We start from the raw sequence: 48629 nt of genomic DNA, 5'->3' as shown, positions 1-48629 counted from the left end.
GCGGGTCTCCAACAAGGTGGGGCTGGAGTCCAACCCCCACAACTTCCTGCTGATGCATGCCATGGGGCCCAACGTGGCCGGGGTGATCGGCTCGGCGGTGGCCGCCGGGGTGATGATCAAGTATCTCGGCTGAGGAGGATCCCTGCCATGACAGACGGCGCCCTCGAGCGCCGTCTGTCGTTTCCGGGGGTCAGTCCTGGTCCGGCAGGTAGAGGCGTCCCCGAAGGCGGGTCTCGAGGGTGCTCAGGTCGGCGGGCGAATCGTTCGGCCAGCCCACCGTCAGCAGGACGCCCTCGGCGCCGTAGTCGGCCTGACTGACCGGGACGTCCCGGTCGGCTAGCCATGCGCGTGCCTCTGCCTCACCGGCGAAGTCGACGCGCAGGCGAAGGGGCTCGCGTTCGACCAGTTCGCGACGGGGCACGGCCTCCAGTGCCTGGGCGACGGCCCGCGAATAGGCCCTGGCCAGGCCGCCGGTACCGAGCTTGGTACCCCCGAAGTAGCGGGTGACCACGCAGCCCACCTGGCCGAGTGCCGATCCATCCAGGACCTGAAACATGGGGCGGCCGGCGGTACCCCCGGGTTCGCCGTCGTCGGAGAAGCCGATGGCGTTCTGCTCGCCGGGCGGGCCGGCGATCCAGGCGCTGCAGTGGTGGCTGGCGTTGGGGTGACGGTGGCGCGCCCCGGTCAGCATCACTTCAAAGGCGGCCTCGTCAGGGGCATGGCATACCCAGGTGATGAACCGGCTCTTTTCCACTTCCAGTTCAGTCTCTCGCCAACACCCTGGCGGTGTATCGGGGACTGCGTAGCGCATCAGGCGGCCAGTTCCGTCTGGCGCACCACGCCCATCACCAGGCCGATCACCTGGACGTCGTCATTGCTGAGGTAGATAGGTGCCATGTGCTCGTTGGCCGGCTGCAGGCGCACGCCTGACTTCTCGATGTAGAGCTTCTTCAGGGTGACCTCCTGATCGTTGATCATCACCACGGCCGTCTCGCCGTTCTCGGCGCTCTCGCTTCGCTCGATGATGATCACATCCCCATCGAAGATATTGCAATCGACCATGGAGTCGCCGCGCACCCGCAGGGCATAGGTGTTGCGGCGTACCATGCTCGTGGGTACATGGATACTGCCGACCTCCGGGCAGGCCTCGATGGGCATCCCCGCCGAAACCCGGCCGAGCAACGGGATTTCGGTCAGGTCGTCGGTTGCGACGGCCTCCCAGGCCTGGGCCAGGGGCAGGTTGGGCCGGCGCTGCAGGTACTGTGGTGTGACATTGGGCATGCGGTGTCTCCCCTGGTCGTCGAAAACTGTTGATCCATACAGTGTTATGTGAGCATAGCAGCAGGTCGGGAACTGGCAAGGACAAGCTGTCCACGCAAGGCGTGACCCAGGTCAGGTGCGACCGGCTGACGCAACCCTCTCGACTGGTAGCCGGGGCCCTTTCCGTGTAGAGTTCCGGGCGGAATTACCCATGCCGGGAGTGTGCCTTGAGCCTGCGTCTGCAAGCCCGAAAGCTGGCCTGTGAGCGGGACGATCGCTGGCTGTTTCGAGACCTGGATTTGGACATCCATGCCGGCGAGATCGTGCGTGTGGAAGGCCCCAACGGCAGTGGCAAGACCACCCTGCTGAAGATCCTCTCCGGGCAGCTGGCCGATTTCGAGGGCGAGCTCTACTGGGACGATCAACCCATGCGGCTGACGCGCCAGGATTTCCTGGCCAACCTGCTCTACCTGGGGCATGCCCCGGGGGTCAAGGCGGCCCTGACGCCACTGGAAAACCTCGCCTGGTACCAGGCCCTGGCCGGCGAGCCAGACGATGAACCCGCACGCTTCGCGGCACTGTCCGCCATGGGACTCGTCGGCTTCGAGGACCTGCCCGCCGGACAGCTATCCGCCGGCCAGCAGCGGCGCGTGGCTCTGGCCCGGCTGGAGCTGATCCCGCGCGCACTGTGGGTGCTCGACGAGCCGTTCACCGCCATCGACCGGGACGGCGTGGCGGACCTGGAGGCGCGCCTGTTGGCCCATGCCCGTCGCGGGGGCTGCGTGCTGGTCACGACCCACCATGAACTCGCCGACTCGCCGGCCCTGCGAAGGATCCGGCTCGGGCAGGAGGGCGACGATGCCGGACTCTGACCCCCAGCCGGCCCGCGAGCTGGATGCCCTTCGCCTGTTTCGGGAACCCGAGGGCGGCGCCGGGGTCGCAATTCGGGCGACGCTGAAACGCGACCTGGTACTGCTGATGCGTCGGCGCAGCGAGGTGCTCAACCCGCTGGTGTTCTTTGCCCTGGTGATCACCCTGTTCCCGATCGGTATCTCGCCGGATCCGGAACTGCTGGCGAGTATCGCGCCGGGCCTGTTGTGGGTGGCGGCCCTGCTGGCGGCCTTGTTGTCTCTGGATAGCCTGTTTCGCGGCGACTACGACGACGGCTCCCTGGAGCAGTTGCTGCTCTCACCCCATCCGCTGCCGGCGCTGGTGCTGGCCAAGGTGGCGGTGCACTGGCTGCTGACCGGCCTGCCGCTGTCGCTCATGGCACCGGTGCTTGGGATCATGCTGTCGCTGCCGGCGGGGAGCTATGCCGTGCTGGCCCTGTCGCTGGCATTGGGCAGTGCCAGCCTGAGCCTGATCGGTGCCATCGGGGCGGCACTGACCGTGGGGCTCTCCCGGGGTGGCGTGCTGCTCTCGCTGCTGGTGCTGCCGCTCTATATCCCGGTGCTGATCTTCGGTGCCGGGGCCGTGCAGGCGGCCATCCTCGGTGATGGTGTCGCGGCGCACCTGGCCATCCTCGGTGCGCTCCTGGCAGTGGCTCTGATCCTGGCCCCCTGGGCGATCGCGGCGTCACTGCGCATCAGTATCAACGGTTGAGGAAGACAATCGGCATGTGGGCCTTCATACACAAGTTCGGATCTCCCAGATGGTTCTATGACATCAGCGCGCGTCTCTCGCCCTGGTTCTGGGTGGTGGCGGTGGTGCTGCTCGTGGTCGGCAGCGTCTGGGGGCTGGCCTTCGCGCCCGCCGACTACCAGCAGGGCAACAGCTTCCGCATCATCTACGTGCATGTGCCGGCCGCCTTCCTGGCCCAGTCCATCTTCGTCAGCATGGCGGTGGCCGGCTTCATCTTCATGGTCTGGAGGATCAAGGTCGCCGACATGGCCGCGGCGATGATGGCCCCGCTGGGGGCCGCCATGACCTTCGTGGCACTGTTCTCCGGCGCGGTCTGGGGCGTGCCGACCTGGGGGACCTGGTGGATGTGGGACGCGCGCCTCACCTCGATGCTGATCCTGCTGTTCCTGTATTTCGGCGTGATCGCCCTGCGCGGCGCCTTCTCGAGCCGAGACAGCGCCTCCCGTGCCGCCTCCGTGCTGGCCATGGTGGGCGTGATCAACATCCCCATCATCAAGTACTCGGTGGACTGGTGGTACACCCTGCATCAGCCCGCTACCTTCAGCATCACCTCGCGCCCGGCCATGCCCCTGGAAATGTGGGCACCGTTGCTGATCATGGTGCTGGGCTTCTACTGCTTCTTCATTGCGGTGACCCTGATGCGGACCCGCAGCGAGATACTGCGTCGCGAGTCGAGCAAGCGCTGGGTGCGTGAGCTGGTCGGGGAGGTGACCTGATGGCGTTCGATTCGCTGTCGGCCTTCCTGGCCATGGGCGGCCACGGCGTCTATGTGTGGGCGGCCTGGGGCCTGACCGGGCTGCTGCTGGTCGGCGTGGTGATCCACGCCCGGGCCGAGCGTCGAGCTCTGCTGAGGGATCTGCGCCGCCGGGCACGACGCGAACGGCGGCGCGGCACCGCGGCACCGGTTACACATCAAGAGGACCATGCTCGTGAGAGCTAAACGTAAACAGAAGCTGTTCGTGATGCTGGGCCTGGTCTCGCTGGCGGCCATCGCCGTGGGCCTGACCCTCTATGCCCTGCGCAGCAACATCAACCTCTTCTTCAGCCCGGTGCAGATCGCCGCCGGGGATCCTCCCCTCGAGCGCCAGATCCGCGCCGGCGGCATGGTCAAGGAGGGTACAGTGGCCCGTGACCCGGACAGCCTCGAGGTGGTGTTCACCGTCACCGACTATGTCGAGGATGTCGAGGTGCGCTACAGCGGCATCCTGCCGGACCTGTTCCGTGAGGGGCAGGGCGTGGTAGTGGTCGGCGAGCTCCAGCAGGGCGGCTGGCTGCGCGCCGACCAGGTGCTGGCACGTCACGACGAGAACTACATGCCCCCCGAGGTGGCCCAGGCCCTGGAGGAGGCCGGCTACTCGCCGGAGGACTACCAGGCCAAGGCTGCCGAGGTAGGCAAGCGGCTGGAAGCGGCGGGTGAAGGTGCCAGCCAGAACTGATCCGGAGTGCCCATGCAGACCCTGATGATCCCTGAAATCGGCCACTACGCACTGATCATTGCCCTGCTGATGGCATTGGTTCAAGGCGTGGTGCCTCTGGCCGGCGCGGCAACCCGGCGCCCGCTCTGGATGGCCTACGCGCGGCCCATGGCCACCGGCCAGTTCCTCTTCCTGGCCATCTCCTATGCCTGCCTGACCGCCAGCTATCTGCTGGACGATTTCAGCGTGGCCAACGTGGCCAACAATTCCAACTCGATGCTGCCCTGGTACTACAAGGCCAGTGCCGTCTGGGGCAATCACGAGGGGTCGGTGCTGCTGTGGAGCCTGATCCTCGGTGCCTGGACCTTTGCCGTCAGCCGCTTCTCCCGGGAGCTGCCCCGGGACATGCTGGCCCGGGTGCTGGGGGTGATGGGACTTGTCAGCGTCGGCTTCCTGGCCTTCGTGCTGATCACCTCCAATCCCTTCGAGCGGCTGCTGCCCAGCGTTCCCCAGGACGGCGCCGATCTCAACCCGCTATTGCAGGATTTCGGCCTGATCGTCCATCCGCCGATGCTCTACATGGGGTATGTAGGCTTCTCGGTGGTCTTCGCCTTCGCCATAGCGGCCCTGCTGGGGGGCCGCCTGGATGCAGCCTGGACCCGCTGGGCGAGGCCCTGGACCAACATTGCCTGGGCCTTCCTCACCGTAGGGATCGCCCTGGGCAGCTGGTGGGCCTACTACGAGCTTGGCTGGGGTGGCTGGTGGTTCTGGGACCCGGTCGAGAATGCCTCGCTGCTGCCCTGGCTCGCCGGTACCGCGCTGATCCACTCGTTGGCGGTGACCGAGAAGCGGGGCGCCTTCAAGAGCTGGACCGTGCTGCTGGCGATCACCACCTTCTCGCTGTCACTGCTGGGCACCTTCCTGGTGCGGTCGGGGGTGCTCACCTCGGTGCACGCCTTCGCCAATGACCCTTCCCGCGGGTTCTTCATCCTGATGCTGCTGGGCATCACCGTGGGGCTGTCGCTGCTGCTGTTCGCCCTGCGCGCTCCCAGGGTCAGCCACCAGGTCGGCTTCAGCTGGCTCTCCCGCGATGCCCTGCTGCTGATCAACAACATCCTGCTGGTGATCATGACCGTCACGGTGCTGCTGGGCACGGTCTACCCGTTGCTGCTCGATGCCATGAACCTGGGCAAAATCAGTGTGGGGCCCCCGTACTTCAACACGCTCTTCGTGCCGCTGACGGTGGTGCTCTGCCTGTTCATGGGCCTGGGCCCCCTGGCGCGCTGGAAGCGCACAGGGGCTGGCGACCTGCTCAAGCGCAGCTGGCTAGCCGGTCTCCTGGCCCTGGTCATCGGGGTGCTGGCGCCACTACTCTATCGTGGCGAGTGGAACCTGAAGGTCAGCCTGGGCGTGCTGGTGGGCCTGTGGATCGTGCTGCCCATGGCACGCGACCTGTGGGCCAAGTCCCAGCACTCCTCCGGCCGCGTGGCCGGCATCAGGCGCCTGTCGCTGGCCTACTGGGGCATGATCCTAGGCCACCTGGGCATCGCGGTAACCATCATCGGCGTCACCGTGGTTTCCAACTACGCCATCGACCGCAATGTTCGCATGGCGGTGGGCGACAGCGCCGAGCTTGCCGGTTATACCTTCACCATGACCGAATTCGGCAGCCGACGCGGTCCCAACTTCCTGGCCGATGTGGCCGTGGTGGAAGTGCGCCGCGGCGACAGCCGCCGCAGCTTCACCATGACCCCCGAGAAGCGCCTCTACATCGCCCGCGGCATGCCGATGACCGACGTCGCCCTGCGCCCCGGCCTGTTCCGCGACCTCTACGTCGCCATGGGCGAGGACCTCGGGGACGGCAGCTGGGCCATGCGCCTGCAGTACAAGCCCTTCGTGCGCTGGCTGTGGCTGGGCGCCCTGCTGATGGCCGCCGGCGGCATCCTGGCCGTGGCCGACCGTCGCTACCGGCGGGTCGTGACCGCCCGCGACCCGGAGCATACCGCCGCCGGCACGCCACGGGAGGCCACCACATGAGGCGTCGCCTGCTGCTGTTGCTGCCGCTGGTCGGCTTCCTCGTGCTGGGTGCCTTCCTTTACATGGGGCTGTCGATCAACCCCTTCGATCGGGACTCGGCGCTGATGGCCCGGAAATTTCCAGCCTTCGAGCTTGCCACCCTTGAGGATCCCGAACGGATCGTGGATGCATCGCTGCTAGACGGCGAGGTCACCCTGGTCAACGTCTGGGGCGAATGGTGCCCGACCTGCAAGCAGGAGATGCCCCAGTTGCTAGATCTCGCCGAGCGCGGCGTGCGCCTGGTCGGGGTTGACTACAAGGACACCCGGGAGAAGGGGCGTGACTTCCTGCGCGAATTCGGCAACCCCTTCGAGGTCAACATCTTCGACCCGGAGGGCAGCCTGGGCTTCGACCTGGGGGTCTATGGCGCCCCGGAGACCTTCCTGGTCGATCGCGACGGCATCATCCGCTATCACCATACCGGCTACATCCGGCCGGAGGACGTGCGTGAGACGATACTGCCGGAGGTAGAAGCATGGCGATGATGACGCGACTGCTGCTGTGTGCCGTCCTGCTACTGCCTGCCCTGGGGCAGGCAGCCGTGGAGGTGCGCGAGTTCGACGATCCGGTCACCGAGCAGCGCTACGGTGACCTGACGGCGACGCTGCGCTGCCCCAAGTGCGAGAACCAGGCGATCGGCGATTCAGAATCGCCGATCGCCGGCGACATGCGTGATCGGGTCTACGCGCAGTTACAGGACGGACGCTCCGACAAGGAGATCCTCGATTTCATGGTGCGCCGCTTCGGTGACTATGTGCTCTACAACCCGCGCCTCGAGGGACGCACCCTGCTGTTGTGGGGTCTGCCCGCGGCCCTGCTGCTGCTGGGCGCCGTGGTGGTGGTCCTCATGGTGCGCGCCCGTCGTCGCATCTCGGCCCGCGCCCTGAGCGCCGAGGAGCGCGCTCGCCTGGATGCCCTGATCAATCGCGGGAGAACCGAATGACCCTGCTATGGATTGCCCTGGCCCTGCTGTTGTTGCCCGCCCTGTGGCTGCTGGTGACCCCGCTTCGTCGTGCCGCTTCCGTGAGTGCGGCCCAGCGTGATTTCGAGGCCAACGATCGCACCACGGACCAGAACCTCGCCATCTACCGCCGCCGTCTGGCGTCGCTGGAAGCCGCCCACGAGCGAGGCGATATCGACGCGGGCCGGGTCGAGGAGGATCGCCTGGAACTCGAGCGCAGCCTGCTCGAGGACACCGAGCACCTCGAGCGTGCCCCGCTCAAGCCGGCCGGTTCCGGCAAGCTGATGGTGCCGGTGGTGATGGTGGCCGTCGTGCTGGCAAGCGTCATCTGGTACCTCCAGGAGGGCGCCGAGGGGGACCTTGCCCTCTACATGGTTCAGCAGCAGGTGATGAACGACCCCGAGGCCTCGCTGCCGGTGCTGATCCAGCGCCTCGAGGAGCAGGCCGACCGGCAGCCCGACAATCCCAATGTCTGGCGCTCGCTGTTCCCTCTCTATCGCGACAGCGGCCGCATCGACGCGGCCACCCGCACCCTGGAGCGGCTGGTCGAACTGGAGGGTCGCCAGCCATGGCTTCTGGCCGAGCTCGCCCAGATTCGCTATTTTGCCGCCGGTCGCGAGATGACGGATGACGTCCAGACGCTGGTCGACGAGGTCCTGGCGATGGACTCCAGCCAGCCCACGGTGCTCGGCATGCTTGGCATCGACGCCTTCGATGATGGCGACTTTGAAGCCGCCATCGGCCATTGGCGCCGGGCCATCGCCGGCATGCAGGACCCGAACGCCGCCGAGGCCCTGCGCGAGGGTATCCGCGTTGCCCAGCGGCGCCTGGGGGTGGCTCCCGGTGAGGCCGCACCGGCCGCCGCCGAGGGGCCCGGCATTGCCGTCAGAGTTCGCCTGGCCGATGACCTCGACGGCCGCCTGGGTGCTGACGCTAGCGTCTTCGTGGTGGCCCGCGACCTCGCGGGGGAACTGCCGCCGCTGGCCGTGGTGCGGGCGCGGCTGGGTGAGCTGCCGCTGACCGTGGTGCTGGACGATGCCGACGCCATGGCCCCGATGGCCAGGCTCTCCCAGGTGGATCGGGCGCGGCTGATGGTGCGTGTCTCTCGAAGTGGTGAGGCCACGCCCCAGCCTGGCGACCTGTTCGGCACTCTCGAGGGGGTAGCGGTAGGGGATACCGACGGCGATCCCGTCGAGGTGCTGATCGACCGGGTCGTGGAATAAGCCGATGCGTCTTCAGTCGATTCGCCTGGTGGGCTTCAAGTCCTTCGTCGATCCGGTCACCGTGCCCTTCGACGGCAACATGACCGCCATCGTCGGCCCCAATGGCTGTGGCAAGTCCAACATCATCGATGCCGTGCGATGGGTCATGGGCGAATCCTCGGCCAAGACCCTGCGCGGCGAGTCGATGACCGATGTCATCTTCAATGGCTCCACCGGTCGCAAGCCGGTGGGACTCGCCTCCATCGAGCTGCTCTTCGACAATCGCGATGGGGCCATGGGCGGAGTCTATGCCCAGTACGCCGAGATCGCGGTCAAGCGCCAGGTCACCCGGGACGCTCAGTCCAGCTACTTCTTCAACGGCCAGAAGTGCCGCCGTCGAGACATTGCCGATCTTTTCCTGGGTACCGGCCTGGGGCCGCGCTCCTACGCCATCATCGGCCAGGGCATGATCTCGCGGCTTATCGAGGCACGTCCCGAGGAGCTCCGCGCCACCCTCGAGGAGGCCGCCGGCATCTCCAAGTACAAGGAACGCCGCCGAGAGACCGAGAACCGCATGCGCCGCACCCAGGAAAATCTGGAGCGTCTGGAGGACATCCGCGAGGAACTCGACAAGCAGCTCGAGCGCCTCCAGCGCCAGGCCGAGGCGGCGCGTCGTTACCAGACCCTCAAGCAGGAGGAGTACCGCCTCAAGGGTGAGTTGGCCCTGCTGAGGGCGCGCGCCCTGCGGGCCAGGCAGGCCGAGGAGGAGACTCGCGTCCGCGAGTTCGAGACCGCCGTGGAGCGCGAGGTGCTGGGCATGCGCCAGGCCGAGAGTCGACTCGAGGAGGCCCGCGCCGAGCATGATCGCCTGTCCGAGGAGCTCGACGGCCGGCAATCGAGCTTCTTCGAGACCACCACCGCCGTCGCTCGCCTGGAGCAGGATCTGGAACACACCCGGTCCCGTGACCAGCAGCTGGCCCGGGATCTGGAGGCCGCTCGAGGTGAACTCGTCGAACTCGCCCGCCTGGGGGATGACGACGGCGAGCGGCTGGCGCGCCTCGACGAGCGCCTCGAGACCCTGGGGCCGGAACAGGAAGAGGTCGCGGAACAGCTCGCCGAGCTGGAGGCTGCCCTGGAGGAGGCCGAACCCCTGGCCGAGGATGCCGATGCCGCCTGGGAAAGCTTCGGTGAGCGTTGGCAGGAACAGAGCCGCGAGGCGGAGCGTGCCCAGGACCGACTGCGGGACCTGGAGAGCCGGCTCGAGCGCCTGTCGGCCGAGGAGCGTCGCCGTCGCGAGCAGCATGAGGAACTCCCCGACATCATCGACCTGGGCGCGCAGCGCCGCGAGCTGGCCGAGCGGCATGCCGAGTTCGAGACCCGTCTGGCGGAGCTCGAGGCGCGCCGCGACGAGGTCCAGGCCGGCCGCGATGCCTCACGGGCCCAGGTGAGAGAGGCTGAGGAGGCCCGTGAGGCCGACCGCCAGCAACGCAGCACCCTGCAGGGCGAGCTGTCCTCGCTGGAGGCCCTGATTCAGGCGGCGCTGGCCGATCACGACGAGGCGCTGGATGACCACCTGGCCGAGCATGGTCTGGGGGATCGGCCTCGCCTCGGAGAGGCCCTGCAGGTCGAGCCCGGCTGGGAAGAAGCGGTCTCCTGGGTGCTGGCGCCCTGGCTGCGGGCCCGGCTGGCGCCGCGGGCCGCCGCGCAAGGCGCCCTGGCGTCGCCGCCGGATGCCGAGCTCGGTCTGCTCGAGGTCGACGAGGCCGGGGCCCCGGCGCACAGCCTGGCCGCCCGGGCGAGTGGCGCCGGTGCGGCCGGGCAGTGGCTGGCCGGCATCCGTTGCGTCGAGGACCGCGAGGCAGCCTGGTCGGCGCGCGAGCGGCTGGAGCCTGGCGAGAGCCTGATCACCCCCGATGGCCTCTGGCTGGGGCTCGGCTGGGTGCGTCATCGTGGGCTCGGCACCGGCCCAGATGCCCTGCTGGTCAGTCGTCGCCGCGAGGCCGAGGTGCGCGAGACGCTGGCCGACGTGGAGGCCCGTCTCGCCGACCATGACCGGCGTCTCGAAGAGGCCGCGGCCAGGGTCGAGCAGACCGAGTCGGCCCTGGAGCAATCACGTCAGGAGGAACGCGAGCTCGAGCAGCAGCGCCAGCAGTTGGCCGTGCAGGAGAGCGCGCTGGCCAGCCGGCTAGAACACCTGGAAGGACGCGCCGCAGAACTTGCCGAGGAGCTGGAGGGGTTGGCCGAGTCCCGGGAGGAGGCGATGCTGGCCCTGGAAGAGTCGCGCGAGCAGTGGCAGGCGGCCATGGCTCGGCTGGAAGAAGGGGCCGAGACCCGCGAGCGCCTCGAGCGTGAACGCCGGGAGGCCAGGGAGAGGCTGGCCTCGCTGCGGGCTCGCCAGCGTCCCCTGGCCGAACAGGCCCAGCGGCTGGCCCTCGAGCAGGAGCGAGCCTCGACGGAACGCACGGGCCTGGTCGAGCATCAGGGGCGCGCCGGTGAGGCTCGGGAGCGCCTCGAGCTCCGCTGTGCCGAGCTGGAGGAGGCTCGTGAAGGACTCCACGAGCCCGACGAGGAGCGTCGCGAACGCCTCGATGAGCTGCTGGATCGCCGCGAGCGAGAGGAACGCGTGTTGAACGAGACCCGCACTCGGGCCGCCGAACTGGTCGAGCGGCTGCGCGAGGACGAGCAGGCACGTCAGGGTCATGAGCGTAGCCTCGAGGGTATCCGCGAGCACCTGCAGGAGTCGCGCATGCAGGTTCAGGCCCTGGCCCTCAAGGCTGAGACCCAGGACGAGCAGCTTGCCGAATTGAACCACGATGCCGCGAGCCTGACCGAGTCCCTTGACCCCAACGCCACCGAGTCCGCCTGGCAGACCCGGCTGGAGGAGGTCGGCGAGCGCATCAGGCGCCTCGGCGCCATCAACCTGGCGGCCATTGAGGAGTACGACCAGCAGGCAGAGCGTCGCGACTATCTGGAGGCCCAGCACGCCGAACTCAGCGAGGCCCTGGAAACCCTGGATCGGGCGATCCGTCGGATCGACCAGGAAACCCGGACGCGATTCCGTGATACCTTCGAGCGAGTCAACACCGGCCTGCAGGCACTTTTCCCGCGGGTATTCGGTGGCGGAACCGCATGGCTGACGCTGACCGGAGAGGATTTGCTTGAGACCGGGGTGGCCATCATGGCCCGGCCTCCTGGCAAGAAGAACAGCACCATTCACCTGCTCTCCGGTGGGGAAAAGGCCCTCACCGCGCTGTCGATGGTCTTCGCCATCTTCCAGCTCAATCCGGCCCCCTTCTGCATGCTCGATGAGGTCGATGCCCCTCTGGATGATGCCAATGTGGGGCGCTATGCGAAGCTCGTGAAGGAGATGTCCGACACGGTCCAGTTCATCTACATCACCCACAACAAGATCGCCATGGAGGCATCGGAAAGGTTGATGGGGGTGACCATGCAGGAGCCCGGTGTGTCGCGCCTGGTATCGGTGGGCGTGGAGGAGGCAGCGGCCCTGGCCGAGGCCTGATGGACTTGAACGAGAACGGCAAACGGGTTAACAAGGATCAAGATGAATACTGCAGTGCAGGGAAGCACGGGGAACCTGAAGGGCGATTGCGAAGGGCAAGGTCGGGTTGCGGCGGGAAAATGTCGAGCTTGACAAACAAAAAAACTGGCCCTTTTTTTGGCAATCGCGCTATGCTGTTGACGGACAACCATCAGGCATGGCGCCTTAGCAAAAGGCATGACGACCCATGGAACTAAGAGAGTGGCTGATCTTACTGGGGCTGGCGTTGGTGACGCTCATTGTTATCGATGGTGTGCGTCGCTTGCAGCGTCAGCGTCGCGTACCGCGTCTGGACCAGGTCGAGAGCGGACCGGCAGCACGCGACGCGGACCCTGAAGCCGAGGCCCGCGCGGCCGAAATCAACTGGGAGCTGCCCAACGGAGGGGCGCGGGTCATCAGGCCGGCGGAAGACCGGGGGACACAGCCCAAGCCCAAGCTGCAGCGCCAGGAGCATCCCGGCCCATCACGGGTGCTGTCGGAGTTCCGGCGTTCCAGGCCGGATGTCGGCCGCCCTGCAGCAGACACGACCGACGAGTGCGAGCCGTCGGTCGTCCCTGCGTCTGCCACCCGCAGCGATGCAAGAGTCGATGCCAGGGTCGTTGCAACCGGCGATGCAATGGGCGATGCAAGAGTCACAGATTCAGTAGATGGAAATTCACTAGACCGGGATGCGCCGGTCCGCGACTCGATTTCCGCTGAGATGCTCAGGTCTAACGAGGCCCGCGACCCCGAGGTCAAGCTTCCGCCTTCGCGTCCCGAAGCCAGCGCCGGTCATGTCGGCTCCCCCGCGAGTGAACCCGTCGAGGACGATCGGCGCGAGCCTGCGCTCTCGAGCCTGGAGGGCCTCGAGATGGAGGGTCTCGAGATGAGGGCGGAGGAGAATGTCGAGCTGCCGGAGAGGGCCGAGCCCCTGACGGCAGATCCCGAGGATCATGATGCCTACGCCGACGAGGAACGCTATCGGCTGGTGGATCTCGAGGGCATGGGGGACTCCTTCAAGAGCGGCTCGAAGCGGGTCGGCTCATCCATGCAGCGCTTCGGTACCTCCCTGCAGAAGTCCTTCGCCGATCGCCGTGAACACAAGCGCAGCGAGAAGGTTCGCCGGGAGCAGGAGCGCGCCGAGAAGGCCGCCCGCGAGGCGGCGCGGCGTCAGCAGGCCGAGGACGAGAAGGCCGAGCGTCGTCGGCTCGAGGCCGAGGCAGTGTCCCTCGCCGATGATGATGATCCCCTCTTCACTCCGCCCCGCCACCATCGGCAGGAGGCGGAGGCCCCGATCATCGAAGAGCCCGCCATGGCAGAGTCCGAGTCTGACATGGACGACAGCTCCCCGCGTGACGATGTGGTACGCACCCACCCGGTACTGGAAAAGGCGCTGCGTCACGACGTCAATGCCGAGCATGCTCGCGAGATCCTGAGCCATGCCGATGAGATCATCGTGATCAGCGTGATGTCCCGCGACGAGGAAGGCTTCTCGGGCACGGCGCTACTCGACCTGATGCTGGCCTGCGGGCTTCGCTACGGGCGTGACATGGGGATCTTCCATCGCTTCGAGACCGAGGACCCGGATAGCCGCCTGCAGTTCTCCATGGTCAACGTGGTCAAGCCGGGGACCTTCCCCATTGAGGCCATGGACGACTTCCGCACCCAGGGCATCACCCTGCTGATGCCGTTGCCGGGTGCCAGCGATACCGCGGCGGCCTTCGAGGCGATGGTCGAGACCGCCATGGTCATCGTCCGCCACCTGGGTGGGGTGTTGAAGGACGAGCACCAGAGCGTGATGACTGCCCAGACCGTGGAGTTCGCGCGTCAGCGAGTACAGGAATTCGAGCGTCGCACTCGCCTCAAGCGCTACCAGGTGAACTAGCCGAGACACCGCCGGTGGTATATCACAAGCTGATGGAGCAACCCCATGATTTCATGGGGTTGCTCCGTTATGGGCAGTCGAAAAGCGGCTATGCGAGAATAGTGCCGCATTCGTGACACCAGACCAGGGAAGCCATGAGCCAAGCCGATCCGCCTGTCCACGACGAGGTAGCGCGTCTGCGTGCCGAGCTCGACGACGCCAACTACCGCTACTACGTGCTCGATGAGCCCCGGCTGACCGATGCAGACTACGACCGCCGGCTGCGTCGTCTGCAGCAGCTGGAGGAGGCGCATCCCGAGCTCGTGACCCCCGACTCGCCCACCCAGCGGGTTGGGTCCGCCCCCGACGCCGGCTTCCCCGAGGTGCAGCATGCCGTACCCATGCTCTCCCTGGACAACGCCTTCAGCGAGGAGGAGATCAAGGCCTTCGTCCGGCGCGTCGCCGACCGCCTCGAGACCCATGGCGAGCCACTGGCCTTCTGCTGCGAGCCCAAGCTGGACGGGGCGGCCGTCTCGCTGGTCTACGAGCGGGGCGAGCTGGTCACCGGCGTCACTCGCGGCGACGGCCGCACCGGCGAGGGCATCACCTCCAACCTGCGCACCCTGCGCTCCATCCCGCTCAGCCTGCGCGGCGACGCGCCCCCCGACCTGCTGGAGGTGCGCGGCGAGGTGATCATGAGCCACGAGGGTTTTGAGGCACTCAACGACCGGGCCCGGGAGTTGGATGGCAAGGTCTTCGCCAACCCGCGCAATGCCGCCGCGGGCAGCCTGCGCCAGCTCGACCCGAAGATCACCGCCACCCGGCCGCTGGAGTTCAGCGCCTACCAGGTGGCGCGCATCGAGCCTCAGCCGGGCGACGCCAGCCACAGCCGGCTGATGGCCCGGCTCGGCGACCTCGGCTTTCGCACCAGCCGCGAGCTGACGGTGGTGGAGGGAGCCGAGGGCATCATCGACTATTGCCGAGAGCTCGGCGAGAAGCGCGACGCCCTCGGCTACGACATCGATGGGGTGGTGATCAAGGTCGACGACCTGCGCCTGCAGCGCGAGCTGGGCTTCGTGGCCCGTGCCCCGCGCTGGGCCATCGCCTTCAAGTTTCCCGCCCAGGAGGAGACCACTCGGCTCAACGACGTGGAGTTCCAAGTCGGGCGCACCGGGGCGATCACCCCGGTGGCCAGGCTCGAGCCAGTCTCGGTGGCCGGCGTCACCGTCTCCAACGCCACCCTGCACAACGCCGACGAGATCGCCCGGCTCGATGTGATGATCGGTGATACCGTGGCGGTCCGCCGGGCCGGCGACGTCATCCCCCAGGTGGTGAGGGTGCTGGAGGAGCGGCGCCCGGCGGATGCCCGGGCGATCGTCTTCCCCGAGCACTGCCCGGCCTGCGGTTCACAGATCGAGCATCTGGAGGGCGAGGTGGTGGCGCGCTGCTCCGGCGGGCTCTACTGTCCCGCCCAGCGCAAGGAGGCGCTCAAGCACTTCGCCTCCCGGCGAGCCCTGGACATCGATGGCCTGGGCGAGAAGCTGATCGAGGGGCTGGTCGAGCGAGACTGGGTGACCACCCCGGCGGACCTGTTCCGGCTCGAGGCCGAGCGCCTCGCCGAGCTTCCGCGCATGGGCACCAAGTCCTCAGAGAACCTGGTGGCGGCACTCGAGAAGGCCAGGCAGACGACGCTTTCGCGCTTCATCTTCGCCCTGGGCATCCGCGAGGTGGGCGAGGCGACCGCCGCCAACCTGGCTCGCCACTTCGGTACGCTCGACGCGCTGATGGACGCCGAGCAGGAGGCGCTGGAGGCCGTGGAGGACGTGGGGCCCATCGTCGCCGCCCATGTGCATACCTTCTTCCGCCAGCCCCACAACCGCGAGACCATCGACGACCTGCTCGCCTGCGGTCTGAGCTGGCACGAGGAGGAGGTCGGCGAGCGTCCCCAGCCCCTGGCCGGCCAGAGCTGGGTGCTCACCGGCACCCTGGCGAGCATGACCCGCGACGAGGGCAAGGCGCGGCTCCAGGCCCTGGGCGCCAAGGTCGCGGGCAGCGTCTCCAGGAAGACCGCCTGCGTGGTGGCTGGCGAGGCCGCCGGCAGCAAGCGGGAGAAGGCCGAGCAGATGGGGGTCGAGGTCATCAACGAGGCCAGCTTCCTCGAGCGGCTGGCCGCATGGGAAACGGGAGAGTCCGACGCATGAACGGCGATCGTTTTATCGAGGTGCCCTACCGCATGCTGCCGGGGGAGACCCTGGACGCCCTGCTGGAGACCTTCGTCACCCGCCAGGGCTACGACACCACCGACACCTCCGATGGCATGCGCGGCTGGGTGGCCCAGCTCAAGACCCAGCTCGAGCGCAGCGAGCTTATCATCGCTCATGATCTGCAGACCGAGTCCACCGAAGTGATGACACTGGCCCAGTGGCGGTCCTTCGGTCGCGATCTGGCCGATGACGAGGAGGAGGGGTAGCGGCGCTACTTTTCTCTCACCGGCTCTCTCACCTGCTTCCCCATCTGGCCGCTCAGCAGGCCCCTCACCATATCTCGGATGATCCGCCGCCCCGGGTGCAGGTGGTCCACCAGCGGCTGCTCCAGGGGCATCGGCTCGTCGCAGATCATCGATGCGATCAGTTCGGCGCACAGCGGTGCGCTGGCCAGTCCGCGGGAGCCATGGCCGGTGCTGATCCACAGTCCGCCGTGGTGGCATCCCGGCACCTCGGGAACCCGGGTGGCATCCTTGGCCAGCAGGGCATAGTCCGTCTGCCAGGCCTCGGCATCCGGCACCGGTCCAGCATAGGGCGACTTGTCGGGACTGGCGGCGCGCACCGCCGCCCTCCCGTCCAGCCGGGCCGGGTCGAGCTCGGCGCCCGCGTCGCGAAGGTCGGCCACGTAGGCCGGCAGGGTGGCCTCGAGCTCCGCCAGGTTGGCGGCGTGATCGGCCTTGCGCATGTCGGTCTCGGCCTGGTTCGGTGCGAAGGTGGCACCGAAGGTGAGTCCCTCATCGAGGGCCGGTGACACATAGCCCCCTGCACAGACCACCCGATCCAGTACCGGCGCCCCCTCGGGCAGCGCCAGCCGGCTGACCTGGCCGCGTACCGGCTGCAGCGGCAGCGACGCCGTCTGGTCGAAGCGGTTGGCCAGCATCGCGGTGGCGATCACCACCTGGTCGGCCGCCAGGCGCTCGCCGTAGGCGAGGTCCAGCGACCAGCCGCCATCCACGGGCGTCAGCCCGACACCCTCTGCCTGGCGGAACTCGATCCCCGGCGTGGCGGCCAGCCGTCGGCACAGGGCCGCCGGGCGCACCCAGCCCGCCCGAGGATAGTCCAGCCCGCCATGGTCGATGGGCGTGCCGGCGAGGCGCGAGGCCTCGTCCGCCGATACGCCCCTCACCACGCCTTCCGGCAGGGGGTGATGGGCCAGGAAGCGGGCCTGGCGCGCCTGCTCCTTCTCGCTCATGGCCAGTTGCAGTACCCCGCAGGGCTGCCACAGCGTCCATTGCGGGTCGAGGGCCTCGAGCCAGCGATGGCTGTGAAGGAGCCCCGCGAGATAGACCCGACTCTGGGAGTTGGTGTCGGCGGCGAGCTTGACGTAGAGCGCCCCCTGGGCGTTGCCTGAGGCGCCGCTGCCGGGCCCCTCGCGGTCGACGAGGGTCACCGTGACGCCGCGCCGGGCCAGCGCGGCGGCGGTGCTCGTGCCGGCGATGCCGGCCCCGACCACGATCACATGGCGAGCCGGTCGTGGAGCAGGTGGCGTGAACCAGGGGGTGGGGGCTCGACGATGGTCCGCGGGGGGCTCGGCGATCTCGCCGGCCAGCATCTCGCGCTTGCGGCCGAACCCCGGCACCTTGCGCCAGGCGAAGCCGGCTGCCTTGAGGCCACGCTTGACCACCCCGGCGCAGGTGAAGGTGGCCAGGGTCGCGTCGGGGCGCGAGCGGGCGGCCATGGCGGCGAAGAGTTCCGGGTGCCACATCTCTGGGTTCTTCGAGGGCGCGAAACCATCGAGGAACCAGGCGTCGACCCGACCGTCGAGGAGTCGCAGGCGCTCGGTGGTGTCGCCGAAGTGCAGGTCCAGGGTGACCCGGTCATCGAGCCACAGCCGATGCACGCCGGCGACCGGCTCCGGCCACTGTTCGACCAGGCGGGCGGCTCGCTCGGCGAGGTCCGGCCAGGCGGCCAGCGCCCGGGCAAGGTCGTCTCGTGCCAGGGGGAACTTCTCGGTGGAGATCAGGTGCAACCGGGCTTGCGACGGGGCATGGGCATCGAAGCAGGTCCAGGCACAGAGCATGTTCAGTCCGGTGCCGAAGCCGGTCTCGCCGATGACGAAAGGCCGCGGACCCTGCCAGGCCGCAAGGCGCTCGGGCAGCCGGTTGGCGTTGATGAAGACATGCTCGGTCTCGGCGCGGCCGTCATGCCGCGAGAAGTAGACGTCATCGAAGACCGTGGAGTAAGGGGCCTCCTCGCCGCCGTCATCCCGGCGCCAGTCCAGATGGGCGGTCTTCAGGCCGGACAGCGGGGGCAGGGCATCGGGGGCAGCGGTCAAGGCAGGACTCCGGTCGCTCCGGTCGAGGGGCGGGGGTGGTCAAGGGTTGATCGATCGTGTCGCGGCGGCCCGGTAGCCGGGCTGGAGAAAGGCGTCCGCGGCGTTTCAACAGACTTGCCCACAGCAGCTGTGGGAAACCGGCTGTGGACAACGGCTCCTGCGGGTGGGGTCAAGGAAGGACCTTCTTGAACGGCTTCACGGTCACCTGGGCGTAGACGCCGGCGATCATGTAGGGGTCGGCATCGGCCCAGGCCTGGGCGCTCTCGAGGTCCTCGAACTCGGCGACGACCAGGCTGCCCGAGAAGCCGGCCTCGCCCGGATCATCGCTGTCGATGGCGGGATGGGGGCCGGCCAGCACCAGGCGGCCCTCGTCGCGAAGCGTCTCGAGGCGTGCCACGTGGTCAGGGCGGGCGGCCAGGCGCCGCTCCAGGCTGCTGTTCACATCTTCACTGATGATGGCGTATAGCATCTCGGTTCTTCCTCGGTGGTGGGCGGCTCGCGCCGCGAGTAGCGATAGTACCCGGCATTGACCGTCACCGGGCGCACAAGCACCATGGCGGGATATTCTGACAAAGTCACCTGCCGGCGTCATGCCCAATGACAGCACCTCCCGCGCGTTTCGAGGGCGATCCTCTCACCATCGACCTGCACATGCACTCCACGGCCTCCGACGGCGCCCTGCCGCCGGCCGAGGTGGTGTCGCTGTGCCGCGCGAGGGGGCTGTCCCTGATGGCGCTGACCGATCATGACACCATGGATGGTATCGCCGAGGCGCAGGCAACCGCCCGTCAGCAGGGCATCGGGCTGATTCCCGGCACCGAGCTCTCCACCCAATGGCGGGGCATCAATATCCACGTGGTGGGCCTGCTGCCCGATGGCCCTCGCGGCGATCTGGTGGAGGGCCTGGTTGCCCAGGCCGAGGCCCGTGAGCAGCGCTCCCTGCGCATCGCCGAGCGACTCGAGAAGATCGGGCTCAAGGATGCCCTGGCGCGTGCCCGTGAGCAGGCCGGGTCCGAGCGCCCCCTGGGGCGGCCGGACTTCGCCAGGGCGCTGGTGGCGGCGGGGCTGGTGCCCGACATCGGCAGCGCGTTCAAGAAACACCTCGGCAACGGCAAGGCCGGCGACATCAAGGCCCTCTGGCCCTTCCTCTCCACGGTGGTGGCCTGGATCCTCGATGCCGGCGGGGTGGCGGTGCTCGCCCATCCGCTTCGCCACGGCCTGACCCGGCGCAAGCGCGGACTGCTGCTGGATGACTTCGCCGCCGCCGGCGGCCAGGCCGCGGAGCTGGTCAGCGGCTTCCAGAATGCCGACGTGACCCGCGACCTGGCACGCCAGCTGCAAGAGCGTGACCTCTACGGCTCGGTGGGCAGCGACTTCCATTTCCCCGGCGGCCACCTGTCGCCGGGAAGCATGAGCCCGGTGCCACGGACCGCCACGCCGCCGGTGTGGACCCATCCTCGCCTGGCCGGCATCGCTTCCTAGGCCGCCGCCTGGGCATCGGCCGCCCGGTCAGGAAGCGTTATCATAGTGACTGACATCCCATTTCCGGCCACCGAACAGGGAGCTCGCATGAGCCAGTTCTTCCATATCCATCCGGACAATCCCCAGAAGCGCCTGATTGACCAGGCGATCCAGATCATCCGTAACGGGGGAGTGGTCGCCTACCCGACCGATTCCGGCTATGCCCTGGGGTGCCATCTGGGGGACAAGAAGGCCATCGAGAAGATCAAGTGGCTGCGCTCGCTGGATGACAAGCACAACTTCACCCTGGTCTGCTCGGATCTCTCCGAGATCGGTACCTACGCCAAGGTGGACAATGCGGTCTTCCGTCTGCTGAAGGCCCATACCCCCGGTGCCTATACCTTTATCCTCGATGCCACCAGCGAGGTCCCGCGGCTGCTGCTGCATCCCAAGCGTCGTTCCATCGGGGTGCGCGTGCCGGATCACCAGATCACCCGGGCCCTGCTGGGCGCCCTGGGTGAGCCGCTGATGAGCGTCACCCTGATCCCGGTGGGCGAGGAGCTGCCGATGACCGACGCCGAGGATATCCGCGAGCGCTTCGGCGCGCACCTCGACCTGGTGATCGACGGTGGCGCCTGCCACCTGGAGGCGACCAGCGTGATCGACCTGCGCGACCTCCCGCCGAAGATCCTCCGCGAGGGACGCGGCGACATCCGCCCCTTCGAGGCGTGATCCGGCTGCGTCGCCGGCGCATGATGCCGGCGGTGCATCGCCCACCCCCGGTGGGCTCGCCCCCTCCCGCTATTTCTCCTTGCCCTGCGGCCCCTCCTCGTCGTCCCGTGCCTGCTCCTCGAGGTTGGGGTCCGGGGTGTCCTCGTCGAGCCAGGTGCCGCAGCGCAGGCAGTATCTGGCCCGCTTTTCATGGCGGTCGTGGCCGCAGCCCGGGCAGGCCTCGTCGGAGTAGCGGTCGGCGCGGATCGAGCGGATCACCTCGGCAGAGAAGACCCCTGTCGGCACCGCGATGATGGAGTAGCCGATCAGCATCACCATGACCGAGATCGCCTGGCCCAGCGGAGTGACCGGCACGATGTCGCCGTATCCCACGGTGGTGAGGGTGACGATGGCCCAGTAGATCGAGGTGGGAATACTGGTGAAGCCGGCCTCCGCAGGCTCGATCAGGTAGATGATCGAGGCGAAGATGGTCACCAGCAGGAAGACGGTGAAGAGGAACAGGAAGATCTGGTGGCCGCTGCGCTGCAGCGCCCCGAGCAGCAGGCGCCCCTCGCCGACGAACTCCATCATCCGCAGCACACGGAAGATACGCAGGGTGCGCAGCAGGCGCACCACCACCAGCGACTGTGCCCCCGGCAGCAACAGGGCCAGCCAGGTGGGCAAGATCGCCATCAGGTCGATGATGCCGTAGAAGCTCTTCAGGTACATCCAGGGGCGTTCGAGGCAGTAGAGGCGCACTGCCAGCTCGATGGTGAAGCCCACAGTGAAGCCCCATTCGATCCAGTAGAAGAGCGTTGCATGATCCTCGCGGAAGGGTGCGACGCTCTCGAGCATGATCACCAGCACGCTGGCGAGGATCGCCGCGATCAGTGCGATGTCGAAGGCCTTGGCCGGCAGGGTGTCGGACTCGAAGATGATCTGGAAGACTCGAGTGCGAAGGCCTTCACCCGCGGGCCTGGGGTGATAGTTCACGGGCGTCGTCCTTGTGGTGGCGGTTCCGAGCCAGGGGATGTCATATCCGATCAGGCCAGGTTGACGTCGCCTGGCAGCCGGCGGGCCAGCCGCAGCATTCGACCGCCGACGCTCGGGGTCAACCAGGCCGCGGTATCCATCGCCTCGGCAATCAGGCGGGCGTCGTCACGCGTTCGGGCATCGTCGTCACGCCTTGGCGCATCAACAGGCACATCAAGAAGGGCATCATCGCCCAGTTCCGCCAGCCGTTGGAAGGCCCGGCATGCCTCGTCGCGCCAGGCATCGTCGCCGGTATCCGCCAGGGCATCCAGCGCCACGGTGGCGCGATGCAGCCAGCTCGCGGGGCTGGTGGCCTCGGGCAGCACCCATTCGCCGCCGAGCAGGGCGCCACCGCGGGCTGCCTTGCTGGTGTCCGAAGGCCGCAGGGCCACCGAGTCGGCCAGGGACTCGGCCAGTGACCAGAGGGCGTCCGGGGTGCCCGCCTTGAGCTCGAGTTCCAGCTCGCGGATCGCCACGACCCGGTCGCCTGCCCGGATCTCGCCGAGGTCCAGGGCGAGCTCGATGGTCCCGTCCCGGTCCTCGAGCCACCAGGTCTCGCGCACGAAGTCGGTGGCGAAGCGTGGCACCAGGCGCTCGAGCAGGCCGACACCCCGTTCGGCCATTGGGGGCAGATCAGCCAGCCCCTGAAGATCGAGGCCGGGGCCATCCACCTCCCACTCCCACTCACCGCGGGTGGACAGGCCGCCGCCGCCCTGGCCACGGGTCTTGAGGGTCTGCAGCAGCCGGTCGTCCGCCCGCCTCAGGCGCAGCGCCATCCGTGCCTGCTCCAGGTCGCCTTCCGGGGTATCGAAATAGGTGTTGCCCAGGTGCGTGATCGTCGGTGTCAGGGCGGCCAGGCGAGGGTGGTGCCGCAGGGCTTCGGGGCCCTCGGCCCCCAGGGCCAGCTTGAGCTCGATCTCGTCTGCCATCGGGATTGCCACCTCGGTTTGATGAATAATGGATGATTTTTTCATGACGGTGGTGGCGCCAATCACTATACTGACGCCGCCATTTTCCAGGTTTATAGATACCCCATGGTGACATCCAACCCCTTCTCCGCGATGTTTGGCCGCTCGCCATTCCATCCGCTGCTGGCCCATATCGTCAAGGCCAATGCCTGTGCGGACGAGCTGCTGCCCTTCTTCGAGGCTTCCCTCGAGGGTGACTGGGACACCGCCGAACAGCACCGCGAGACGATCACGCGCCTCGAGCACGAGGCCGACGAGCTGAAGGCCGAGCTGCGTCTCAACCTTCCCAAGACCATGTTCCTGCCGGTGTCGCGTTCCGACCTGCTAGACCTGATCAGCGTCCAGGACAAGATCGCCAACAAGGTCCGCGACATCACCGGCATCATGCTTGGCCGCCGGATGCAGGTGCCCCAGGAGCTGGCGCAACCGATGCGCGACTACATCCGCACCTCCGTGTCCTGCGTGGCCCAGGCGCGTCACGCCCTGGAGGAGCTCAAGGACCTGCTGGAGTCCGGCTTCGGTCGCAATGTCTCCGACGTGATGCAGAACCTGATCCGCGAGCTGCATGTGCTCGAGCAGCAGGCCGACAGCCAGCAGGTGGCCATTCGCCGTCAGTTGTTCGGGCTGGAGGATCGCCTGCCGCCGGTGGACGTGATGTTCCTCTACACGATCATCGACGGGGTAGGCGAACTCTCCGACCGCGCAGAGCGCGTCGGTAGCCGCCTGCAGATCATGACGGCCAATTGAGCACAGCGGACCCGGCAATCCCGGGGCCTCGTTGTCTAGCCTACTTCTGACCGCAAAAAGGGAACCCTCCCTATGTCGATCATTGCGCAGCACGGCGATATCTTCATCATCCTCGCCTGTCTCTTCGGCTTCTTCATGGCCTGGGGCGTCGGGGCCAACGACGTGGCCAACGCCATGGGCACCTCGGTGGGCTCCAAGGCCATCACCATCAAGCAGGCGATCATCATCGCCGTGATCTTCGAGTTCCTCGGCGCCTGGTTGGCCGGTGGAGAGGTCACCGATACCGTCCGCAAGGGCATCATCGATCCACAACTGCTGCAGGACGACCCCCAACTGCTCGTCTACGGCATGCTGGCCGCCCTGCTGGCGGCGGCCACCTGGCTGCTGATCGCCTCCATGAAGGGCTGGCCGGTCTCCACCACCCACTCCATCGTCGGCGCCATCGTCGGCTTCGCGGTGGCAGGCCTCGGGGCGAGCACCGTGGACTGGGCCTCGGTGGGCAAGATCGCCGCCAGCTGGGTGGTGTCGCCGTTGTTGTCCGGCACCATCGCCTTCACCCTCTTCAGGTCGATTCAGCACCTGATCTTCGAGGCCCAGGATCCCTTCGTCGCCGCCAAGCGCTACGTGCCGATGTACATCTTCCTGGTCGGCTTCGCCGTGGTGATGGTGACCCTCACCAAGGGCCTCAAGCATATTGGCTTGCACCTCAGTTTCGGCACCAGCCTGCTGCTCGCCATCCTCGTCGGCCTGTTGATCATGGGCCTCGGCGTGCTGATGGAGAGGCGCATCAAGGCATCGAGTCGCCAGACCGACCAGTTCGGCTTCAGTGGAGTGGAGCGAGTCTTCGGCGTGCTGATGATCTTCACCGCCTGCGCCATGGCCTTCGCCCACGGTTCCAACGACGTGGCTAACGCCGTGGGGCCCCTGGCCGCGGTGATCAGTGTGGTCCAGGCCGGCGGTTCGATCGGGGGCGCCTCCCTGGTGCCCTGGTGGGTACTGGTGCTGGGTGGCGGCGGTATCGTCGTCGGCCTGGTCACCTATGGCCACAAGGTCATCGCCACGGTAGGCACCGGGATCACCGAGCTCACCCCGAGCCGTGGCTTCGCGGCCACCCTGGCGGCGGCCACCACCGTGGTGCTTGCCTCGGGCACCGGCCTGCCGATCTCCACCACCCACACCCTGGTGGGTGCGGTGCTGGGGGTGGGCCTGGCCCGCGGCATGGCGGCGCTCAACATGCGGGTCATCGGCACCATCGCCATGTCCTGGTTGATCACCCTGCCGGCCGGGGCCGGCCTGTCGATCCTGTTCTTCTTCATGTTCAAGGGCATGTTCGGCTAGGGCGTCGCCTCCCGGCTAGTCCAGACTGGACAGCGGCGGCATCACCTCGGTGGTGCCGCCTTTTTCTGGGCTCTGGTATAGTGGATTTCGCTTCCCTTTCATTCATCTGCTGCCGGAGTGCGGCCTTGGATACTCGCTTCCCCTTCGTGGACTGGTTCCGCAATTCCTCGCCCTATATAAATGCCCATCGTGGGCGAACCTTCGTCATCCTGATCGAGGGGGAGGCCATGGCGAGTGGTCGAGGGGAGCAACTGGTCCAGGACCTGGCGCTGCTGCATACCCTGGGCGTGCGTCTGGTGGTGGTGTTCGGCATCCGCCCCCAGGTGCAGCAGGCCCTGGACGAGGTGGGCATCGTGCCGACCCGGCATCGGGGGCGTTGGGTGGCCGACGAGGCGATCATGTCCCGGGTAGAGCGCATCGCCGCCGAGCAGCGGCTCTGGCTGGAGGCGCGGCTCTCGCCCGGCCTGCCCAACACGCCGCTTCATGGCATCGAGATGACCGTGGTCTCCGGCAACCTGGTGATGGCCAAGCCGCTGGGCGTGCGCGATGGCGTCGACTTCGACCGCAGCGGCGAGGTGCGCCGGGTGCGCGAGCAGGCCATCGAGGGCCTGCTCGAGCGAGGATCGCTGGTGGTGCTGCCGCCGCTGGGTTTCTCCAGTACCGGTGAGGTCTTCGACCTGGATGCCTCCGAGGTGGCGCGACACGCCGCCACGGCGCTCTCCGCCGACAAGTTGATCCTGCTCGGCGAGGCCAGCGGGCTGTTCGACCGCAGCGGCCAGCTGCAGCGCCAGTTGACCCCGGCCGACGCCGTGCCGCTACTCGAACAGGCCGACCCGTCCAGCGAGCTTTCCCGGCACCTCGATGCGGCCTGTGCGGCGGCTCGCCATGGCGTCGCCCGTACCCACCTGCTCTCCTGGCATGATCACGACGCCTTGCTCGGCGAGCTGTTCACCCGCGATGGCGTGGGCACCATGATCACCGAGCATCGCTATGAGCAGCTTCGCCCGGCGGAGCTCGGCGATATCGGCGGGCTGCTTGAGCTGCTCGAGCCGCTGGAGTGGCGCGGCATGTTGGTGCCGAGGTCCCGCGAGCGGCTGGAGTACGAGATCGACGACTACCTGGTGATCGAGCGCGACGGCATGATCATCGGCTGCGCCGCCCTGCACACCTTCGGCGAGGCCGACATGGGGGAGCTGGCCTGCGTGGCCGTGCATGACGACTACCGGGGAGGCGCACGTGGCGAGCTGCTGCTCGCCGAGATCGAGCGTCGGGCTCGGCGCCTGAGGCTCTCGTCGCTGTTTGCCCTCACCACCCACAGCACCCACTGGTTCTTCGAGCACGGCTTCCGCCTGGCCGACATCGAGGTGCTTCCGACCTTGCGTCGCGACACTTACAACCACGCCCGCAAGTCCAAGATCCTCGTCAAGACCCTCCCCTGAGTGGGCGGGCTGTCGCCACGAGGCGTCGCCCGCCGCCGTGTTGTCGCCTGATGGCAACGCTGCAATATGCTGACATTAAAGGTAATTCAGGATAGTGCCGAAAGGGCGTCGCCAGTTGGCGACGAAAAGTCATGGTAGAGGCGCGTTTTTTCCTCTCTCGGTCGTCCTCTTGCGGCCATTCCCGCTTTTTTATGTATTAACTAACTGAAAATAAAGATACATAGCGATTTCTGGCACGCAGCTGGCAGTAGTCATGGTGAGCAAGGAAAACGGTTCATACGGCTCGAACCGTTTTCCGGTTGCCAAGGGAGGGGTGGGACATCACTACCCTGTGCTCCCGCCCCCCTGACGCGACCAGTGTCTGCTCAAAGCGATGTGTGACGTAAGGTTGCGATGAGACGGTACCGCCGAATGGCAAGGATCGGTATCGAGAGGGCAGGGATGCCCTGGCAAGGATGCCACCCCCGGGTTTCGACCTGTCAGGGGGAATCGAATCGCGCAGCATCGCCATCGGCTCTGTCGAGGCGGCGCTGCCAGGAACGGAGCGGGGTGGCGTGACACCCGTCTGAGGATGAGTGGCATGCCACCCGCATGAGGATGACCAGCCCCTGGTGGCAGATGGCGTTCTCATGGCTTCGGGGCCCCGGCCCATGGAAAGGCGAACGATGGACGGACCAGGTCGTCCATCGATGGTTTTTCCAGACCCTTCAGTTCCCTGCGTATTGGGCCGGCCATGCCGGCCCTTTTTTTCGTCGGTGGTCGTGGAGAGAGCGATCACGGGGAGGTCGGTTGAACTCTGGTATCCTGAGGAATGGACGATGGTGGTTCCCTTTACCCTCCTGCAAAGAACGCTGTCCATGACTTCAGCCGTTACACGTCACTGGCGCCCGCGCTCGCTGTTGCAGCTGGTGTTGCTGGCCTTCCTGGTCGTGATGCTGCCGCTGGCGGTGCTGATGATCCAGGCCGGTCAGGCGCTCTCCGAGCTGTCGCGACTGGCCGATGTCAGTGCCCGCCAGGCGGTGGAGGAGACCCGGCGCGCCCGTTCGCTTGGGGCCCTGGCGTTGGAGATGGAACGCGGCGCCCGCCAGTATGCGGTGGTCGAGCAGGAGGGGCTCCTGGATATCTTCGACGAGCGCCTCGCGGAGTTCCGGCAATTGCTGGCCCAGCAGCGCCTGCTGCTGCCCGACGACCCCGACGTGGCGGCTCTGGAGGAAGCGCTCGGCGACCTCGCCGGGCTCCCTGACCTCCCCCTCGAGGCCTTCAGGGCGCGCCTCTCCGACTTCCTGTCCTTCGCCCAGCATACCGAGGCGATGCGCCGGGCCACCAACCGGCGCATCGACCAGCGCATCGACGCCATCAGTGCGCGTGCCGAGGACGTGCAGGTCCGTCTCTGGTGGCAGACCGCGGCACTGGTGTCGGCGAGCCTGGTGCTGATGCTGCTGGTCACGCGATTGATCGTTCACCCGATCCGCCAGCTCGAGAGGCGCATCCTGGGGATCGGCAGTGTGGGCGGCGATGCAGGTCGCAACGCGCGGCCCTTGAAGGGCCCGGCGGAGCTGATCACCCTGGATGAGCGACTGGACTGGCTGGCCTCGCGGCTCGACGAGCTCGAGGCCCAGAAGCAGCAGTTCCTGCGCCACATGTCCCACGAACTCAAGACCCCGCTGGCCAGCGTTCGCGAAGGCTCGTCTCTGCTCTCCGACGGGGTGGCCGGCGAGGTCACGCCGCGTCAGCGCGAGATCCTCGATCTCATCGATGCCAGCGGGCGAGAGCTTCAGCAGCTGATCGAGCAGCTGCTCGACTACAACCTGCTCAAGCACGGTCGAAAGCTTCACATCGAACGGCTGGATGTCGCCACCGTGGTCAAGGAGGTGCTGGCCAAGCATCGCCTGGCACTCGACCACAAGGAGATGCGCGTCAGCTGTTTCGATGGCCCCCTGACCTGGGCGATCGACCGCACCGCCACGGCCCGCGTCATCGACAACCTCATCTCCAATGCCGTGGCCTATGGCGAGGATGGCGGCGTGCTGGATATCCGCGCCCGACCGCTCAAGGATCACCTGATGATCGAGGTGGCCAACAGCGGCGAGCCGATTGCCGAGGAGGATCGTGAGCGACTGTTCGATGCCTTCTATCAGGGCCGTGTGCGCCGCAAGGGGCCGCTCAAGGGCTCCGGCATCGGCCTTTCGGTGGCCGCCGACTGTGCCCGGCTTCAGGAAGGTCGCCTGGAGCTGGTGGACGACCCGCGACTGGCCGTGTGCTTCCGGCTCACCCTGCCGTTTTCGACCCCGCTACCCGAATCGAACGACGAGCGCCCGACACCCGCCGCGGTGGGTGAAGACGCAAGGAAGGATATCTCATGACCCTACGCCCCTGGCTGGTGTGCCTGGCAACGGCGTGGCTGGCTGGATGCCAGTATCTGCCGACCCCGCTGCAGTCTCCCTCCTCGTCCTTGCAGGGTACCTCCCTCGGCTCGGCGGTCTGCCAGGAGGAACTGCCGGACTTCGACAACGTGGAGTGCCTGCTCCATGACTGGGTGACCTTCGGCCTGGCCTCCCAGCGAGGGGACCGGGCCTGGCGGGAGGCCACCCTGACCCGTCTGGAGGGCGATGCCAAGGAGCGACGCCTGGCGCGGGCCGTGCTGCTCTCCTGGGGGGGCGAGCAGCAGTGGAACCGCGCCTCGGAGCTCTACAAGGCCGACCTGCATGCTGCCCCGACCGAACTGCAGCCGCTGCTGCGCTACTGGCTCAACGAGCTGGAGGGGCGCCGCCGCCTGGCCGGCCAGCTGACCGAAAGCCGCCGCGCAAACGATACGGCCATGATGGAGAATGAAGCGCTCACTCAGGAGCTGGAGGCCATGGCCGAGAAACTCGAGCAACTCACCGCCATCGAAGAGAGCATCAACCTGCGACAGCAGAGTGAATAACCCCGGAGAGACGACATGAAGCAGACCGGACGCCTGCCCAATGCCGGCCATCATGGCGCGCACATCCTGCTGGTGGATGACGACGTCAGCCTGTTGAAACTGCTGGGCATGCGGCTGGAGAGCCGCGGCTATCGAGTCACCACCGCCGAAAGCGGTCGCGAGGCCCTCAAGCGGCTGGAAGTCGAGCGTCCTGACCTGGTGCTGTCCGACCTGCGCATGGACGAGATGGACGGACTGGCCCTGTTCCAGGAGATCCAGCGTCGGGTGCCGGGGCTGCCGGTGATCATCCTGACCGCCCACGGCTCGATCCCCGATGCGGTGAGTGCCACCCGACAGGGGGTGTTCGGCTTTCTCACCAAGCCGGTGGACCGCGACGAGCTGTTTTCCGCCATCGATGACGCCCTGGCCCAGACTTCGACCAGTGCCACCGAGGGCGACGACCGCTGGCGCGAGGCCATCATCACCCGCAGCCCCGAGATGGAACGCATCCTGGAACAGGCCCGCATGGTGGCCGTCTCGGACGTCAGCGTGCTGGTCACCGGCGCCTCCGGATCGGGCAAGGAGTTACTCGCCGGTGCCATCCACAAGGCGAGCCCGCGGGCCGACAAGCCCTTCGTGGCGATCAACTGCGGAGCGCTGCCCGAGCAGCTGCTGGAAAGTGAACTGTTCGGCCATGCCCGGGGCGCCTTCACCGGGGCGGTGGGCGAGCACCGCGGCCTCTTCCAGGCGGCCGACGGCGGCACTCTGTTCCTCGACGAGATCGGCGACATGCCGATGACCCTGCAGGTCAAGCTGCTGCGGGCCTTGCAGGAGCGCCACGTCCGACCGCTCGGCTCCACCGCCTCGATCCCTATCGACGTGCGCATCATCTCGGCGACCCACCGCGACCTGGATCACGCCATGCGAGAGGGTGAGTTCCGCGAGGACCTCTACTACCGGCTCAACGTGGTGAACCTGCGGCTGCCGCCCCTCAAGGAGCGCGCCGAGGACGTCCCGTTGCTGGCCAAGCACCTGGTCGCCCAGGCCGCCGCCCGGCACAAGCCCTTCGTCAAGGGCTTCTCGCCGGAGGCGCTCAACCTCCTGGCCTCCTCGGGCTGGCCTGGCAACGTGCGCCAGCTGGTCAACGTGGTGGAGCAGTGCGTAGCCTTGACCACCTCGCCGATCATCCCCGAGGGGCTGGTGGCCCAGGCGCTGGCCGCCGAGGACAACGCCCTGCCGACCTTCAATGACGCCCGGGCCGGCTTCGAACGCAGCTACCTGGTCAAGGTGCTCAAGATCACCGAGGGCAACGTCACCCATGCGGCCCGCATCGCCGGGCGCAACCGCACCGACTTCTACAAGCTGCTGGCCCGTCACCAGCTCGAGCCCGGTGCCTTCAAGCCGGCCGCGCGACAGGCCGAAAAGTCCTGACGCCAGCCCCGGAACAGGGAGCACAACGCAGGACCCCCTGCCGAAGCAGGGGGTCCTGTGCGTCGTGTCGTGTGCCCGGCGCGATCAGTCCTTCAGACGGGTCTTGCGCAGGTAGGGGAAGATGGTCTCGAACTCGCCGAACTTCGCCTTGGCGTCCTCGTTGGAGACTGTCGGCGGGATGATCACATCCTCGCCGGTGGTCCAGTCCGCCGGCGTGGCCACGCCCTTGCCGTTGGCGGTCTGCAGGGCGTCCAGGGCGCGCAGCACCTCGCCGAAGTTGCGGCCCACGTTCATCGGGTAGGTCATGGTCAGCTTGAGCTGCTTGTCCGGGCCGATGATGAACACCGAGCGCACGGTGGCGCTGTCGGCCGGGGTGCGACCGTCCGGCAGATAGGCCTCGGCCGGCAGCATGTCGAAAAGCTTGGCGACCTTGAGGCCCTCGTCGGCGATGATCGGGAAGCCGACCTCGCAGCTGGCGTAGCTCGAGATGTCGTTGATCCACTTCTTGTGGTCTTCCACACCGTCCACGGAGATGCCGATCACCTTGGTGCCGCGCTTCTTCCACTCCTCGCTGAGCTTGGCGACGGCGCCGAACTCGGTGGTGCACACCGGGGTGAAGTCCTTCGGGTGCGAGAACAGGATGGTCCAGCTGTCGCCGATCCATTCGTGGAAGCTAATCGGTCCCTGGCTGGTCTCGGCCTCGAAGTCCGGTACGACGTCATTGATACGCAGTGACATGATGGTACTCCCTGATGGTTGGGGATGTGTCCCCGAGTGATCGGCATCTGGGCTCGGGGAAGAACCTTATCCTCTTGTATATGGGTATTGGTCTTCCGTCCTCAAAGGGCCGACGGCACCAGTGTTTCGATCATATTTCGGAATAACAATATTCTCAGTATCACTCTGTTGCCTTTCCGCCACGGTCCCCGTCGTCACTGGCCTCAATGCCGGAGACAGTGAGCGAGAGTCGCCCCTCGCCCAGCCGGGCCTCGAGCGCCTGGCCTGGCGCGGTATCTGCCGCCCGGCGGACCACCCGGCCCTGGTCGTCCTCGAGGATCGCGTAGCCGCGCCCCAGCACCGCCAGCGGGCTCACCGCCTGCAGCTCGCGGGCGAGCCCGCCCAGCCGCTCTCGATGGCGGGCCAGCGCTCGCGGCAGGGTCTGGTGAAGGCGCAGCGTGGCGCGCTCCAGCCGTTGCCCGGCCTGTTCCACCAGCCGGTCCGGCGAGCGCAGGGAAAGGCGCTGGCGCAGGTGGTTCTCGCGCCGTCGCTCCAGAGCGAGCCGCGCCTGCATGGCCCGCCCCAGCCGTCCCTCCAACTGGTCGATCTGCAGGCGACGCGCGGCCAGCACCTCGCCGGGGTGGCGCAGCCGGGCACGCAGGTGATCCAGGCGCTGGGCCTCCGTCTCCAGGCGGCCACGCTCTGCGCGCGTCAGCCGGTCGGCCAGCCGGTCGAGGCGGTGAAGCCGTTCGCGGCGGTCGGGCACCAGCTGCTCGGCCCCGGCCGAGGGCGTGGGGGCGCGCGCATCGGCGGCGAAGTCGGCGAGCGTGACGTCTACCTCATGGCCCACCGCAGACATCACCGGCAGCCGGGAATGGAAGATCGCCCGGGCCAGGTGCTCGTCGTTGAAGGCCCACAGGTCCTCCAGGCTGCCGCCGCCGCGGGTGATCAGGATGACATCCCGGCTCGGATCCAGTGTTTGCTGGCGGTTGAGCAGTCCCAGTGCCGAGATCATCGCCGGTGCCGCCTCGCGTCCCTGCACCGGCACCGGGATTATCGTGACCTGGACCAGCGGCCAGCGCGCCGCCAGCACCGCCAGCACGTCGCGGATCGCCGCGCCGGTGGGCGAGGTGAGCACGAGCAGGTGGCGCGGCGGGAAGGGAAGGGGGCGCGCATTGGCGAACACTCCCTCGGCGGCCAGCCGGGCCTTCAGCCGCTCGAAGGCCGCCAGCAGCTCGCCTTCTCCCGCCGCCTGCACCGCCTCCACGATCAACTGGTAGTCGCCGCGAGGCTCGAAGAGCGACACCTGGCCGCGGACCTTGACGCGGTCGCCGTCGCGCATCGGCGCGGCGACGAAGCGCGCCCGGGTGCGAAACAGCGCGCAGCGCAGCTGGGCCCGCTCGTCCTTCAGGGTGAAGTAGACGTGCCCCGAGCTCGGCCGCGACACCCCGGAGAGCTCGCCCTCCACCCATACCTCGCCGACGTCCTGCTCCAGGGCCTGGCGGGCACGCTGGTTGAGCTCGGTGACGGAAAGGACAGGCGGGGCGCTGGAGGTGTCGCTGTCGTTGGGGGGCATGGTGGCATGGTCTCCGGCCGGAACGCCGACCAGCCTAGCACGGAACCGCCCTGCCCCTCGGCCCCGGTGCCGGGCGCGTCAGGCGCTCAGGCGTCGGCAGGCACCCAGTAGCACCGGCATCAGCAGGATCAATACCGTGATGCGCAGCAGGTGGTGCGAGGTGACGAATGCCGGGTCGATGCCCAGCGACAGTGCGACCAGGCTCAGTTCCGGCGCCCCGCCCGGCATGTAGGCGAGCAGCGCGGCCGGAAGCGACACCCCTGTCGCGGCGTGGATGCCCCAGGCGGCGAGGATGGCGATCGCCAGCAGACCCAGCGCCTGGAGCGCGGCCATCACCAATGTATGGCCCACCTTGGCCAGCGAGGTCCCCGTGAAGCGCACCCCTACCGAGACGCCGATGATCACCTGTGCCAGGGCGATCAGCATCGGCGGGATGGCGGCATGGGTCAGCCCCGTCAGGTGCAGCGCCGCCGAGATCAGCGCCGGGCCGAACAGCAGGGCGTTGGGCAGGTGCAACCGGTGCCCGAGCCAGGTGCCCAGCACGCCGGCTCCGGCCAGCCAGGCCGCATCCGCCGGGCCAGGCAGCCACAGCCACTGGGCCAGGCTCATGCTGGTGGGCTGCAGGCTGACATGGCCGATGCCATTGAGTACCGGGGGAATGGCGACCAGCAGCACCAGGATGCGCACCGCATGGTTCATGCCGACCACCCGCAGGTCGGCGCTGGAGTCCAGTGCCATGGCGGTGACCGCCGAGACGCCGCCGGGCACGCCGGCATAGAGGGCGGTGTCCAGCGAGTGGCCGGCGACTCGACGCGAGAACCATACCGAGAAGGCCATCATCACCGCCGTGGCCAGCAGCATCACGCTCAGGCTGGCGCCCCACAGGGACAGGTCGCCGGACATCTCCGGGGTGAAGGCCGCGCCGAGCATCACGCCGATCACCACCAGCACGCCCTTGCGGCCCCGCCCCGGCGAGCGCAGCCGGGCGCCGGCGAGGCTCGCCAGGGTGGTGGCGAACAAGGCGCCAAGCAGCCAGGGCAGGGGAACGTCGAGCCAGTAGGCGAGGCCGCCGCCAGCCAGTCCCAGAGCCAGCGTTGGCAAGAAGCGGCCAAGGGCGGCCAGCCGGATGCTGAGGGTGTCGTCCAAGCCGTCGTGACCTCCTTTCGGGTGGTGGGCCTGCGGTCGGGTGGTGGGCCTGCGGGGGTCGACAGGCCCCCTGTGGCGGGGGAGGGACGCCGCCCTGGCTCGCTGGCGCAGCGAGTTTCGCCGCGACTGACGGCGGGCAGGCACGACGTGGATTGCCCGCTCCCCGGCTTGGTCGTTATAATGGGGGATTAACTTGACTCCCTCCACCAGTTCACTGGGTGTTGCCGCATATGTTACGTATGGCCCAAGAAGCTCTTACGTTCGATGACGTATTACTCGTCCCCGGTTTTTCCGAGGTCCTGCCCAACGACGTCAGCCTCCGGACCCGCCTGACCCGGGATCTCTACCTGAACATCCCGCTGGTCTCCGCCGCCATGGACACCGTTACCGAGGCTCGCCTGGCCATCGCCATGGCCCAGGAGGGCGGCATCGGCATCATCCACAAGAGCATGACCATCGCCCAGCAGGCCACCGAGGTGCGCAAGGTCAAGAAGCACGAGAGCGTGATCGTCAAGGATCCGGTCACCGTGGGGCCCAATGCCAAGCTGGCCGACCTGCTGATGATGGCCAAGGAGAACGGCTTCTCGGGCTTCCCGGTAGTGGAAGGCGAGGCTCTGGTAGGCCTGGTGACCGAGCGCGACATGCGCTTCCAGCCCAACCACGGCGACAGCGTCTACGACATCATGACCCCCGGCGAGAAGCTCGTCACCGTGCCGGTGGGCACCAGCCTCGACGTCATCAAGGGCAAGATGCAGGAGCACCGCGTCGAGAAGATGCTGGTGGTGGATGACCATTTCCACCTGCGTGGCCTGGTCACCTTCAAGGACATCGAGAAGGCCCGCAACTTCCCCCACGCCGCCAAGGATGCCGACGGCCGCCTGCTGGTCGGCGCCGCCGTGGGCACCGGCCCCGAGACGCCCGACCGCGTGGCCGCCCTGGCCGAGGCCGGCGTCGACGTGGTGGTGGTCGATACCGCCCACGGCCACTCCAAGGGCGTGATCGAGCGCGTTCGCTGGGTGAAGGAGCACTTCCCGCAGATTCAGGTCATCGGCGGCAACATCGCCACCGCCGAGGCCGCGAAGGCCCTGGCCGAGGCCGGCGCCGATGCGGTCAAGGTCGGCATCGGCCCGGGTTCCATCTGCACCACCCGCGTGGTGACCGGCGTGGGTCTGCCGCAGATCACCGCCGTCTCCAACGTCGCCGCGGCCCTTGGCCCCTACGACATCCCGCTGATCGCCGACGGCGGCATCCGCTTCTCCGGCGACCTGGCCAAGGCCGTGGCCGCCGGTGCCAGCACCGTGATGGCCGGTGGCCTGCTGGCCGGCACCGAGGAGGCCCCGGGCGAGATCGAGCTCTACCAGGGCCGCACCTACAAGGCCTACCGCGGCATGGGCTCCATGGGCGCCATGTCTCAGACCCAGGGCAGCGCCGACCGTTACTTTCAGGACAAGAGCGAGGGCGCCGAGAAGCTGGTGCCGGAAGGCATCGAAGGCCGCGTGCCCTACAAGGGCATGATGAGCGCCATCGTCCATCAGCTGATGGGCGGCCTGCGCGCCTCCATGGGCTACACCGGCTGCCGCGACATCCAGGAGATGCGCACCAAGCCGCAGTTCGTGAAGATCACCGGGGCCGGCTTCAACGAGTCCCACGTTCACGACGTGCAGATCACCAAGGAAGCCCCCAACTACCGGGGCGGGTGATACCGACCCACAGCACTACCGCGGCGGGGGAAACCCCGCCGCTCGCTTTTGTATCCGGCCCGCCGTCACACCGAGACACCTCCATGACCGATATTCACGCCCACAAGATCCTGATCCTCGACTTCGGCTCCCAGTACACCCAGTTGATCGCCCGCCGAGTTCGCGAGATCGGCGTCTACTCCGAGGTTCGCGCCTTCGACATCACCGAGGACGAGATCCGCGAGTACGCGCCCAACGGCATCATCCTCGCCGGTGGCCCGGAGTCGGTCACCGAGCTGGATTCCCCCAGGGCGCCGGCGTGCGTGTTCGAGATGGACCTGCCGGTGCTCGGCATCTGTTACGGCATGCAGACCATGGCCGAGCAGCTCGGCGGCAAGGTGGCCGGTTCGAACATCCGTGAGTTCGGCTACGCCCAGATCCGCCTGGACGCCGAGACCGCGCTGTTCAAGAACATCTCGGACCACATCGATCACGACACCGGCAATAGCCTTCTCGACGTGTGGATGAGCCACGGCGACAAGGTGGCCGAGGTGCCCGCCGAGTTCACCGTGACCGCCTCCACCCCGAGTTGCCCCATCGCCGCCATGGCCTGGGAGGAGAAGCGCTTCTTCGGCGTGCAGTTCCACCCCGAGGTGACCCACACCCTGCAGGGCCAGCGCATCCTCGAGCATTTCGTATTGGACATCTGCGGCAGCGAGCGCAACTGGACCCCGGCCCGCATCATCGAGGACCAGGTCGACCGGGTGCGCGAGCAGGTGGGCGAGAGCCACGTGCTGCTCGGCCTCTCCGGCGGCGTGGACTCCTCCGTGGTGGCAGCCCTGCTGCACAAGGCCATCGGCGACCAGCTGACCTGCGTGTTCGTCGACAACGGACTACTGCGCAAGGCCGAAGGCGACCAGGTGATGGAGACCTTCGCCAAGCACATGGGCGTGAAGGTGATCCGCGTGGACGCCGAGGACCTGTTCCTCGGCAAGCTGAAGGGCGAGGCCGACCCCGAGGCCAAGCGCAAGATCATCGGCAACACCTTCATCGACGTTTTCGACAGCGAGGCCGCCAAGATCGAGGGCGTCGACTTCCTGGCCCAGGGCACCATCTACCCGGACGTGATCGAATCCGCCGCCAGCAAGACCGGCAAGTCGCACGTGATCAAGTCCCACCACAACGTCGGCGGCCTGCCCGAGACCATGAAGCTCAAGCTCGTCGAGCCGCTGCGCGAGCTGTTCAAGGACGAGGTGCGCAAGCTCGGCGTCGAGCTCGGCCTGCCCTACGACATGGTCTACCGCCACCCCTTCCCGGGGCCGGGGCTCGGCGTGCGCATCCTCGGCGAGGTGAAGAAGGAGTACGCCGACATCCTGCGCGAGGCCGACGCCATCTTCATCCAGGAGCTGCACAATGCCGGCTGGTACCACAAGACCAGCCAGGCCTTCGCCGTCTTCCTGCCGGTCAAGTCCGTGGGCGTGGTGGGCGACGGCCGCCGCTACGAGTGGGTGATCGCGCTGCGCGCCGTGGAGACCATCGACTTCATGACCGCCCGCTGGGCGCACCTGCCCTACGAGCTGCTGGAGAAGGTCTCCAACCGCATCATCAACGAGATCACCGGCGTCTCCCGTGTTACCTACGACGTCTCAAGCAAGCCGCCCGCGACCATCGAGTGGGAGTGAATTAATGGCTTTGTAGGCGATTTCCTACAATCTGTGAGAGAAAAGCCCACCTACAAGGTGGGCTTTTCGCATTCTCTCCGTATTTTTAATGTCGGCGGTCTCAAGTTCCTATCGACAGGAGCACAGGCCGGGAGGAGCCCGCGATGCAGCAGCGGATGAGTCTGATCACCCTGGATGTTGGCGACCTGGCGCGGGCGCGACGCTTCTATAAGGAAGGGCTGGGCAGGCAGTGGACGGCGACATGACCCCCTTCCAAGAGGCGCGACAGGCTTTCCGCTCGGAAGGGGTGATCCTTCAAGGCACCGTGGGCCGTGGAAGCATGTTACTCCTCTGACTGCAGGCGATGGAGATACTCGGCGACGGCCAGTATCCGGGCACGAATCACGGACTCCGAATCATACTCGAAGTCAAAGTACTTTTCGGCCGCTTCCATGCCGTATCGTTGTCCCCAGACGGGCATGTCTCGTGAGCCATGCGCCTGGACGTCGGCCCTTCCGTCGATGATTTCGTAGACACGAGCCAGGGGGAAGACGTTGTCATTCCTCTGCGATAGCGTGGTGAGATCTGGAATGCGTGTGTCGATTACCCCCGCGAGTTGTCCGTCGCCCTTGCCTTCCTCGCCATGGCAGGCGGCACAGCTGTTGATGTATTCGTATTTCCCGACATCCACCTTTTCTACTTCCTGAGCGTGGCCGGTTGTCCAGGACAGGCCCATGATGATGGCCGCCGAGCAGGTGCTGATTTTCTTGGTGTTCATGGCTGCTCTCTTCTGTAGGAAACTACTGATTGTTATCCGGTGATCGGTTGATCGTTGTGTAACAGGATCGAGACATTTCGTAGCCGTTTATTACATACCCTCGTTGAATTTATAGTCAGGGTCGGTTAGGCGTGCAAGCAAGACCCGATGCCAGCGTGTGACGGCTCTATCGCCCGGGTTTACAAACGGCCTTCGCTGCTTGCCGGTCGAGCAGTTGTCATGGAGGAGTGGGGCGGTCGAGCGCGGCAGGGCGCTGGCGGTCGTCTTTGATAGTGCCGGGCTGCCCAGCATCGAGCGGGCAGCCATAAACCTCCATCGTCTAGGCTGTCAAAGGATGAAATGGGAGGGGGCTGCGATGCTCAAGGCGGTACTGCTCGATATCAGCGGCGTGCTGACTGAGGACGGGGAGGCCCTGCCCGGCGCCGTGGCGGCGCTAGAACGGCTGCAGGCGAGCGGGCTTTCGCTGCGCTTTCTCACCAACACCTCGCGTAGGACCTCGGCGGCGGTCTGCGAGGAACTGCAGCGGCTGGGCTTTGACGTGGCGCCGGAACAGGTCTTCACCGCTCCGGGGGCGATCCGTCGCCATCTCGAGCGCCATCAGTTGATTCCCTACCTGCTGATCCACGAGCGTCTCGAGCCGGAGTTCGCCGATCTGCCCCAAGGGGAGGCCGACGCCGTGGTGCTCGGTGATGCCGAGCAGCGCCTGGACTACACCCACCTCGACGCGGCCTTCCGGCTGCTGCTGGAGGGCGCGCCGCTGCTCGCCGTGGGCACCAACCGCTACTTCCGTCAGGCAGGCAAACTGCACCTCGATGTGGGGCCCTTCGTGCGCGCCCTGGAGTATGCCGCCGGCATCGAGGCGCGGTTGCTGGGCAAGCCCTCGGGCGACTTCTTCCATGCCGTGCTCGAGGATGCCGGGGTGGCACCCGTCGAGGCTCTGATGGTGGGGGACGACGTCGAGTGCGACGTGGCCGCCGCCATGGCGGTTGGCCTGGAGGCTTGCCTGGTGCGGTCTGGCAAGTATCGACCGGGCGACGAGGCGAAGGCGCCGGAGGCCCGCTGCGCGGCGAGCTTGGCAGATCTGGTCGAGGCACTACTGGCCGGGCGCTAGGCCGGACGGAAGGCGCCTCGTCTCCGGCAGGGCCATATGAACCGCTTGTCGGAGAAGTAGAAGCGTTCCCGCCGTAATCGGGGACCGACCCTCATTCTTGATTGCAGGGCCTGAAAGGGGCTAATCGCCTATCGCCGAATCTTTTCCGCCAGCTATGGTGTTCCTATCGACAGGAGCACAGGCCGGTAGGAGTACGCGATGCAACAACGCATGAGTCTGATCACCCTGGGCGTCAGCGACCTTGACCGGGCACGGCGCTTCTATGAAGAGGGGCTGGGCTGGCAGGTGGGGCTGGCGCAGGGCGATGTCGTCTTCTTCCAGCTCAACGGTCTGATCCTGTCGCTCTATCCTCGCGCAGCGCTGGCGCAGGATGCCGAGGTGGCGGATACGGGCAGCGGCTTCGCCGGTATCACCCTGGCCCACAATGTCTCCACCGAGGCGGAGGTGGATGGGGTGCTGAGCGAGGCCCAGCGCGCCGGCGGGCGTGTCGTCAAGCCGGCCAGCAAGGCGGAGTGGGGCGGTTATTCCGGTTATTTCGCCGACCCCGACGGCCACCTCTGGGAGGTGGCCCACAACCCCATTTTCCCCATCGATGCCGAGGGCAATACCTGGCTTGGCTGAGAGTTTCTGGGCGCTGACGGGTGCATGGCTCGTTGCCGCCTGCCACGGCCTGTTCAACGGCAACCGCAATACGCTGCGCTCCATGTGGGGCTGCACGCCTGCATGCAGCGGATCCCGACGCTCGATGGCATCGTCGATGCGGTGAGTATGCATCGCGTCAAGGCGGGGTATCATTCCATCGAGGCGCTGAACCCGACCGGCATGCTGCCGCAGGGCCCGGCACGATCTGACATCGCCCATGACGTCCTGATGTGTCCCGTTTTACAAGGAGCCACCGCCATGACTACCCCTACTGATGTCCTCTTCATCTCTCATGGCGGTGGTCCCATGCCGTTGTTGGGGGACCCGGGCCATCGAGAGATGGTGGATCGGCTCAACGAGATCGCTGGCAGGCTGCACAGGCCCTCGGCCATCCTGATGATCAGCGCCCATTGGGAAGCAAGCGTGCCCAGCATCACGTCCGGTGCCAACCCGCCGCTGATCTACGATTACTCCGGCTTTCCGCCCGAGTCCTATGCCATCCAGTATCCTGCCCCCGGGGAACCGGCGCTGGCACGGCAGGTGCAGGGGGTATTGGAGCAGGCCGGTTTCTCCGCGCAACTCGATGATCAGCGCGGCTTCGATCACGGCATGTTCGTGCCGCTCAAGCTGATGTACCCGGAGGCGGACATCCCGTGCGTGCAGCTGTCGCTGGTCAACAGCCTGGATGCCGCAACGCACCTGGCGATAGGCCAGGCGTTGCAGGCCCTGGACGTTGATGACCTGCTGGTGATCGGCTCGGGGTTCTCGTTCCATAACATGCGGGCGTTCTTTGCGCCGACTACCCCGGAGATCGAGGCCCGCAACCAGGCCTTCGAGGACTGGCTGGCGGTAACCTGCACCAGTGCCGACATCTCGGAGGCGGAGCGGGCCGAGCGTCTGGTGCACTGGGAGCGGGCCCCCCATGCCCGGTTCTGTCATCCCCGGGAAGAGCACCTCCTGCCGCTGCACGTGTGTTATGGGCTGGCGGGTCAGCCCAGTCAGGAACATGTTTCGGCAATGATTCTCGGCAAGCAGTCGGGGATGTTCTACTGGCGGGTGGCGCGGTGAAAGGGATGGCCCGCCGGGAAGCGGTTACCAGCGAACCGCCACGCGGTTCCTGCCCTCATGCTTGGCCTGGTACATGGCGGCGATCGCCCGCCCGCGTGGGGGCGGTGAGTCCGGCAGGGTATACTGCAAGGCACAAGCGCGAGCGGGGCTCGTGAGAGGATTCATCATCGGGCGATGAGGAGAACCATGAGCAACACCCCTTTCCAGGCGCTGGCCTGTCCGCTGGACGGCGACGTGCTGCACCAGAGCGGAGGCACCTGGCGCTGCGGCGTTGGCCACAGTTTCGATATCGCCAGGCAGGGCTATGTGAACCTCTTGCCGGTGCAGAAGAAACGCTCCCACGACCCGGGCGACAGCAAGGAGATGGTGGCGGCGCGTCAGCGTTTCCTGAATGCCGGCCATTACCGGCCTGTCGCAGACGCCGTCAGCCGCTCAGTGCTCTCCGGGGCGGTGCCGTCGGGCACGCTGAGCTGCCTGGATGCCGGCTGCGGGGAGGGCTACTACCTGCGCGAGCTGGCTGAGGCCGCCGCAGGGGAGGAAGACGCGCCGTCGCTGGCGCTTCTGGGCGTGGATATCTCCAAGTGGGCGGTGCTCGCCGCCGCCAGGCAGGGCCGGCAGACGGGGCAGCCGGCCAGTTGGGTGGTGGGCAGCAACGCCAACCTGCCCGTGCAGTCGGGCACGCTGGACCGGGTGCTGTGCCTGTTCGGCTTTCCCGTTTACCCGGAATTCGCCCGGGTGTTGAAGCCCGGCGGCGTGCTGCTGCTGGTCGAGGCCGGGCCGGATCACCTGCGCGAGCTGCGCGAGGTCATCTACCCCAGCCTCAAGCCCGAGCGCGCTGAGCAATCCGAGGTGCCCGAGAGCTTCACGCTCCTTGGCACCGATACCCTCCGTTACGCCCTCGAGCTCGAAGGCGCGGAGCCCGTCGCCGATCTGCTGGCGATGACTCCCCACCTGCATCGTGCCAGCGCCGAGGGCCGAGAGAAGGCGGCGGCGCTTTCCTCGCTCACCGTCACCGTGGAGGTGCGGGTGTCGCGCCTCGAGTGCGTCGCCGCGGGTTGATTGCCGTTGAGGCGTGGGGGCCTGGCTCTCCCGCGTGGAGAGCCCCTGGCATGTCGGCTATCGTCAAGGATGCGGGTCGGATGTACCGATCCTCGCCGTCATGTCCCGGGTATCCGGGCCCGGAGCCTCATCATGGAACGCATCCGGCATATCCATTCCATCACCAAGCGCCTGATCGTCATGACCACGGTGGCGGTCGCCGTGCTGGGAACGATCTTCGCGCTGACCTTCTTCTACAATCAACGGTTCATGATGACCTGGGCGGTGCCCCTGTGCGGGATCATCGGCGGGTTCGTGAGCATCCAGCAGCGCCTGAACAAGGTCACGGATGAGGAACTCGCGCTGTTGAGTGCCTCCTGGTTCCAGATACTGCTGGTGCCCATCTTCGGCGGGGTATTCGCCCTGGTGCTCTATCTGGTGTTCCTCTCCGGCATCGTCTCGGGAGATCTCTTTCCCGCCTTCTCGTTCCCCTCGCAGGAGGATATCGGGGAAGGGGAGGACTACATGCTGCACATCTTTCGGGACACCTACCCGAGCTCGGGGCCTGACCTGGCGAAGCTGCTGTTCTGGTCCTTCGTGGCGGGCTTCACGGAACGCTTCGTGCCTCAGTTGATCAGCAAGGTCACCTCGACGGTCTCGAAGGGCGCCGAGCGGGATGACGAGGCGGACCGCTGAGCGGTCATCGCCAGCCCATCAGCCAGGTCTCGTCATCCTTGAGCGACCGCCAGGGCAGGGTGGTCTCGCGGCGGCTATGGACCGCCTCGAGGATCACCTCGACCACGTTCTCCTCCTCGTCGCGCAGCAGGGTCGTCACGATGAAGTGCCTCTCCTTGTGGCGGGGCCGCGCCGCGGTCCACTTGCTGTGGTGAAGCTTGTTGGGGTTGATGGCGTTCATGGCCGTCTCCTCTAAGAGTGGGAAAGTGCTCAGCGCCGGACGAGGCCGTCGGGAGGGCCGTCGGCTTGGGGGCAGGACAGGGCGAGAACACGGGCAGGGACGGTGAAACGTTGGTGCTGGTCAAGGGCAGGGAGTGCACGCAAGAAGGGCGCGCCGGCCGGGCCGGCGCACCCTCTGCGCAGGGACATCAGGCGTCGAGGATCAGAGCCTGACCAGCATCTTGCCGCGGTTGGCCCCCTCGAACAGCTTGAGGAAGGCGTCCGGGGTGCGCTCTAGGCCGTCTTCCACGGTTTCCTCGTAGTCGAGCTGGCCGTCCTCGACCTGCGGGCCGACCTCCTCGAGGAACTGCGAGTAGTTCGCCCAGTGGTCGAAGACGATGAAGCCTTCCATGCGGGCGCGACGGATCAGGATCATCGCCAGGTTGCCCGGGCCGGCGCTCGGCGTGTCCTCGTTGTAGCGGGCGATCATGCCGCACACGGCGATGCGCGCACCGACCTTGAGGGTGTTCAGGGCCGCTTCCAGGCAGGTGCCGCCGACGTTCTCGTAGTAGACGTCGAAGCCCTCAGGGCAGGCCTCGCGGAGTGCCTCGGTGAGCTGGGCGGCGTCCTTTCCCCGGTAGCTGACGGCCTTGACGCCGTGGTCCTCGAGCCAGTCGAGCTTTTCCTGTGAACCGGCGATGCCGACCACGGTGCCGCCCTTGGCCTTGGCCAGCTGCACGGCCAGCGAACCCACCGCCCCGGCGGCGCCGCTGACCAGCACGTTGTCACCGTCCTGCATCTCGGCGATGCGGTTGAGGCCGGTCCAGGCGGTCATGCCCGGCATGCCGAGCACGCCCAGGTAGGCCTGATCCGGCACCTCGAAGGTGGGCAGAGGCTCGAGCTGGTCGCCGGGCAGCTGGGCGATATCCCGCCAGCCGCCCATGTGGCGCACCTTGGCGCCCACGGGGAAGTCCGAATCCCGGGACTCGACCACCTCTCCGATGGCCGCGCCTTCCAGGGGGGCGTTCAGTTCGAAGGGCTCGATGTAGGTCTTCACGCCGCTCATGCGGCCACGCATGTAGGGGTCCACCGAGAGCCAGGTGTTGCGGATGCGCACCTCGCCCTCGGCGAGGGCGGGCAGTTCCTGCTCATGAAGCTCGAACAGCTCCCGTGCCGGAGTGCCCTGCGGATAATCGTTGATGGTGAAGTGGCGGGATTGCATCGAGTGCGGCTCCTTCGCTCGGTTAGTAGACGACCAGTCTAATACATGGGGGCGGGCGGGCCAACCCGGCCTGCCCTGTCGAAACGAAAACACCCCATTCGGTCAGGGACCGAATGGGGTGTGGTGACTGCACTTGCAGTTACGGTCACGGCCTCAACGGTGAGGCTCTTCCTCGAACAGCTCTGCCTTGGCATCACGCATGACGTCTTCGCAGGCGGCCTGATGGGCGAGCTGGGTGAGCAGGCTCTGGCTCAGGGCGAAGCCCTTCCCCAGGCAGGTGTCGACTTCCTCACGGCTCACTTCGGGGGTGACGTTGCAGTCAATCTTGATCGTCCTTCCACCACCGTCCAGCCTGTCGGCGAATTCCCGAAAGCGCCAGGCGATTCGCTCCTTCCAGGTGGCTGATTCTTCCACGCCCTCGTTTACGCTAAACGTGCACTGCCACTCCGGTTTGTAGACCTTCATGAGAACCTCCTGTGCTGGCTTGAAAGAATGATCGATCGTGTTTTCTGCTCCGTATCTGAAGATGTTGCTCGATCATCATACAGGCTTTCCACCGTCGGGCCAGTTCTCGGCATGGATGAGGGTGACCCTGATCCGCTAGGTGGCGCCGCCGTGGGGTGCGTCAGTCGTCAGCCAATCACGCTAGCCGATATAGGCTTCGAAGGCCTCGAAGGCGGCCCGCTGCAACTGGGCCTGGTGTGCCCAGCACTGCAGCACGTAGGAATCGAGCGAACGGAGTTGCACTTGTGGGGTAGTCATCGCAGTTTCCCTCCTTTAAAGGGGTTGCATGATCACCATAGGCGCTTTCTTGTTGCAATGCAGCAAAAACTTTCCGCGGCAGCCTTAAAGGGCCTTCCCCGCTTCGCTCCGATCACCGCGGATCGGCGGGTTACCTCAGCCGGACCCCGCCCAGCACGCCGGTCAGTCGCTCCAGCACCTCGCCGCTGTGCCGCCAGAAGTGCCAGAAGAGCGGCACGGAAAGCGAGCGCTCGGGAGCGATGCTGATGAGACGGCCATCGGCCACCAGCGCCTCCACCTGCATCATCGGCATCATGCCGTAGCCGATCCCGGCGCTGGCCAGACGCACGAAGCCCTCCGATGACGGGCAGAGGTGGTAGGGAAAGCCGCCCTGGTAGCCACAGCCCGAAAGGAAGCGGTGCTGCAGCTGATCATGAGGGCCGTAGACGATGGCCGGAGCGCGGGCGAAGGCCTCTGGCGTCGGCCCCTCCGGGAAGTGGCGGGCGATGTAGTCCGGGGTGGCGAAGGGCTGATAGACCATGCTGCCCAGCGGCACGCAGCGTGCCCCGGCGATGGGCTGGTCACTGGCACAGAGGCAGGCCGCCACCTCACCGTCGCGAAGCCGTTTGAGGCCCACGTCCTGATCCTCGATCACCATGTCCAGCAGCAGGCCCTCCGACTGGCAGAAGTCGCCGATGACATCGGCCCACCAGGTCGACAGGCTGTCGGCATTGAGGGCGATCCGCAGGCGGGGCGAGGCCTCCTCCAGGGTGGGCAGCGTCGTGCGCAAGTCACGTTCCAGCAGCTGCACCTGCTGGTAGTGGTTGAGCAGCCGCTGGCCCGCCGGGGTGGGTTGCAGGGTCGGGTGGCGGATCAGCACCGGCTGGCCGAGACGAATCTCCAGCGCCTTGATGCGCTGGGAGACCGCCGACTGCGAGAGCCCCAGCCGGTCGCCTGCGCGCTCGAAGCCGTCGCATTCGACCACCGTGGCCAGGGCCTGGAGAAGCTTGTAGTCCAGCATCGGGGCCTCTTCGGGAGCCAGGGTAAAGACATAAGTAAAACTGATGAATGATTAACAAGATGATTTTGTAGTATATCGCCATCCGGCTAGGCTTGCCGCTCGATACGCCACGGCGTCAGGGGGCACGCAATGCTGGAGAGCTATTTCACGGGACTGGTGGTCTGCGGCGGGATCATCGTCGCCATCGGGGCGCAGAACGCCTATGTGCTGGGGCTGGCAGTGCGCCGTGAGCATCACTGGTGGTCGGCGGGGCTCTGCATGAGTGCCGATGTGCTGCTGCTGATGGCCGGGATGTTCGGGGTCAGTGCGGTGCTGCTGAGCATGCCGAGCGCCATGGAGGTGCTGCGCTGGGTGGGGGTGGTCTTCCTCGCCTGGTTGGCGGCCCAGGCCTTCCATCGTGCCGCCACCGGCCGGCGGGGATTGACCGTCGGCGGCGTGGGAGCCAGCAGTCCGAGGCGCGTGCTGCTCGCGACCCTCGCGGTCACCCTGCTCAATCCCCAGGTGTACCTGGATACCCTGCTGCTGATCCCCTCCATCGGTGCCCAGCAGCAGAGCGCCGCCACCTTCGTGGCGGGCACGATCACCGCCTCGATCCTCTGGTTCAGCCTGCTGGCCTGGGGCGGTTCGGCGCTCTCGCCCTGGCTCTCCCGGCCGCTGGCCTGGCGGGCGATCGACGGCGCTATCGGCGTGATGATGGCGGTGATCGCCGTACACCTGGTCGTCGATGCACCGATGGCCGCCTGAGCATCTGTCCTATCCCTGGTTGCTGGCCATGTCCTCGTTCTCGTCCTGTCTTTCCTCCAACGGCAACCAGTCCAGCGAGGCGCTGATCACGTCCAGGTAGTTGCGGATACGCTGGACGTAGTGCACCGGCTCGTAGCCCCGGGCATAGCCGTAGCGGGTCTGCGGGTAGTAGCGCTTGTCGGCCTTGAGCGGCAGCACCTCCTGCATGTCGGCCCAGGAGTCCGGGTCCCTGCCGAGCTTGCGGGCGAGCTCCCGGGCGTCCAGCAGGTGTCCGCGGCCGATGTTGTAGCTCGCCAGGGCCAGGTAGGTGCGATCCGGTTCGGGGATGGTGTCGGGCAGCCGATCATGCCGGTCGGCCAGGTAACGGGCTCCGCCGTCGATGGCTTCGGCGGGATCCAGGCGATTGGTGACGCCGAGGGACTTGGCAGTGTTGCGGGTCAGCATCATGATGCCGCGCACACCGGTGGGGGAGACGGCGCCGGGATCCCAGTGAGACTCCTGATAGGACAGGGCCGCGAGCAGGTCGGCGGGCATGCCGGTCTCCTCCGAGGCTTCCAGGAAGAGCTCCAGGAAGGAGGGCAGGCGTTCCTCGATGCGCCGGTTCAAGGCCCGCAGGTCGACGAAGTCGAACTCGCCGATATAGTCGTAGTAGCGGTGCTGCATCTCCTCGAGGCTCGTCTGACCCTCGGGGCTGGCCATCCACTCGCTGGCCCGTTCGGCGAGCGCCTGGTGTCCGGCGGGCAGGTACCAGCCCAGCCGGTCGCCACTGGTCAGGTTCATGGCGATTTCCAGGTGAGGAAAGTGGCGGCGTACCACCTGCACGATGTTGGAGTCGGCCAGGGTGCAGTCGAACTGCCTCTCGGCCACGGCGGCCAGCAGCATCTCGGTGGTGCGCGGGTCCTCCTCGAAGTCGATGCCGGTGTAGGTGTTGACCAGGCTCGCGAGCTTTTCCGCGTAGCTCGACTCCGCCGTGACGCGGATATCGACGCCGGCCATCTCCTCGACTTCGCGGGGCATGGGTCGCATCTCACGATGGCAGACCAGTTGCTCGACGATGTCGGTGTGGGTCGGCCCCTGGCGGAAACGCTCGTCACGCGAGGGGAGATGGGTCAGACCGGCGGCGGCCATGTCGAACTCGTTGGTCGCCATGGCCTCGAGCACCTCAGCGGTGGACCCCAGCAGCGTCCATTCGACCTGCCAGCCGTTGGCTTCGGCGAAGGCCAGGACCAGGTCATGCTCAGGCCCGGCCGGGCTCTCCTGGCGGTCGAGGTAGTAGGTGGTGGCGGCGTTGCGGGTGGCCACCTTGAGGGTCCCGCCGGATTCGGGTGGGTCGAGCAGCGTGACCGGGGGCTCGTCCGGGCCGCAGGCCTGGAGCATGGTCAGCGGCAAGAGGGCGAACAGCAGGCGGAACCTGGGCATGGAGGCATCTCCTGACCGGGAAGGGGAAGAGCGTATGTTAGCTCTAGTTTAACAGCACCCCCTCCACTGACCGGTCTGGTCGAGTCAACGCTGGCCGGGGCGCTCCGACCAGCGCCTTGCCGGCCAAGGCCTCGACGCCAGGACCGCGGAGAGCAGTCCGCGGCGCGCTTGGTGTCATGCTCAGTCTCCCGGGCCGCACTCCATGCAGCGCCTGGCCGAGTTCCAGGCCGATCACGCCGGGGCCGAAGACGGCGACCGACTCGGGCAGGTCGTCCCACTCGAAGACATCGTCGTTGATTACCAGTCGGTCACCCGCCGCCTCGAAGAGTCTCGGCCAGGTGCCCCGCGACCCGGTGCCGATGACGATGTTGCGGGCGGAGTGCCAGGCACTCAGACCGGCGCTGCCGGCGCCGATGATGGCGATATCCACCTCATGTTCCTGCATCTCGAATCCCTCCGGTATCGGAATGTTCTCTTCACTATGGCAGATTCACCATGGCAGGACGGGCGCCCGGCGAGGCCCGGTATCGCGGCGGTCATCGGCCGTCGAGCCAGCTGAGCACCACCTCGCGCAGCCGCCGGGCCGTTGCCTTGCCGAGTCGCGGCGGTGTGGTGTCGGGGCCTGTCCCCGCGGGCATCTCGAT

At 67.0% G+C, this 48629-nt stretch carries 47 protein-coding genes (1 of these 47 only partly in view); 30 read left to right on the top strand and 17 right to left on the bottom strand.

Translation table 11 applies throughout. The features are described from left to right. A partial coding sequence (locus ABE960_RS06280) for a sodium ion-translocating decarboxylase subunit beta (RefSeq protein ID WP_349761374.1) occupies positions 1–133 on the top strand: 133 nt, incomplete at its 5' end. Positions 134–190: 57 nt separating this feature from the next. On the opposite strand, the gene ABE960_RS06275 is transcribed toward ABE960_RS06280, so the two are convergent. Both ABE960_RS06275 and lexA read right to left on the bottom strand, forming a co-directional pair. Further along, positions 191–811 carry an IMPACT family protein gene (locus tag ABE960_RS06275; RefSeq protein ID WP_349761373.1) on the bottom strand — a complete coding sequence of 207 codons (621 nt, stop codon included), beginning with the start codon at positions 809–811 and terminating at the stop codon, positions 191–193. Continuing rightward, positions 811–1281 carry a transcriptional repressor LexA gene (lexA, locus tag ABE960_RS06270; RefSeq protein ID WP_349761372.1) on the bottom strand — a complete coding sequence of 157 codons (471 nt, stop codon included), beginning with the start codon at positions 1279–1281 and terminating at the stop codon, positions 811–813. The genes ABE960_RS06275 and lexA overlap by 1 nt, the downstream gene beginning before the upstream one ends. 206 nt (positions 1282–1487) lie before the next feature. Between lexA and ccmA the strand changes: the two genes are divergently transcribed. From ccmA to ABE960_RS06205, 13 genes are all read left to right on the top strand, one after another. Continuing rightward, the gene (ccmA, locus tag ABE960_RS06265) at positions 1488–2132 is read left to right on the top strand and encodes a cytochrome c biogenesis heme-transporting ATPase CcmA (protein ID WP_349761371.1); all 645 of its coding nucleotides are present in this window, start codon (positions 1488–1490) and stop codon (positions 2130–2132) included. Beyond that, positions 2119–2862 (top strand): heme exporter protein CcmB, encoded by a 744-nt coding sequence (ccmB, locus tag ABE960_RS06260; protein WP_349761370.1) that lies wholly within the window; start codon positions 2119–2121, stop codon positions 2860–2862. Before ccmA ends, ccmB begins: the two co-directional genes overlap by 14 nt. A 14-nt stretch (positions 2863–2876) precedes the next feature. Next, positions 2877–3617: a heme ABC transporter permease gene (locus ABE960_RS06255; protein ID WP_349761369.1), complete on the top strand. Its 741-nt coding sequence runs from the start codon at positions 2877–2879 to the stop codon at positions 3615–3617. Next, the gene (gene ccmD, locus ABE960_RS06250) at positions 3617–3841 is read left to right on the top strand and encodes a heme exporter protein CcmD (protein WP_349761368.1); all 225 of its coding nucleotides are present in this window, start codon (positions 3617–3619) and stop codon (positions 3839–3841) included. Before ABE960_RS06255 ends, ccmD begins: the two co-directional genes overlap by 1 nt. After that, the gene (gene ccmE, locus ABE960_RS06245; protein WP_349761367.1) at positions 3831–4337 is read left to right on the top strand and encodes a cytochrome c maturation protein CcmE; all 507 of its coding nucleotides are present in this window, start codon (positions 3831–3833) and stop codon (positions 4335–4337) included. The genes ccmD and ccmE overlap by 11 nt, the downstream gene beginning before the upstream one ends. Positions 4338–4361: 24 nt before the next feature. Continuing rightward, on the top strand, positions 4362–6353 hold the full coding sequence (locus tag ABE960_RS06240) for a heme lyase CcmF/NrfE family subunit (RefSeq protein ID WP_432765349.1): 1992 nt from the start codon (positions 4362–4364) through the stop codon (positions 6351–6353). After that, complete coding sequence (locus ABE960_RS06235) at positions 6350–6877, top strand: DsbE family thiol:disulfide interchange protein (protein WP_349761363.1); 528 nt, start codon at positions 6350–6352, stop codon at positions 6875–6877. The genes ABE960_RS06240 and ABE960_RS06235 overlap by 4 nt, the downstream gene beginning before the upstream one ends. Continuing rightward, complete coding sequence (locus ABE960_RS06230; protein ID WP_349761362.1) at positions 6868–7335, top strand: cytochrome c-type biogenesis protein; 468 nt, start codon at positions 6868–6870, stop codon at positions 7333–7335. The genes ABE960_RS06235 and ABE960_RS06230 overlap by 10 nt, the downstream gene beginning before the upstream one ends. Beyond that, positions 7332–8576 (top strand): c-type cytochrome biogenesis protein CcmI, encoded by a 1245-nt coding sequence (ccmI, locus tag ABE960_RS06225; RefSeq protein WP_349761361.1) that lies wholly within the window; start codon positions 7332–7334, stop codon positions 8574–8576. Before ABE960_RS06230 ends, ccmI begins: the two co-directional genes overlap by 4 nt. Before the next feature lie 4 nt (positions 8577–8580). Continuing rightward, positions 8581–12075, top strand: coding sequence for a chromosome segregation protein SMC (gene smc / locus ABE960_RS06220; RefSeq protein WP_349761360.1), 3495 nt, complete (start codon positions 8581–8583; stop codon positions 12073–12075). Between the two features lie 226 nt (positions 12076–12301). Next, the gene (gene zipA, locus ABE960_RS06215; protein WP_349761359.1) at positions 12302–13978 is read left to right on the top strand and encodes a cell division protein ZipA; all 1677 of its coding nucleotides are present in this window, start codon (positions 12302–12304) and stop codon (positions 13976–13978) included. Positions 13979–14112: 134 nt separating this feature from the next. Further along, positions 14113–16158, top strand: coding sequence for an NAD-dependent DNA ligase LigA (ligA, locus tag ABE960_RS06210; protein ID WP_349761358.1), 2046 nt, complete (start codon positions 14113–14115; stop codon positions 16156–16158). Beyond that, positions 16155–16427 carry a YheU family protein gene (locus tag ABE960_RS06205; protein ID WP_349761357.1) on the top strand — a complete coding sequence of 91 codons (273 nt, stop codon included), beginning with the start codon at positions 16155–16157 and terminating at the stop codon, positions 16425–16427. Before ligA ends, ABE960_RS06205 begins: the two co-directional genes overlap by 4 nt. Before the next feature lie 5 nt (positions 16428–16432). Here the strand turns inward: ABE960_RS06205 and mnmC are convergent, their stop codons facing one another. Both mnmC and ABE960_RS06195 read right to left on the bottom strand, forming a co-directional pair. Then, entirely contained in the window at positions 16433–18496 is a 2064-nt protein-coding gene (mnmC, locus tag ABE960_RS06200) for a bifunctional tRNA (5-methylaminomethyl-2-thiouridine)(34)-methyltransferase MnmC2/FAD-dependent 5-carboxymethylaminomethyl-2-thiouridine(34) oxidoreductase MnmC1 (RefSeq protein ID WP_349761356.1), read from the bottom strand. Positions 18497–18665: 169 nt separating this feature from the next. Next, on the bottom strand, positions 18666–18965 hold the full coding sequence (locus ABE960_RS06195) for a YciI family protein (RefSeq protein ID WP_349761355.1): 300 nt from the start codon (positions 18963–18965) through the stop codon (positions 18666–18668). 128 nt (positions 18966–19093) lie between these two features. Here ABE960_RS06195 and ABE960_RS06190 point away from each other — a divergent pair, with 128 nt between their 5' ends. Both ABE960_RS06190 and ABE960_RS06185 read left to right on the top strand, forming a co-directional pair. Continuing rightward, positions 19094–19978: a PHP domain-containing protein gene (locus tag ABE960_RS06190; RefSeq protein ID WP_349761354.1), complete on the top strand. Its 885-nt coding sequence runs from the start codon at positions 19094–19096 to the stop codon at positions 19976–19978. 87 nt (positions 19979–20065) lie between these two features. After that, a complete protein-coding gene (locus ABE960_RS06185; RefSeq protein ID WP_349761353.1) occupies positions 20066–20689 on the top strand; it encodes an L-threonylcarbamoyladenylate synthase in 624 nt (207 codons plus the stop codon). Positions 20690–20758: 69 nt separating this feature from the next. On the opposite strand, the gene ABE960_RS06180 is transcribed toward ABE960_RS06185, so the two are convergent. Then, positions 20759–21661 (bottom strand): ion transporter, encoded by a 903-nt coding sequence (locus ABE960_RS06180; protein WP_349761352.1) that lies wholly within the window; start codon positions 21659–21661, stop codon positions 20759–20761. Between the two features lie 50 nt (positions 21662–21711). Then, positions 21712–22629, bottom strand: a complete 918-nt coding sequence (locus ABE960_RS06175) for a CYTH domain-containing protein (protein WP_349761351.1) — start codon at positions 22627–22629, stop codon at positions 21712–21714. Between the two features lie 105 nt (positions 22630–22734). Between ABE960_RS06175 and ABE960_RS06170 the strand changes: the two genes are divergently transcribed. The 6 genes from ABE960_RS06170 to glrR all read left to right on the top strand — a co-directional run bounded on the left by ABE960_RS06170 (position 22735) and on the right by glrR (position 30528). Then, positions 22735–23415 (top strand): TIGR00153 family protein, encoded by a 681-nt coding sequence (locus ABE960_RS06170; RefSeq protein ID WP_349761350.1) that lies wholly within the window; start codon positions 22735–22737, stop codon positions 23413–23415. Between the two features lie 72 nt (positions 23416–23487). Then, a complete protein-coding gene (locus tag ABE960_RS06165; RefSeq protein WP_349761349.1) occupies positions 23488–24753 on the top strand; it encodes an inorganic phosphate transporter in 1266 nt (421 codons plus the stop codon). Between the two features lie 125 nt (positions 24754–24878). Further along, positions 24879–26192 (top strand): amino-acid N-acetyltransferase, encoded by a 1314-nt coding sequence (gene argA, locus ABE960_RS06160; RefSeq protein ID WP_349761348.1) that lies wholly within the window; start codon positions 24879–24881, stop codon positions 26190–26192. Between the two features lie 857 nt (positions 26193–27049). Continuing rightward, positions 27050–28555, top strand: coding sequence for a sensor histidine kinase (locus tag ABE960_RS06155; RefSeq protein ID WP_349761347.1), 1506 nt, complete (start codon positions 27050–27052; stop codon positions 28553–28555). Further along, positions 28552–29118, top strand: coding sequence for a hypothetical protein (locus ABE960_RS06150; protein WP_349761345.1), 567 nt, complete (start codon positions 28552–28554; stop codon positions 29116–29118). The genes ABE960_RS06155 and ABE960_RS06150 overlap by 4 nt, the downstream gene beginning before the upstream one ends. A 15-nt stretch (positions 29119–29133) precedes the next feature. Next, positions 29134–30528 (top strand): two-component system response regulator GlrR, encoded by a 1395-nt coding sequence (gene glrR, locus ABE960_RS06145; RefSeq protein WP_349761343.1) that lies wholly within the window; start codon positions 29134–29136, stop codon positions 30526–30528. An 84-nt stretch (positions 30529–30612) separates the two neighbouring features. Here glrR and ABE960_RS06140 read toward each other — a convergent pair whose 3' ends face one another. From ABE960_RS06140 to ABE960_RS06130, 3 genes are all read right to left on the bottom strand, one after another. Further along, entirely contained in the window at positions 30613–31266 is a 654-nt protein-coding gene (locus ABE960_RS06140; protein WP_349761342.1) for a peroxiredoxin, read from the bottom strand. Between the two features lie 160 nt (positions 31267–31426). Next, positions 31427–32821 carry an exodeoxyribonuclease VII large subunit gene (gene xseA, locus ABE960_RS06135; RefSeq protein WP_349761341.1) on the bottom strand — a complete coding sequence of 465 codons (1395 nt, stop codon included), beginning with the start codon at positions 32819–32821 and terminating at the stop codon, positions 31427–31429. Between the two features lie 78 nt (positions 32822–32899). Then, positions 32900–33967 carry an AbrB family transcriptional regulator gene (locus ABE960_RS06130; protein WP_349761340.1) on the bottom strand — a complete coding sequence of 356 codons (1068 nt, stop codon included), beginning with the start codon at positions 33965–33967 and terminating at the stop codon, positions 32900–32902. Between the two features lie 230 nt (positions 33968–34197). On the opposite strand from ABE960_RS06130, the gene guaB reads away from it, so the two are divergent. Together guaB and guaA are read left to right on the top strand one after the other, a co-directional pair. Further along, positions 34198–35667, top strand: coding sequence for an IMP dehydrogenase (guaB, locus tag ABE960_RS06125; protein WP_349761339.1), 1470 nt, complete (start codon positions 34198–34200; stop codon positions 35665–35667). A gap of 83 nt (positions 35668–35750) precedes the next feature. Then, positions 35751–37328, top strand: a complete 1578-nt coding sequence (gene guaA, locus ABE960_RS06120) for a glutamine-hydrolyzing GMP synthase (protein ID WP_349761338.1) — start codon at positions 35751–35753, stop codon at positions 37326–37328. 322 nt (positions 37329–37650) lie between these two features. On the opposite strand, the gene ABE960_RS06115 is transcribed toward guaA, so the two are convergent. Next, entirely contained in the window at positions 37651–38085 is a 435-nt protein-coding gene (locus ABE960_RS06115) for a c-type cytochrome (protein ID WP_349761337.1), read from the bottom strand. A 355-nt stretch (positions 38086–38440) separates the two neighbouring features. Between ABE960_RS06115 and ABE960_RS06110 the strand changes: the two genes are divergently transcribed. The 5 genes from ABE960_RS06110 to ABE960_RS06090 all read left to right on the top strand — a co-directional run bounded on the left by ABE960_RS06110 (position 38441) and on the right by ABE960_RS06090 (position 42640). Continuing rightward, entirely contained in the window at positions 38441–39196 is a 756-nt protein-coding gene (locus ABE960_RS06110; RefSeq protein ID WP_349761336.1) for a TIGR01458 family HAD-type hydrolase, read from the top strand. A gap of 198 nt (positions 39197–39394) precedes the next feature. Then, positions 39395–39817 carry a VOC family protein gene (locus ABE960_RS06105; RefSeq protein WP_349761335.1) on the top strand — a complete coding sequence of 141 codons (423 nt, stop codon included), beginning with the start codon at positions 39395–39397 and terminating at the stop codon, positions 39815–39817. Between the two features lie 279 nt (positions 39818–40096). Continuing rightward, positions 40097–40906 carry a DODA-type extradiol aromatic ring-opening family dioxygenase gene (locus ABE960_RS06100; protein ID WP_349761334.1) on the top strand — a complete coding sequence of 270 codons (810 nt, stop codon included), beginning with the start codon at positions 40097–40099 and terminating at the stop codon, positions 40904–40906. A gap of 186 nt (positions 40907–41092) precedes the next feature. Next, a complete protein-coding gene (locus ABE960_RS06095; protein WP_349761333.1) occupies positions 41093–41965 on the top strand; it encodes a putative RNA methyltransferase in 873 nt (290 codons plus the stop codon). Positions 41966–42097: 132 nt separating this feature from the next. Beyond that, positions 42098–42640, top strand: coding sequence for a hypothetical protein (locus ABE960_RS06090; RefSeq protein WP_349761332.1), 543 nt, complete (start codon positions 42098–42100; stop codon positions 42638–42640). A gap of 4 nt (positions 42641–42644) precedes the next feature. On the opposite strand, the gene ABE960_RS06085 is transcribed toward ABE960_RS06090, so the two are convergent. From ABE960_RS06085 to ABE960_RS06070, 4 genes are all read right to left on the bottom strand, one after another. Continuing rightward, positions 42645–42860 (bottom strand): TIGR02450 family Trp-rich protein, encoded by a 216-nt coding sequence (locus ABE960_RS06085; protein WP_349761331.1) that lies wholly within the window; start codon positions 42858–42860, stop codon positions 42645–42647. Between the two features lie 201 nt (positions 42861–43061). Further along, the gene (locus tag ABE960_RS06080) at positions 43062–44060 is read right to left on the bottom strand and encodes an NADP-dependent oxidoreductase (RefSeq protein WP_349761330.1); all 999 of its coding nucleotides are present in this window, start codon (positions 44058–44060) and stop codon (positions 43062–43064) included. Positions 44061–44213: 153 nt separating this feature from the next. Continuing rightward, a complete protein-coding gene (locus ABE960_RS06075) occupies positions 44214–44525 on the bottom strand; it encodes a hypothetical protein (RefSeq protein WP_349761329.1) in 312 nt (103 codons plus the stop codon). 427 nt (positions 44526–44952) lie between these two features. Continuing rightward, positions 44953–45822 carry a LysR family transcriptional regulator ArgP gene (locus ABE960_RS06070; protein ID WP_349761328.1) on the bottom strand — a complete coding sequence of 290 codons (870 nt, stop codon included), beginning with the start codon at positions 45820–45822 and terminating at the stop codon, positions 44953–44955. 129 nt (positions 45823–45951) lie between these two features. Between ABE960_RS06070 and ABE960_RS06065 the strand changes: the two genes are divergently transcribed. Then, complete coding sequence (locus tag ABE960_RS06065; protein WP_349761327.1) at positions 45952–46566, top strand: LysE/ArgO family amino acid transporter; 615 nt, start codon at positions 45952–45954, stop codon at positions 46564–46566. Positions 46567–46575: 9 nt separating this feature from the next. Here the strand turns inward: ABE960_RS06065 and mltF are convergent, their stop codons facing one another. The 3 genes from mltF to ABE960_RS06050 all read right to left on the bottom strand — a co-directional run. Then, positions 46576–47985 (bottom strand): membrane-bound lytic murein transglycosylase MltF, encoded by a 1410-nt coding sequence (gene mltF / locus ABE960_RS06060; protein WP_349761326.1) that lies wholly within the window; start codon positions 47983–47985, stop codon positions 46576–46578. 43 nt (positions 47986–48028) lie between these two features. Continuing rightward, a complete protein-coding gene (locus ABE960_RS06055) occupies positions 48029–48430 on the bottom strand; it encodes a hypothetical protein (RefSeq protein ID WP_349761325.1) in 402 nt (133 codons plus the stop codon). A gap of 91 nt (positions 48431–48521) precedes the next feature. Beyond that, a protein-coding gene (locus ABE960_RS06050) for a hydrogenase maturation protease (RefSeq protein ID WP_349761324.1) crosses the window boundary here: on the bottom strand, positions 48522–48629 show its end. The gene runs 390 nt beyond the window's last position; only the last 108 of its 498 coding nucleotides appear in the window; its start codon lies beyond the right edge, outside the window — the gene reads right to left on this strand; the stop codon is at positions 48522–48524.

The sequence above is a fragment of the Halomonas aquatica genome (genome assembly GCF_040196335.1).
Lineage (GTDB): Bacteria > Pseudomonadota > Gammaproteobacteria > Pseudomonadales > Halomonadaceae > Halomonas > Halomonas aquatica.
Note: the sequence above shows the minus strand (reverse complement) of the source record. Positions and strands in the feature narration are given on the sequence as shown.

Coding starts and splice junctions, on each gene's coding strand:
- ABE960_RS06275 (WP_349761373.1), bottom strand. CDS start 811: ATGCGCTACGCAGTCCCCGATACACCGCCAGGGTGTTGGCGAGAGACT.
- lexA (WP_349761372.1), bottom strand. CDS start 1,281: ATGCCCAATGTCACACCACAGTACCTGCAGCGCCGGCCCAACCTGCCC.
- ccmB (WP_349761370.1), top strand. CDS start 2,119: ATGCCGGACTCTGACCCCCAGCCGGCCCGCGAGCTGGATGCCCTTCGC.
- ABE960_RS06255 (WP_349761369.1), top strand. CDS start 2,877: ATGTGGGCCTTCATACACAAGTTCGGATCTCCCAGATGGTTCTATGAC.
- ccmD (WP_349761368.1), top strand. CDS start 3,617: ATGGCGTTCGATTCGCTGTCGGCCTTCCTGGCCATGGGCGGCCACGGC.
- ABE960_RS06240 (WP_432765349.1), top strand. CDS start 4,362: ATGATCCCTGAAATCGGCCACTACGCACTGATCATTGCCCTGCTGATG.
- ABE960_RS06235 (WP_349761363.1), top strand. CDS start 6,350: ATGAGGCGTCGCCTGCTGCTGTTGCTGCCGCTGGTCGGCTTCCTCGTG.
- ABE960_RS06230 (WP_349761362.1), top strand. CDS start 6,868: ATGGCGATGATGACGCGACTGCTGCTGTGTGCCGTCCTGCTACTGCCT.
- ccmI (WP_349761361.1), top strand. CDS start 7,332: ATGACCCTGCTATGGATTGCCCTGGCCCTGCTGTTGTTGCCCGCCCTG.
- smc (WP_349761360.1), top strand. CDS start 8,581: ATGCGTCTTCAGTCGATTCGCCTGGTGGGCTTCAAGTCCTTCGTCGAT.
- zipA (WP_349761359.1), top strand. CDS start 12,302: ATGGAACTAAGAGAGTGGCTGATCTTACTGGGGCTGGCGTTGGTGACG.
- ligA (WP_349761358.1), top strand. CDS start 14,113: ATGAGCCAAGCCGATCCGCCTGTCCACGACGAGGTAGCGCGTCTGCGT.
- ABE960_RS06205 (WP_349761357.1), top strand. CDS start 16,155: ATGAACGGCGATCGTTTTATCGAGGTGCCCTACCGCATGCTGCCGGGG.
- ABE960_RS06195 (WP_349761355.1), bottom strand. CDS start 18,965: ATGCTATACGCCATCATCAGTGAAGATGTGAACAGCAGCCTGGAGCGG.
- ABE960_RS06190 (WP_349761354.1), top strand. CDS start 19,094: ATGACAGCACCTCCCGCGCGTTTCGAGGGCGATCCTCTCACCATCGAC.
- ABE960_RS06185 (WP_349761353.1), top strand. CDS start 20,066: ATGAGCCAGTTCTTCCATATCCATCCGGACAATCCCCAGAAGCGCCTG.
- ABE960_RS06175 (WP_349761351.1), bottom strand. CDS start 22,629: ATGGCAGACGAGATCGAGCTCAAGCTGGCCCTGGGGGCCGAGGGCCCC.
- ABE960_RS06170 (WP_349761350.1), top strand. CDS start 22,735: ATGGTGACATCCAACCCCTTCTCCGCGATGTTTGGCCGCTCGCCATTC.
- ABE960_RS06165 (WP_349761349.1), top strand. CDS start 23,488: ATGTCGATCATTGCGCAGCACGGCGATATCTTCATCATCCTCGCCTGT.
- ABE960_RS06155 (WP_349761347.1), top strand. CDS start 27,050: ATGACTTCAGCCGTTACACGTCACTGGCGCCCGCGCTCGCTGTTGCAG.
- ABE960_RS06150 (WP_349761345.1), top strand. CDS start 28,552: ATGACCCTACGCCCCTGGCTGGTGTGCCTGGCAACGGCGTGGCTGGCT.
- glrR (WP_349761343.1), top strand. CDS start 29,134: ATGAAGCAGACCGGACGCCTGCCCAATGCCGGCCATCATGGCGCGCAC.
- ABE960_RS06140 (WP_349761342.1), bottom strand. CDS start 31,266: ATGTCACTGCGTATCAATGACGTCGTACCGGACTTCGAGGCCGAGACC.
- xseA (WP_349761341.1), bottom strand. CDS start 32,821: ATGCCCCCCAACGACAGCGACACCTCCAGCGCCCCGCCTGTCCTTTCC.
- guaB (WP_349761339.1), top strand. CDS start 34,198: ATGTTACGTATGGCCCAAGAAGCTCTTACGTTCGATGACGTATTACTC.
- guaA (WP_349761338.1), top strand. CDS start 35,751: ATGACCGATATTCACGCCCACAAGATCCTGATCCTCGACTTCGGCTCC.
- ABE960_RS06115 (WP_349761337.1), bottom strand. CDS start 38,085: ATGAACACCAAGAAAATCAGCACCTGCTCGGCGGCCATCATCATGGGC.
- ABE960_RS06110 (WP_349761336.1), top strand. CDS start 38,441: ATGCTCAAGGCGGTACTGCTCGATATCAGCGGCGTGCTGACTGAGGAC.
- ABE960_RS06105 (WP_349761335.1), top strand. CDS start 39,395: ATGCAACAACGCATGAGTCTGATCACCCTGGGCGTCAGCGACCTTGAC.
- ABE960_RS06100 (WP_349761334.1), top strand. CDS start 40,097: ATGACTACCCCTACTGATGTCCTCTTCATCTCTCATGGCGGTGGTCCC.
- ABE960_RS06095 (WP_349761333.1), top strand. CDS start 41,093: ATGAGCAACACCCCTTTCCAGGCGCTGGCCTGTCCGCTGGACGGCGAC.
- ABE960_RS06090 (WP_349761332.1), top strand. CDS start 42,098: ATGGAACGCATCCGGCATATCCATTCCATCACCAAGCGCCTGATCGTC.
- ABE960_RS06085 (WP_349761331.1), bottom strand. CDS start 42,860: ATGAACGCCATCAACCCCAACAAGCTTCACCACAGCAAGTGGACCGCG.
- ABE960_RS06080 (WP_349761330.1), bottom strand. CDS start 44,060: ATGCAATCCCGCCACTTCACCATCAACGATTATCCGCAGGGCACTCCG.
- ABE960_RS06075 (WP_349761329.1), bottom strand. CDS start 44,525: ATGAAGGTCTACAAACCGGAGTGGCAGTGCACGTTTAGCGTAAACGAG.
- ABE960_RS06070 (WP_349761328.1), bottom strand. CDS start 45,822: ATGCTGGACTACAAGCTTCTCCAGGCCCTGGCCACGGTGGTCGAATGC.
- ABE960_RS06065 (WP_349761327.1), top strand. CDS start 45,952: ATGCTGGAGAGCTATTTCACGGGACTGGTGGTCTGCGGCGGGATCATC.
- mltF (WP_349761326.1), bottom strand. CDS start 47,985: ATGCCCAGGTTCCGCCTGCTGTTCGCCCTCTTGCCGCTGACCATGCTC.
- ABE960_RS06055 (WP_349761325.1), bottom strand. CDS start 48,430: ATGCAGGAACATGAGGTGGATATCGCCATCATCGGCGCCGGCAGCGCC.